Here is a 56410-nt window from a genome sequence, read left to right on the forward strand (position 1 = left end):
CGGCCGGCAGCTCTCCGAGCACGATCAGCCCCACGACCAGACCGGCCGCGTCGCTGGCCCACAGCGCGTCGGCGAAGCGCTCGCAGTCGGACGGCTCGGTGTACCAGACGCCGCTGGTGAGCACGAGATCGCCGGACTGCAGGTAGCGCTTGGGATCGGGCAGGTCCGTCGGGTACGCGCGGCGGATCTCGCGATCGAGCACCCCGTGACCCGTCACAAGCGTCAGGCGCAGGTCGTCGCGTGCGAGCAGATCCGCCAGCCTCATGAAATCTGATGTTATGCCAGGTCAAGGGGTGAGAGTTCAGAGGTTCGCACGATACCTCCGGCACTCTTGGTCGGGTTTACTCATTGCCATGCGCCCCAAAGCGGAACTCCACCTGCACATCGAAGGCACTCTTGAGCCGGAGCTCGTCGTCGAGCTGGCCAGGCGTAACCGGATCGATCTGCCGACGTACGACGTGGAGGCCATCCGCGCCCGCTACTCCTTCACGAACCTGCAGTCGTTCCTCGACGTCTACTACGAGAACATGGCGGTGCTGCGCACCGAGGAGGACTTCTACGACCTCGCCACCGCCTACCTGCGGCGGGCGGCCGCGCAGGGGGTGCGGCACGCGGAGATCTTCTTCGACCCGCAGGCCCATCTAAGCAGGGGCGTACCGCTGGACGCGGTGTTCGGCGGGCTGTCCGCGGCGCTGAAGGACGGCGGCGTGTCGGCCGCGCTCATCCTGTGCTTCCTTCGCGACCGGGGCCCGGAGGAGGCCGAGCAGGTGCTGCGGGCGGCGCTGCCGTACCGGGAGCGGTTCATCGGGGTGGGGCTCGACTCGGCGGAGGTCGGCTATCCGCCGTCGCTGTTCAGGCGGGTCTTCGACATCGCCGCCGCCGAAGGGCTGCGCAGGGTGGCGCACGCGGGCGAGGAGGGCGGCCCCGACTACGTGTGGGAGGCGCTGGACATCCTGCGGGTGGAGCGGGTGGACCACGGCATCAGGGCGATGGAGGATCCGCAGCTCGTGGCCCGGCTGCGCGCGGAGCGGATCCCGCTGACCGTGTGCCCGCTGTCGAACGTCCGGCTGCGCGCGGTGCCGTCCCTGCGGGACCACATCCTGCCCGCGATGCTGGACGAGGGCCTGGTCGTGACCGTGAACTCCGACGATCCCGCCTACTTCGGGGGCTATGTCGAGGACAACTACGTGGCCTTGCGGCGGGAGCTGGGGATGACGGACGAGCAGCTCGACCGGATCGCCCGCAACTCCTTCGACGCCTCGTTCGCCTATGAGGCCGCGTACGAGGGCTGACCGGCACACAGCTGATCGGCACACAGCTGAGCGTCATACACACAGCGAAGGGGCCCGCCGGGTCGGCGGGCCCCTTCGTAGGTTTGTGTCAGCCGCTCAGGACCGAGCTAAGGAGCTCGTTCAGGAGGTCGAGGTCGAGGATGTCGTTGTCCTCGCCGAAGTTGTTCCACTCGCCGAAGTCCCACTTCTCACCGTCGTCGTGACCGTGGTTGGGGCCGGGCAGGATGCCGGTGTAGGCCGGCGACGCAGCGAGCGCGGAACCACCGAACATGACCATCCCGCCGACGAGCCCCGCCAGGATGAGTCCCGATCTGTACATATCGTTTCTCCTCTGATACCTCTCGACTACTCTCCGTAGCTATCGGGAGAAGATCTGCCCGGCCCTCAAGTTCGACAAACTCCCACAATTTTGCTCTTGACCAGGCTAAACCCGGGGTCTTGACAAAGAGGTGCGGAAGATCGCCCTACTTGACGAATAGGTGTGCGCGGTTGATCGACGCTCTTGGCTTTCATTGCCTCCGCACAACCATGGCGCAAGCGCTTTCCTGGCCTCAGACTGGTGCCTGTCACGGAGGGGCTGATCATGACCACACATTCGGACCCCGTCGAGCGCACGGCCCAGGACCGCCGCCCGGAGCTCGACGCGATGCGCGCCCTCGTGGTGGTCGGGCTGGTGTTCTTCCATGCGTCGCTGGTGTTCGACTCGCGCGACGACTTCTACGTCAAGAACGCCGAGACCACCGACATCACGTTCATCATCGCGGCGCTCTGCGTGATCTGGGCGATGCCGCTGCTGTTCCTCATCGCCGGGCTGGGGTCGTGGCATTCGTTGCGCCGCCGGGGGCCCGGCGGGTTCAGCGTGGAGCGATTACTGCGGCTGGGCGTGCCTCTGGTGTTCGCCACCGCGACGATGATGCCGGTGCCTCAGTGGCTGCGGCTGCGCGCGGATCCGGCCTATCATGAGTCCTACCTGGAGTTCCTGCCGAAGTTCTACTCCGTGCGGCTGGACCTGAGCGACTTCCCGTTCATCCTGAGCGGCCGCTACTTCGAGACCGGCCACCTGTGGTTCGTGGTGCTGCTGCTGACGTTCTCGCTGGTGCTCGCGGCGCTGGCGCGCTGGCTCCCCCTCGACCGCGTCCGTGACCGGCTGGCGGGCATTTCACGGCCGCGCGGCGTCCTGCTGCTGCTCGGCCTGCCCATCGCGGTGATCTGCGCGCTGGTGGGGCTGGAGGAGGCGTTCGGCGGCTGGAGCCGCTGGGCGTACCTCGTGTTCTTCCTGTACGGGTTCGTGTTCGTCACCGACCGGGGGTTCCGCGCGGCGATGCGGCGTGACCGGGTGATCGCCGCCGTGGCGGGCGTCGTGCTGATGGGCGCAGGGGTGCCCGGATTCATCGTCGCCGGCGACATGCCGGACGCGAACGCCTTCACCGACCTGACCCCGCTCGCGGTCGGGGTCCGGACCCTGTACGGGCTGGCCGGATGGTGCTGGGTGGTCGCGATTCTCGGCTTCCTCGACCGCCCGCGCTCCCCGTCGGCCCAGGTCGAGGAGCGGCCGCCCCGGCGGGTGTACGCCTATCTCGCCCCCGCCGTGCTCCCGCTCTACATCCTGCACCAGCCGATCGTCGTGACCGTGGCCTACTTCGTGGTCGGCTGGCGGGCGCCGATCCTGGTCGAGTACCTGGTCATCGTGGCACTCTCGCTCGTGCTGACCGTGGCCGTCTACGACGTGCTGGTACGGCGGACCCGGATCACCAGGTTCCTGTTCGGGATGCGCCCGCCTACGGCAAGGTGAGGACGACCGGGCCGTCCGTCGTGATGGCGACGGTGTGCTCGACGTGCACGCTCCTGCTGCCGTCGCCCGAGCACACCGACCAGCCGTCGTCCGCCATGTAGTAACCGTCGCCGCCGCCGGCCATCAGGCTCGGCTCGATCGCGATCACGAGCCCCGGCCGCAGCCGCAGCCCGCGGCCCCTGGTGGCCTCGTTGGGCACGAACGGCGCCTCGTGCATCTCCCGGCCGATGCCGTGGCCGCCGAAGTCGTTCTGCATGCCGTAGCCCGCGCCGCGCCCGACCGTGGACATGGCGTGGCCGATGTCGCCCATCCTGCCGCCGGGCAGCGCCGCCTGGATGCCCGCGGCGAGCGTCTCCTCAGCGACCCTGATCAGCTTGAGGTCCTCCTCGCGGGCCTGCCCGACCGCGAAGCTGACCGTGCCGTCGGCGTGCCACCCGTCGATGATCGCGCCGCAGTCCACGCTGATCAGGTCGCCGTCCCGCAGCCGGTACGGGCTCGGCAGGCCGTGCAGCATGACCCCGTTCACGCTCGTGCAGATCACCCCCGGATACGGCGTCGCGCCGAACGACGGGTGGTAGCCGAGGAACGACGCCCCCGCGCCGGCCTCCTCGATGACCGTCCTGGCCACCTCGTCCAGCTGTTTCAGCGTCACCCCGGCCGCGGCCCGCTCCCGCACCGCCGCGTGCACCGCAGCCACGACCCTGCCCGCGGCCCGCATCGCGCCGATCTCACCGGCCGACTTGAGTTCGATCACAGCTCCTCCTAGGCGATAACTATACCGGTATTATTATCACGGATGGTGGCCGTGCCGACCGGCGGAGGAGCGCTCGGAGGTCAGTCCATCCCCTTCCTTCCCGGGGTCCAGAAGGGCTTCGTCCGCACGTCCTTGCGCGACCATCCGCGCTCGCCGACCAGGTGCGCGCGGACGGCCTGGATCGTGCGCGCCTCCCCCGCCAGGTAGGCCACCCCGGGCTCGGCTGGCAGGTCCAGCTCCCTGACCGCGTTCACCAGGACCTCGGACCTGGCCGCCGACGCGCCGTCCCGGCACACCCTGACCAGCTCCCTGGGCAGGTCCAGATGCCCGCCGGGCCCCTCGGCCTCCACCGCGCCGTACGCGACTCCGCCCGGCGGGAGCGCGCGCAGCATCGCCCCGAACGCCACCGAGGCCGTCTCCTCCCCCGCGAACAGGTGGTACGGCGCCTGCTCCCGCAGCACGAACCCGCCGTCCGGCCGGGTGAAGGCGACCTCCTGACCGGGCTCGGCGTTCCTGACCCAGGACGCGCCGGGCGAGTCGCCGCCGTGGTCGTAACCGATCAGGTCCATGGCCTCCCAGGACGGGTCGTACGCCCAGATCGAGTACGTGCGCAGCACCCCGCCCAGCAGCCCGCCACCCTCGATCAGCAGGCGCACGTGCTGGCCGGGCGTCCAGGCCAGCCCCGCGAGCGCCGGCCCGCCGATCCTGACCCGGCGCATGCGCTCGGTCAGCCGCTCCACTTCGAGCACCTCGCCGCCGACGAACATCCGGTCGAGCAGCCTGCGGGCCACACCCTTACGCACCTTGCCTCCTTGTGCGCCCATCCGCACCGTGCCTCCTTGTGCGCCCATCCGCACCGTGCCTCCTTGTGCGCCCATCCGCACGTTGCCTCCTTGCGCGCTCATCCCCGTCTCCGCGGATCGAGCTGCTCGATCCGGTGACGGGCGTCCACGAAGACCTCCTGGATCCGCTCGACCACCCTGGGGTCGCCGTGCGCGTGCGCGAGCGTCTTCACCGCGGCCTTGACCAGGCGCAGCGCCGGGCCGACGATCTCCGCCGCCTCGGGCTCGCGGAACATCCCCCACTCGCTCCTGCTGGCCGCCCGGCCCCACAGGCGCTCGATGTCGTCGGCCTGCTCCTCGACGGCCCGGCGGCCGTCCTCGGTCGCGTGGTAGACCTTGCGGCCGTCCGCGGGCTCGACGCGTACGAGACCTTCGTCTTCGAGCAGTTGCAGGGTCGGGTAGATGGAGCCGGCGCTCGGCTCGTAGGTGCCGTTGAAGCGGTCGGCGAGGCGGCTCATGACCTGGTAGCCATGGCCGGGCTGCTCGGCGATCAGGGCGAGGATGGCCAGGCGGAGCTCGCCCGGCCCGAAGAAGCGGCCCGTGGGGCCACGCCCGCCCGCGCCTGAAGAGCGACGCGCGTTCATCATGTGTCGGATGCTATATCGAACGATATAGCGAAGTAAACAAAAGCCCGTGGGCGGGCTGCTCAGTTACGGCGCCGCAGCGTGACCCCTGCGTCGATCAGCCGCTTGGCGTGCTTCTTGTGGACCGCCTGACGGGTGATCCCGAGCGCCTCGGCCACCTGCGGCCACGTCCAGCCGTCACGCATCGCCTGCTCGACGGCGGCGTCCTCCAGCTGATCGGCCAGGCGGCGCAACGCCACCACGGCCGCGAGCCGGTCTGCGGACTCAGGGATCTCTTCTGCGGCCATGCGGGCAATCTAGTTGACCCGCTCCGATTAGTCAACCAAGGTTGCTTATCCGGAGTGGCGGGCGAGTGACCGCCCGCCACCCCGGACTCGTGTTACGCCTTGAGCCAGCTCATCATCGGGCGGAGCTTGGCGCCGGTCTTCTCGATCGCGTCCTCGGCCAGCTCCTCGCGGTGCCGCGTGAACTCCTTCTGGCCGCCGTCGAACTCGTCGACGAGCTGGCGCGCGAAGGTGCCGTCCTGGATCTCGCCCAGGATGCGGCGCATCTCGGCGCGCGTCTCGTCGTTCACGACGCGCGGGCCGCGGGTGTAGCCGCCGTACTCGGCCGTGTCGGAGACCGACCAGTACATCTTCGAGATGCCGCCCTCGTACATCAGGTCGACGATCAGCTTCATCTCGTGCAGGCACTCGAAGTACGCGACCTCGGGCTGGTAACCGGCCTCGATGAGGGTGTCGAAGCCCGCCTTGATGAGCTCGGAGACGCCGCCGCACAGCACGGCCTGCTCGCCGAACAGGTCGGTCTCCGTCTCCTCCTTGAACGTCGTGCGCAGCGCGCCGGCGCGGGTGCCGCCGATGCCCTTCGCGTACGACAGCGCCAGGTCCAGCGCCTTGCCGGAGGCGTCCTTCTCCACCGCCACGAGGACCGGCACGCCGCGCCCGGCCTCGAACTGCCGGCGCACGAGGTGGCCGGGGCCCTTCGGGGCGACCATGCACACGTCGACGCCCTCGGGCGCCTCGATGAGGCCGTAGCGGATGTTCAGACCGTGACCGAAGAACAGCGCGTCGCCCTCGACCAGGTTGGGGGCGACGTGGTCGGCGTACAGGTGGCGCTGGATGTGGTCCGGCGCCAGGATCATCGTGAGGTTGGCCTCCTCGACCGCCTCCGATGGGGAGAGCACGCGCAGGCCGTCGTTCTCGGCCTTCTCGCGGCTCTTGGAGCCCTCGGGCAGGCCGACGCGCACGTCCACGCCGGAGTCACGCAGAGAGAGCGCGTGGGCGTGGCCCTGGCTGCCGTACCCCAGCACGGCCACGTGGCGTCCCTGGATGATCGACAGGTCGGCCTGGTCGTCGTAGTAAATCTCGGTCACTTGCTCAAAACCTTTCAGGCGGTACGGTCCAGTGCCCTGAGGGACCGGTCGGTGATGGAGCGGGCGCCGCGGCCGATGGCCACCATGCCCGATTGGACGAGTTCTTTGATCCCGAACGGCTCAAGGACCTTGACGAAGGCTTCGAGCTTGTCGGGAGTGCCGGTGACCTCGATGGTCACGGCGTCGGACGCCACGTCGACGCAGCGGGCCCGGAAGAGGTTGACCAGCTCCAGCACGTGGGAACGGCTGTCGGAGTCGGCCTTGACCTTGATCAGCATCAGCTCGCGCTGGACGGACTGCGTCGGGTCGAGCTCGACGATCTTGAGCACGTTCACCAGCTTGTTGAGCTGCTTCGTGACCTGCTCAAGAGGCAGCTCCTCGACGCTGACCACGATGGTCATCCGGGAGATGTCGTCGTGCTCGGTGGGCCCGACGGCCAGCGAGTCGATGTTGAAGCCCCGCCGGCTGAACAACGCGGAGACGCGCGCCAGCACGCCCGGCTTGTTCTCCACAAGCACGGAAAGAGTATGCCTACTCATCCTCGTTCTCCCACTTAGGCGCCATGTCTCGGGCGATCTTGATGTCGTCGTTGCTCGTGCCGGCCGCGACCATGGGCCAGACCATGGCGTCCTGGTGGACGACGAAGTCGACCACCACAGGCACGTCGTTGATCTCCATGGCCTTCTTGATCACGGCGTCCACGTCCTCCGGACGCTCGCACCGCAGACCCACGCAACCATAGGCCTCGGCCAGCTTGACGAAGTCCGGGATGCGGCGCGTCGTCTGCAGGTCGGTGTTGGAGTAGCGCTGGTCGTAGAAGAGCGTCTGCCACTGGCGGACCATGCCGAGATTACCGTTGTTGATGATGGCGATCTTGACCGGCACGCCTTCCAGCGCACAGGTGGCGAGCTCCTGGTTGGTCATCTGGAAGCAGCCGTCGCCGTCGATGGCCCACACGGTGGAGTCGGGCCGGCCCATCTTCGCGCCCATCGCGGCCGGGACGGCGAAGCCCATCGTGCCGAGGCCGCCGGAGTTGATGAACGTCCCGGGGTTCTCGTAGCCGATGAACTGCGAGGCCCACATCTGGTGCTGCCCGACCCCGGCCACGTAGTACGTGTCGGGCCCGGCGATCGCGCTCAGCCGCTCCATGACGTACTGGGGGGCCAGCGTGCCGTCCTCGAACGTCTCGTAACCCAGCGGGTACGTCTGCTTGTAACTGTTGAGGGCGGTCCACCAGTCGGCGTAGTCGCCCTGCTGCCCGGAGGTCTGGATCACGTTGAGGAGGTCGGTGATGACCTCCTTGCAGTCGCCGACGATCGGCACGTCGGCGTGCCGGTTCTTGGAGATCTCCGCCGGGTCGATGTCGGCGTGCACGATCTTCGCGTACGGCGCGAAGGACGACAGGTCGCCCGTGACGCGGTCGTCGAAGCGGACGCCGAGGCCGATGATCAGATCGGACTTCTGCAGCGCGCCCACGGCCGACACGCTGCCGTGCATTCCCGGCATGCCCATGTGCTGGGGGTGACTGTCGGGGAACGTGCCCCTGGCCATCAGGGTGGTGACGACCGGGATGTGGGTCAGCTCGGCGAGCTGCAGCAGCTCGGCCGACGCGCCCGCCTTGTGGACGCCGCCGCCGACGTACAGGATCGGGCGCCGGGCCTCGGCGATCAGCTTGGCGGCCTCACGGATCTGCTTGGAGTGCGGCCTGGTGACCGGGCGGTAGCCCGGGAGCTGCATGATCGGCGGCCAGCTGAACGTGGTGTCGGCCTGCAACGCGTCCTTGGAGATGTCCACGAGCACCGGGCCGGGCCGGCCCGTCGAGGCGATGTGGAACGCCTCCATGATCGTGCGCGGGATGTCCAGCGGATCGGTGATCAGGAAGTTGTGCTTCGTGATCGGCATGGTGATGCCGGAAATGTCAGCTTCCTGGAAGGCGTCGGTGCCGATCGCCTTGCTCGCCACCTGCCCCGTGATCGCCACGATCGGCACGGAGTCCATGTAAGCGTCCGCAATCGGCGTCACCAGGTTCGTGGCGCCGGGACCGCTGGTCGCCATGCACACCCCGACCCGGCCGGTCGCCTGCGCATAACCTTCGGCCGCGTGCCCCGCACCCTGCTCGTGACGTACGAGCACGTGCCGGACCTTGGTCGAATCGTAGAGAGGATCGTAGGCGGGCAGAATGGCACCGCCGGGGATCCCGAACACGGTGTCGACTCCCACGTGCTCCAGCGCCCTCACCAGGGCCTGTGCACCTGTCATCCGTTCGGTCATCGGCTCGTTCCTTGCGTGACTACTCGCTTAAGGACATAAAAAATGCCCCGTCCCACCAGGTGGCGGGGCTGGGGCGGCGCGCAGGTCGTCGTGCTTCGCTATCGGCCTGCGCGCCGGCGAAGTACTACGAGAATCTCACTGCGAAGCATGGCTTACACCATAGCCGCTCCGAACGCCCTAGTGTCAACTTGGTGGACACAAGTCTCAAACAGTGAGACTCGTCCGCATCAGGGAGTCCACGCCGCGCGCCGCCATCGGGCGTGCCACCAGGAAGCCCTGCCCCTTCGTGCACCCCATTTGCTTGAGCAGCTCCAGTTGCTCCGGCCGCTCGATCCCCTCGGCCACCACGATGAGCCCGAGGTCGTGGCCGAGCCGCACGATCGTCCGGGTGAGCAGCGTGAGCGTGTCGTCCTTGCCGAGCCCCGACACGAACGAGGGATCGATCTTGATCATGTCGACGGGGAGCTGCCTGAGGAACGCCAGCGACGCGTAGCCGGTGCCGAAGTCGTCGATCGCCAGGCGTACGCCGAGGGCCCGCAGCTCGGACAGCCGCTTGATCGTCTCCTCGGCGTCCTCGACCAGCATCTCCTCGATCACTTCGAGGGTGAGCGCGGAGGCGGGCAGCCCGCTCTCGGCCAGCGCCTCCTCCACGGTCTCGACGAACCTGGGCGCGGTGATCTGGCGCGCCGACAGGTTCAGTGACAGGCCGATGTCCCAGGACGAGGCCCGCCAGGCGGCCACCTCGCGGCACGACTCGCGCAAGATCCACTCGCTCAGCGGCACGATCAGCCCGGTGTCCTCGGCCGGGCCGAGGAACTGCTCCGGCGGCACGAAGACCGACCCGCGCCACCACCGCACCAGCGCCTCGACGGCCGTCACGCGGGACGTGGCGAGGTCGACGACCGGCTGGTATTCGATCGCGAACTGCTGCTCGATGAGCGCGCGCTGCAGGTCTGCGGCCAGCTCCAGCCTGCGTACGACGTCGGCGTGCATCTGCGCGGCGAACACCTCCACCCGCCGCCCGCCCAGCTCTTTGGAGCGCGCCATGGCGACATCCGCGTTGCGCATGAGGTCGCCGGCGGGCAGATCGTCCTCGGTGAAGGCCACGCCCACGCTCGCGGTCAGCGCCACGTCGCGGTCGGCGACGCGGAACGGCTCCTGCGAGACCGCGCGGACCAGGCGTTCGGCCAGATCCACCGCGACCTGAGCGTCACCGCCCGTCTCCACCAGGACCGCGAACTCGTCGCCGCCCCACCGGGCCAGCGTGTCGTCGGCGCGCACGGCGCTCCGCAGCCGCCTGGCCGCCTGGCCGAGGAGGTAGTCGCCGCTGGCGTGCCCGACAGAGTCGTTGACCGAGGTGAACCCGTCGAGGTCGAGGAAGATGGCCGCGACGTTGCCCGAGGTGCGGCCGGAGAGGACCTCGCGGGTGCGCTCCTCGAAGTAGGCGCGGTTGGGCAGGCCGGTGACGCCGTCGTGGAAGGTCAGGTGGGCCACCTGGTTGCGCAGCGCCTCTTCGTCGCTGATGTCTCTCGTCGTCACCAGCATCAGCTCGTCGCCGCCGACGTGGCGGGTCGCGACGGACTCGGTGGGCCGCCAGGTGCCGTCGGCCGCGCGCACCCGGCAGGCGATCAGGCAGGCGCCGGGCGAGGCGCTCTCCTCGTCCAGGCCCATGGCGCGCAGCGCGACCTGGATGCCGGGCACGTCCTCCGGGTGGATGTAGTCGAAGATCGACCCGCCGACCAGCTCGTCGGGACGGTAGCCGTAGGTGACCTCGACGCCGGGGCCGATCTCGCGTACGACGCCTTCGTAGTCGCACAGGAACACCACGTCGCCCGTGCTCTCGGCCAGCTCCCTGACCTGCCGCTCGCCCGACTTGACCAGGCCGCGCAGGCGCATGTTGGTCGCCGACACCACGAACAGGCGCACCAGCAGGAGCAGCACCACGGAGACCGCGACCACCACGACGCCGGTCACCGGCTGCTCGGGCCCCGCGCCCGCCAGGTGGGCGAGCAGCGTGCAGGCCGCCACGGCGACCAGCGCCATCGGCGCCAGGGCGACCACGTTGCCGAGGGCGGACCTGTCCGCCTCGGCTACGCGCGGGCCCCACGGGATGGCCGCGAGCACCAGGAACGCCACGGGCGCGAGCAGCACCGTCCAGAGGTGCGGGTCGCCGCCGCCGAGCCTGGCCACGCCGGCCGCCAGGCCCGCCACGGTCATGGTGACGAGCACGCCGAGACCGGCCAGCGCCAGCACCCGCGCGGACGACCGGCTGGCCAGCACGGACGGGATCACCGCGCAGGCCACCAGCAGCCCGATCATCGGCGGCAGCATGACGAGCGAGAACGCGGCGGGGTCGGTGTCGGCGTAGACGTCACGCAGCGCCACGACCCAGCCGATCAGGAAGAGCGAGGCGGCGCACAGGTAGGCGTCGGTGATGTGCCGTAACGTGACCCTGGCCGGGAACTTGCGGTCGGCGGCGATCAGCGCGCCGCCCGCCGTGACCACGGTGCCGAGCAGCACGAACAGGTCGGCGAAGCTGACCACGAAGCTCTCGGCGAACGGGTGCAGCGACACTCCCGCGGCCCAGATGACGGCTCCGCCGCCCATCCAGCGCGCGCCGAGCGCCATCGGCCGCTGCGCGGCCGGGCGTACAGAGGCGAACAGCAGTGAGGCGGCGGCGATCAGCGCCGCGAGCCCGCCGGCGATCGCACCGGTGAGCAAGGCGTCGCCGCCCACCAGGAGTGCGGCGGCGAACGCCACCACACCTGCCGCCGCGGCGGCGGTCAGCGGCACCCGTGGATCACCCCAGCGGATCACAGTCGTTGCCCATCCCGTCTCGAACTCTGCACCCATGACCGCCGAAGCCCAGCGGAGCACTTCGCCAGTGTGTGCGGTCGTGGGCGCGCGGGTGGTGACAACGCCGATGTCGTCACCGATCTGATAACCACACAGACCAATTGCCGCCAAGAGTTCCTTGACAGTGAGTCAGGAACTCCCTGCAAACGTAACCGTACGCACCGAAGGTCACGGACCAGCCACGCTTCGGGATCCTCTCAATATGACTCGGTTATGACGTTGATCAGGGGCTCGCCGGCGAGGTAACGCTCAAGCTGGGCGCGCAGCAGGCGCAGCATGCGCCGCCCTGAGGCGGGGGTGCTGCCCGCGACGTGCGGGGTGATCAGTACGCCCGGCGCGCTCCAGAGGGGGTGGCCCTCGGGCAGCGGCTCGGGCGCGGTCACATCCAGCGCGGCGCGTAGCCTACCGGTTTCCAGCTCCGCGAGCAGTGCGCCGGTGTCGACGACCCCGCCCCTGGCGGCGTTGACGAGCACGGCGCCGTCCTTCATCCGCGCCAGGAACTCCGCGTCGACCATCTCGGCGGTGTCGGGTGTCGAGGGCACGAGCAGCACCACGACGTCCGCCTCGGCCAGCAGCACGGGCAGCTCGTCCATGCCGTGCACGCCCTCACGGGCACTCCTGGCCACGCGGACGACCTCCACCTCGAAGCCGTCGAGCCGCCTTTCGAGCGCGGCCCCGATCGAGCCGTAGCCGACGATCAGCACGGTCGAGTCGGCCAGCACACCGGTGTGGTGGTAGGTCCACTCGCCCCTGCGCTGCGCGTCCACGAACCCGGGGAACTCCCTCAGCACCGCCACCATCGCGCCGACCGCCCACTCGGCGGTCCCCGCGTCGTGCACCCCGCGCGCGTTGCACAACAGGGCGCCCTCGGGCATGTGCGGCCGGTACGCCTCCACCCCGGCGGTGACCGTCTGCACCAGCCGCAACGAGCTCATCTTGGCCAGCGTCCCCGGCACGTCGGGCACGGTGACCAGCGGCGGCATCCACACCTCCACCTCACCCACGCCTTCCGGCATCGGGGACGTGCCGTCATAGACAGCGCATTCAACCCCAGGAAGGTCGGACAGAACATCAGCCACCGAATCGGACGGAACCCAGGTCTTCATGCCGAGAACCCTACGACTGCGGGGGAAGTATGGAACACATGAGGAAGCTTTGCACGATCATGCTGCTGGCCGCCGTCACCGCCTGCTCCAGCGCGGGACAGGTGCTGCCGTCGGCCGCCGTGACGGCCGGCGCGGCGCCGGGCGACCCGCGGGACGTGGCGACCGGACTGGCCGTGCCCTGGGCGATCGCCTTCCTGCCCGGCGGCACGGACTCCGACGCCCTCGTCACCGAGCGGGACTCGGCCAGGCTGCTGCGGGTGACCCGGGCGGGCAAGGTGACGGAGCTCAGCACGATCGACGGCGTACGCCCGGACGGGGAGGGCGGCCTGATGGGGGTGGCGGTCAAGGGCGAGCAAATATTCCTTTACTACACCGCGGAACAGGACAACCGGATCGTCCGCTATCGGCTCTCCGGCGACACCCTCTCCGACGAACGGCTGCTCGTCCAGGGCATCCCCAAGGGCGGCATCCACAACGGCGGCAGGCTCGCGTTCGGCCCCGACGGCTACCTGTACGCCTCCACCGGCGAGACCGGCGACCGCGAGCTCGCCCAGCAGCGCGACTCGCTCGGCGGCAAGATCCTGCGCATGACCGTGGACGGCGCGCCCGCACCCGGCAACCCGTTCGGCACGCTCGTCTACAGCTACGGCCATCGCAACGTCCAGGGCCTGGCCTGGGACGGCTCGGGCCGCCTGTACGCCTCCGAGTTCGGCGCGAACACCTACGACGAGCTCAACCTCGTCAAGGCGGGCGCCAACTACGGCTGGCCGGAGGTCGAGGGGCGGGGGGACGACTCGCGGTTCGTCAACCCGATCGCGACGTGGTCCACCGACGAGGCCTCGCCGTCCGGCCTGGCGTTCGCGAACGGCTCGCTGTGGATGGGCGCGCTGCGCGGGGCCCGGCTGTGGCAGATCCCGCTCGGCGCGGACGGCTCGGCGGGCAAGCCGGTCGCGCACTTCGCCGACCGGTACGGCCGCCTGCGGGCGGTCACCGCGACGCCTGACGGCGGGCTGTGGGTGGGCACCAGCAACAAGGACGGCAGGGGGTCGCCGCGCGACGGCGACGACCGCATCATGTCCGTGACCGCGAAGTGACGCTCAGCGCAGCCCCTCAGCCCGCGACCGGCGCGGCGCCCGCGTTCAGCGGGTCGCCGTGCAGGTCGTCTGGGTCTGCGGCCGGTACTTGGTGGTCAGCTTCTTGTCCTTCTTGACCACCTTGCCGCCCTGGTGGAACACCCGGGTGACGTCGATGGTGAAGCCCTGCTCGCCGGTCGTCGGCAGGCAGCCGGGCGCGGAGCTGGTCTCACGCCGGAACGGGGTGAAGCTGCGCCGCTCGGACTCGACCGCCTCGACCTTGTCGTACCGCTTGGTGCTCCACAGCGTCACCGTGACCGAGGTGTCGGTGAAGGCGGTCTTGATCAGCACGCCCTGCTCGGCGTCGTTGCGCCACTTCAGGTCCAGGTCCGGATAGAGCAGCGCGACGTCGCGCCCGGCCGGGTAGCGCGGGGCGTAGTAGTCCATCGGCTGGTGCTCCACGTCGTCGAACCCGCCGAAGAACGCCGCGTTGTACATGGTCGTGGCGAACTGGGAGGTGCCGCCGCCCACGATGTTCACCATCCGGCCGCCGACGATCTGCCCGGCCTCGACGTAGCCGTCCTCGATCGTGCGCTCGCCGACGATCTCGTTGAGCGAGAACGTCTGCCCCGGCTTGACCAGATGGCCGTCGAGCTCCTGGGCCATGCGCTGGATGTTCTTCACGCGCGGCTGGCAGCAGTCGTACGTCGTGGAGAACGTGGCCACGACCTCCTTGATGCCGAGCCCGCGGACCTCCGCGGTGGTGACGGTGGGAGCGACCGCGCCCAGCCGGACCGGGACCGTGCGGGCGCCGCCGTCGGCGAACACCTTCTCCGCGTCCCTGGCCAGCAGCTTGTCGTTCACGCCCCGGCCCGTGCGCGCGGGCACCAGCACCGGCTTGCCGTCCACGATCTCGTACGTGGCGTCGCGCGGCTGCTGTGCGGCGTCGACCAGGCTGCTCTCCACGACGGCGAGCACGGCCTTGGCGTTGAACTCGGGGGCCAGGGTGCCGTCGCCGTCGGAGTTGTAGGTCAGGTTCGCGGCGATGAGCGCCGGGGAGACCTGCGCCTGCTTGCCGCCGATGGTCAGGGTGATGGGCCCGGAGACGGCCTGCTTGGCCTTGGCCAGTGCCGTCTGCACGGTCTCGCTGGAGGTGACCGGCTTGGCCGGCCTGAGCGTGAGCACCACGTTGCCGCCGCCCTGGAGGAAGGCGTCGCTGATCCGCTGCACGGCGTCGTCCCGGTCGAGCAGCACGCCGTCCTGGGGCTCGCGGGGCTTCGGCACCAGCCCGGCGAAGGTCACCCGGCCCTCGTACGCCGGCTTGTCCGCGGCCTCGGCCAGGCCCTCGACGGTCCTGGTGAGCTGGGCGGAGTCGATGCTGACCTTGGGCTCCAGCTCGGTGGTGCCGGTCAGGCCTTGCCACACCTCCTGCGGGCTGGGGAACCCGCTCGGGGCCTGCCCGATCGTGCCGACCACGTCCAGCTCCAGCCCGGCCTCGTCGGGCTGGATGGTGTCCTTCTTGCCGCCGATGTCGGCCACGACCGGCTTGCTCAGCCGGGCGCCCAGGTCGTTGCGCAGCTTGTCGGCCGCCTGCGTCACGGTCAGTCCGCCGATGTCGACGCCGGCGACGTGCGTGCCGCGTAACACCGAGCCTGACATGAGCACGGCGGGGACGACGTACGCGAGGGCGGCCAGGATGATGACGAGCGCGATCAGGCCGGGCACGATGCGGCGGCGCCTGGGCGGGTCGGCATCGAAGGCGGGCGGGCGCTCCGCCCCTCCCGCTACGCCGAACACCGGCGCCGGCGGGGACGACGGCTCTTTCGCCGTCATCGGCCATGGTTGCGCCGGCGCGGCCGCGGGGGGCAGCGCGCCGCCCGGGGGACCGCCCGTGGCGCTCGGAGCCTGAGCCGGGCGGGAGTCCTGCCTGTCCGGCGGGCCGAAGATGTCCCGGGAGACACCCGGGGGGAGACCTTCGATCCGCGGCTTCCTGGAGACTCCCGACGTGGGCATCGGCACCGAAGCGAACGGGTCGGTCGGTGATTCGATCGGTCCGGCGTTACGCACGCCTCAATCTCCTCCCGGTCCGCAGCCAAGTCTCAGGCAACAGTAAGGCACGGGGATCCGCATATGTCACGGAAACTGACTACGGAAGTGTGTCAACCTAGCCACCGGTAGCGATGTTCCGGCCGGCCGGCCGTGCCGTAACGCGGCCGTAGTTCGGCCTGCCCCGCCGCGCACAGATGTTCGAGATAGCGGCGGGCGCTCACCCGCGACAGGCCGGTGAGCTCGGCCGCCTCGGTCGCCGACAGATCGCGGCCGGCCTCCCGCAGGGCGTCCGCCACCAGCGCGCCCGTGGCCGCCGACAGCCCCTTCGGCATGGGGGCCGCGCTCTTGGGGGTGCCGAAGAGCCGGTCCACGTCGTCCTGACGGGCCTCGGGGCCGATGGCGGTGAGCCGGCGGCGGGTGTCGGCGTACTGCCTGAGCCGTTCTTCGAGTGCGGCGGCGGTGAACGGCTTGATCAGGTAGTTGACCGCGCCGCCGCGCATCGCCTCCCTGACGGTGTGCACGTCGCGGGCGGCGCTGATCATGAGGACGTCCACGTCGCTGAGCGCCTTGAGCACCTCCAGTCCCGACATGTCGGGCAAGTAGATGTCGAGCAGCACGAGCTCGGGCCTCAGCTCGGCCACGGCGGCCAGCGCGTCGGCCCCGTTGTGCGCGACGGAGACCACCCGGAACCCGGGCACCCGCGCCACGTACCCGCTGTGGATCCGCGCCACCATGAAGTCGTCGTCCACGACCAGCACCCGGATCAAGGGAGGGCCTTCGACGGGAGGAGGGCGGTGAAGACGGCGCCGTCGGCGTTGCCGACGCGGACCCAGCCGCCGCGGCGCAGGCAGGCCTGGCGGGTGAGGGCGAGGCCGAGGCCGCGCGGCCCCGAGTGGGCGGCCTTGGTGGTGAAGCCCTCCCTGAAGACCTCCTCCACCAGGTCGGGCGCGATGCCGGGGCCCGAGTCGCCGACCCGGACCCGCAGCCCGCCCGCGTCGGCCTGGACCGACACCTCGATCGTGCCCTCGGCGCCGTCCAGCGCGTCGATGGCGTTCGCGACCAGGTTGCCGACCACCAGGACCGCGTCCTGCGGATCGCCGAGCAGGCCCTCGGGCACGGCGGAGTCCTCCGACAGCACCAGCTTGGCCCCGCGCTCCGCGGCCTCGGCGGACTTGGCGAGCAGGAGGGCGGCGAGGGTGGGGTCATGGACGCGTTCGCGCAGGCCGACCGCGTGGGCGGTACGCGTCGTCCGGGTGATGTAGCCGATCGCCGCGTCGTGCTCGCCGAGCTCCAGCAGCCCGACGACGGTGTGCATGCGGTTCGCGAACTCGTGCGCCTGCGCCCGCAGCGCCTCGGTCGCGCTGCTGGTGTCGTCGAGCTCGCGGGCCAGGCGTACCAGCTCGGTGCGGTCGCGCAGGGTGACCACCCAGCCGCGGTGCCGGCCGCGTACCCAGACGGGGGTGCGGTTGAGCACCAGCACCCGCTCGCCGTGCAGCACGATGCGGTCCTCGCCCGGGTCGGCGCCGCCGAGCACGTCGCGCATGCGGTCGGAGACCGGCATGCTGCCGAGGTCCTCCCCCACCTCGCCGAGCAGCTCGCGGGCGGCGTCGTTGACCAGGGTGACGCGCCCGGCCAGGTCGAGCGCGAGCACGCCTTCCTTGACGCCGTGCAGCACACCCTCGCGCTGCTCCAGCAGCCCCGCGATCTCGCGTGGCTCCAGGCCGAACGTCTGCCTGCGCACCCGCGCGGTGATCAGCGCGGCCAGCGCGAGCCCGGCCAGCAGCACCGCCAGCGCGGTCCAGATCAGCGGCGGAAGCGCCCCGGCGAGCTGGCCCGTGACCGTGGTCTCCAGCACGCCGACCGAGACCAGCCCGATCACGGTGCCGTATTCGTCGCGGATGGGCGTCTTGCCCCTGACCGTCGTGCCGATCGTGCCGGTCTCCGTGCCGACCCAGCTCCTGCCGGTACGCAGGACCGTGGTGCCGTCGGTGGAGAGCCGCTTGCCGATCAGCGAGGTGTTGGGATGGGCGTAGCGCACCTGGTCGGTGTTGGCGATCACGACGTAGTCGGCCCCGGTCTCGTGCTGGACGCTCATCGCCAGCGGCTGCAGCACGGTCTCCGGTCTCTCCAGCTTGAACGCCTCGCGCACCTGCGGCAGCCCGGCCACCGACTGCGCGATCGCCAGGGCCCGCTGCTGGTGCAGCGAGTCGAGCTGATCACGCGTGTGCTCGGCCCACACGCCGGCCGTGCCCCCGACGGCCAGCAGCACGATCACCATCTGGAGCACGAAGAGCTGCGTCCCGAGTGACGCGTCACGTACTCGTCTCACGGCTCACATGGAAACAAACCCAGGTCACGTCCTGGTCGCGACCAATACGACCACTATGACGGCAAGCGCGCAAAGACTCGACGTAAGCGGGCACGTACTTCACCATCGCAGTTTTATAACCGTGAAATCCCCCCTTGGAGTGATCATGCGCTTGCGCGTATTCGCCGCTCTCGCGGCACTCTCCCTCGGCGCGCTGGCCGGCTGCGGCGAGACCGGCGGCACCACCGCGTCCGGCTCGCTGCGGATCATGGCTCCGGCCGCCCCCGGCGGCGGCTGGGACCAGACCTCGCGTACGGCGGAGCAGGCGTTCAAGGCCGCCGACCCCAAGCGCAAGGTCGAGGTGTACAACGTGCCGGGCGCCGGCGGCACGATCGGCCTGGCGCAGCTCGCGGGCGAGAAGGGCAACGGCAACCTGCTGATGACCATGGGCCTGGTCATGGTGGGCGCCATCGAGCAGAACAAGTCGAAGGTCACGCTGTCCGAGACCACGCCCATCGCCAAGCTGACCGAGGAGTACGAGCTTCTCGTCGTCCCGGCCGCGTCCCCGTACAAGACGCTGGCCGACCTGGTGACGGCCTGGAAGGCCGACCCGAAGAAGATCTCCATCTCCGGCGGCTCCGCGGGCGGCACCGACCACATCGTGGCCGGGCTGATGGCCAAGGCCGCGGGCGTGGACCCCAAGCAGGTCAACTACATCGCCCACTCGGGCGGCGGCGAGGCACTGAACGAGCTGCTCGGCAACAAGGTCAGCGCGGGCATCTCGGGCGTGGCCGAGTTCGCCGAGCACGTGAAGTCGGGCAAGCTGCGCGCCCTGGGCGTCACGTCCGGCCAGCGGATCACCGGCCTGGACGCGCCCACCCTGAAGGAGGGCGGCCTGGACGTGGAGCTGGCCAACTGGCGCGGCTTCGTCGCCCCCGGCGGGCTGTCCGACGCCGACAAGAAGTCACTCACCGACCTGGTCACCAAGATGCACGACGCGCAGCCGTGGAAGGACGCGGTGGCCAAGAACGGCTGGATCGACTCGTTCCAGACCGGTCAGCAGTTCACCGACTTCCTGAGCGCCGAGCAGACGCGGGTCAAGGCCATCATCGCCGAGATGGGGCTCGTGTCCTGATGGCCCGCTGGTGGCGGCCCGAGCTCGGGCTGGCGGTCGTGGTGCTGGGGCTGGGCGTGTTCGTCGTGATCGGGACGCTGGACGTCTCCGCGGCGGGCTCCCAGCTCGGCATCGGGCCGCGCTTCTTCCCCATGCTGGTGGGCGGCGCCATGGTGCTCATCGGCCTGTTCTACGTGATCGACGTGCTGCGCGGCGGGCGCGGCGACCCGGAGGAGAGCGAGGACGTGGACGTGGACGCGCCCGCGGACTGGCGTAGCGTCGGGCTGGTCAGCGGGATCTTCCTGGCGTTCGCCACGCTCCTGAACGTGCTGGGCTGGATCATCGGCGCCAGCCTGCTGTTCTTCGGCCTGTCGGTGGTGCTCGGCGCCGAGCACAAGCTGCGCGCGGCCGGGATCTCGGTGGCCGTCGGGCTCGCCACGTACCTGCTGTTCGTCAAAGGGCTCGGCGTGGCGCTGCCCGGCGGGCCGCTGGCGGGAGTGATCTAGGTGGAGTCGTTCCAGCTCCTGCTCGACGGGTTCGCCGCCGCGCTCACCCCGGTCAACCTCCTGTACGCGCTCGTCGGCGTCACGCTCGGCACCCTCGTCGGCGTGCTGCCCGGCATCGGGCCCGCGATGACCGTGGCGCTGCTGCTGCCGATCACGTTCACGGTGCCGCCGGCCAGCGCGTTCATCATGTTCGCCGGCATCTATTACGGCGGCATGTACGGCGGCTCCACCACTTCCATCCTGCTCAACACGCCCGGCGAGTCGTCCTCGATGATCACCGCGCTGGAGGGCAACAAGATGGCCAGGCGCGGCCGGGCCGCCCAGGCGCTGGCCACGGCGGCCATCGGCTCCTTCGTGGCGGGCACCCTGGCCACCGCGCTGCTGGTCGTGGCCGCGCCGGCCGTCGTGAGCTTCGCGATCGCGTTCGGTCCCGAGGACTACTTCGCGCTGGCGATCCTGGCCTTCACGGCCGTGTCCTCGGTCATGTCCCGTTCGATCGTGCGCGGCCTGGCCTCCCTGGGGCTCGGCCTGGTGATCGGGCTCGTCGGCATCGACCAGCAGACCGGGCAGGCCCGGCTCACGCTGGGCATCCCGCAGTTGCTCGACGGCATCGACGTGGTGATCGTCGCGGTCGGCCTCTTCGCGCTCGGCGAGGCCCTGTACGTGGCCTCCCGGCTGCGTCACGTGCCGCCCGAGGTGGTGCCCGTCGGGCGGGCGTGGATGGGCCGCGCGGACTGGGGGCGCTCGTGGCGGCCCTGGCTGCGCGGCACCGCGCTCGGCTTCCCGTTCGGCGCGCTGCCCGGGGGCGGGGCGGAGATCCCCACCTTCCTGTCGTACGCGGCCGAGAAGCGGCTGGCCCGCGGCGTGGCCCGCGAGGAGTACGGCAAGGGCGCCATCGAGGGCGTCGCCGGTCCCGAGGCGGCCAACAACGCCTCCGCGGCCGGCACCCTGGTCCCGCTGCTCACGCTGGGCCTGCCCACGTCGGCGACGGCCGCGATCCTGCTGGCCGCCTTCCAGCAGTACGGCCTCCAGCCCGGCCCGCAGCTCTTCGACCACAACCCGGCGCTGGTGTGGGGCATGATCGCGTCCCTGTTCATCGGCAACACGATGCTGCTGGTCCTGAACCTGCCCCTGGCGCCCCTGTGGGCCCGCGTGCTGCGGATCCCGAGGCCGTACCTCTATGCCGGGATCGTGCTGTTCGCCGCCCTCGGCGTCTACGCGCTGAACGGCACCGTGGTGGACCTCTTCGTCCTGTACGTCCTCGGCCTGCTCGGCTACGCCATGCGCCGCTTCGGCCTGCCGGTCGCCCCTGCGGTGATCGGCATGATCCTGGGGCCGATGGCGGAGATCCAGCTCCGGCGGGCGCTGGCCATCGGGGCCGGCGACGTGACCGTGCTGGTGCGCAGCCCGATCGCGGCGGTGCTCCTCGGGCTGGCCTGCCTCGCCCTGCTCACGCCGGTGTTCAGGCGGCTCTCGGCACGGCGGAACGTCGATGGGGTCACGCCTTCGTCACGCACCGACTAGCCGGAGCCCTTGCGGGGAATCCCGTGGGGGTGGTTCTTGGGGGTGGCCCCGCCGATGTGTCCGGATCGGCGGGGCCACTCTGCTATTCGCTGACGCCCAGCTTCTCCAGGATGAGCTGACGGGCACGGCCCGCGTCGGCCTTGCCCTTGCTCGCCCGCATCACACCGCCCACCAGCGCGCCCGCCGCCGCGATCTTGCCGGAGCGCACCTTCTCGGCCGCGTCGGCGTTGTCGGCCAGCACCTGGTCGATGATCGCCGACAGCTCGCCCTCGTCGTTGACGATCTGCAGCCCGCGCCGCTCGACCACCTCGTCGGGCGTGCCCTCGCCGGCCAGGACGCCTTCGAGCACCTCACGAGCCAGCTTGTCGTTGAGCGCGCCGGAGGCCACCAGCTCGGTCACCCTGGCGATCTGCGCGGGCGTGATGGGCAGGTCGGCCAGCGGGGTGCCGGTCTCGTTGGAGCGCCGCGCCAGCTCGCCCATCCACCACTTGCGCGCGTCGGCCGCCGGGGCGCCCGCCGCGACCGTGGCCTCGACCAGGTCGAACGCGTCGGCGTTGTGCATGGCCTGCATGTCGAGGTCGGACACGCCCCACTCGGCCTGCAGCCGCTGGCGCTTGACCGACGGCAGCTCGGGCAGCCCGGCCTTCAGCTCGGCCACCCACGCCGTGTCGGGCGCGATCGGCACCAGGTCGGGCTCGGGGAAGTAGCGGTAGTCCTGCGCCTCTTCCTTGGACCTGCCGGACGTGGTGGTGCCGGTGTCCTCGTGGAAGTGCCTGGTCTCCTGGAAGATCTTCCCGCCGGCGGCCAGGATCGCCGCCTGCCGCTCGATCTCGCTCCGCACGGAGCGCTCGACGCTGCGCAGCGAGTTGACGTTCTTGGTCTCCGTACGGGTGCCCCACTCGGACGCACCGCGCGGCATGAGCGAGACGTTGACGTCGCAGCGCAGCGAGCCCTCCTCCATGCGCACGTCGGAGACGCCCAGCGAGCGCATGATCTCGCGCAGCTCCGTCACGTACGCCTTGGCCACCTCGGGCGCGAGCCGGTCGGTGCCCGGGATGGGCTTGGTGACGATCTCGACCAGGGGGATGCCGGCGCGGTTGTAGTCGACGATCGAGTAGTCGGCCCCCTGGATGCGCCCGGTCGCGCCGCCCACGTGGGTGGACTTGCCGGTGTCCTCCTCCAGGTGCACCCGCTCGATCTCGATCCGCACGGTCCGCCCGTCGATCTCCACGTCGAGGTAGCCGTCGAAGCAGAGCGGCTCGTCGTACTGGGAGATCTGGTAGTTCTTCGGCATGTCCGGATAGAAGTAGTTTTTCCGGGCCATGCGGCACCACTCGGCGATCGAGCAGTTGAGCGCCAGGCCGATGCGGATCGTCGACTCGATGGCCATCGCGTTGGCCACCGGCAGCGCCCCGGGGAACGCCAGGCAGGTCGGGCAGACCTGAGTGTTGGGCGGAGCGCCGAAGGTCGTCTTGCAGCCGCAGAACATCTTCGACTTGGTGCCCAGCTCGACATGCGTCTCTAGCCCGAGCACCGGCTCGAACCGGTCGAGCGCTTCGTCGTACGGCATGAGCGTACCGGCAGTCATGGTGAGGTCCTTTAGTTCAGATCGTTGCGTTTCAAGCTTTCACCGCGCGGACGAACGCCAGCACGTCGGGAAAGGCAGGCTTCCTGCTCGAACCTGGCCCGGCCAGGGCGAGGAACGGCGGCACGGCGATCCCGGCCGGGGTGCGCATACCGCCGTCCCCCTTCACTAGAGCGCCGGGGCCTTGGTCAGCAGGCCGCCGCCCCAGCGGCTCTCCAGAGCCTTCTCGACGGCGGCGCCGACGCGGTAGCAGCGGTCGTCGGCCAGGACCGGCGCCATGATCTGCAGCCCCACCGGCAGGTCGTCCTCGTCGGCGAGGCCGACGGGGACGGACATGGCCGCGTTGCCCGCCAGGTTGGACGGGATGGTGCACAGGTCCGCGAGGTACATCGCCATCGGGTCGTCGGTCCGCTCGCCGATCGCGAACGCCGTCGTGGGCGTCGTCGGCGACACCAGCACGTCGACCTGCTGGTAAGCGGCCTCGAACTCGCGGGAGATGACCGTGCGCACCTTTTGTGCCTGGCCGTAGTAGGCGTCGTAGTAGCCGCTCGACAGCGCGTACGTGCCGAGCATGATGCGCCGCTTGACCTCGGGACCGAACCCGGCCGCCCGGGTCAGCGCCATGACCTCCTCGGCGCTGTGGGTGCCGTCGTCGCCGACGCGCAGGCCGTAGCGCATGGCGTCGAAGCGGGCCAGGTTGGACGAGGCCTCCGACGGCGCGATCAGGTAGTAGGCGGGCAGCGCGGTCGTGAACGACGGGCAGGACACCTCGACGACCTTGGCCCCGAGCGACTCCAGGAGCTGGACGGCCTCGTGGTAGCGGGCCAGCACGCCCGGCTGGTAGCCGTCGCCGGCGAACTCCTTGACCACGCCGATCCGCAGCCCGGCCACGTCGGCGTTCTTCGCGGCCTCGACGACGGAGGGCACGGGCGCGTCGATCGACGTGGAGTCCATCGGGTCGTGCCCCGAGAACACCTCGTGCAGCAGCGCCGCGTCGAGCACGTTGCGCGCGAACGGCCCAGGCGTGTCGAGCGAGCTCGCGAACGCGATCAGCCCATAACGGGAGGAGCCACCGTAGGTCGGCTTCATCCCCACGATGCCGGTCACGGAGGCCGGCTGGCGGATCGAGCCGCCCGTGTCGGTGCCCGTGGACAGCGGCGCCTCGTACGCGGCCACCGCGGCACTCGAACCGCCCGAGGACCCGCCGGGCACCCGGGTCAGGTCCCACGGGTTGTGCGTCGGATGGAAGGCCGAGTTTTCCGTGGAGGAGCCCATGGCGAACTCGTCGAGGTTCGTCTTGCCGAGGATGACCAGCCCGGCGGCGCGCAGCCGCGCGGTGACGGTCGCGTCGTAGGGCGGCCGCCAGCCTTCGAGGATCTTGGACGCGGCGGTCGTCGGCATGTCGCGCGTGGCGAAGATGTCCTTGTGCGCGATCGGCACCCCGGCCAGCGGGCCGAGCTGCTCGCCCGCCTTGAGCCTGGCGTCGACGGCCCGCGCCTGCTCCAGCGTCGTCTCGCGATCGACGTGGAGGAACGCCTTGATCTTGGGCTCCACCTCCGCCATGCGGTCGAGATGCGCCTCGGCCACCTCGACGGCCGACACCTCGCCGCCGGCGATCATCGAGCCCAGCTCGGCAGCGGTCTTACGGATCAGACTCATGCCTCCTCCCCGAGGATGCGCGGCACCCGGAAGCGGTCGTCCTCGACGGCGGGAGCGCCGGAGAGTGCCTGCTCAGGGGTGAGGGACTGTCGCACCTCGTCGGCACGGAAGACATTGGTCAGCGGAAGCGCGTGCGACGAAGGCGGCACGTCCTCGGCGGCGACCTCGGAGACCTTCGCGACCGCTTCGATGATGGCATCGAGCTGGGTGGCGTAGTGGTCGAGCTCGTCGTCGGTGAGCGCCAGCCTGGACAATCGGGCCAGGTGTGCGACCTCGTCGCGGGTTATGGCGGACATGAGTCGTTGAACCCGTTTCGTGGATGGAGTCTTTGGACACTGCCATCCTAGGGGCCTTGACGTAGCACGCCCGAACGATTAACCAGCCCGCAACACGCGCACCACGACGTTCGAGCCATGTTCCGGCCGGGCGTCACCCGTAGAGCTCCTGCAGTCCCACTGTCCGCACGTCACGCTCCCCGGCCAGCGCGGCGTCGAACCCCACGCCGCTGTAACAGGCCAGCAGGGTGTCCCTGACGTCGTACCCCTTGGCGTCGAGCAGATCCCTGGCCCTTCTGAGCCGGGCCACGTGACCGGGGCCCATGGGCTTGCCCCACTTCACCTCACCCAGCGACAGGATGCGCCTGCGCTCGCCGGGCATGGCGGGTGCGAAGACCACGACAGGCTTCGCGATCACACTGGCTCCTTGAACACAGAGGTCAACTTCTAAGAAGTTAGTTCCTGTGCAGGATCACTTACTCAGTGTCAGGCGGTGCGGCTGACCTCGGGGCGGTAGCCGAACTCGACCTCGGGCGACGCCTCCGAGTGATCCTGGAGCCAGATCGTGGCCTCAGCCGCCGGCATGGGCTCGCCGAACAGCCAGCCCTGCCCCACGTCACAGCCCATCTCCGCCAGGCGCATCGCGACGTCGTCCGACTCGACGCCCTCCGCCACCGAGCGCAGGCCGAGCGAGCGCACCAGGTCCACGATCGAGCGCACGATCCTGGCGTCGTCCTCCGACTCCGCGATCCTGCGGACGAACGAGGCGTCGATCTTCACCTCGGACACCGCCAGCCGCTGGAGCCGGATCAGCGAGGAGTAGCCAGTGCCGAAGTCGTCGAGGGCCAGCGGCACGCCGAGCGTGGCCAGCGCCTTGATCGTCTCCTGGGTGTAGGCCTGGTCGCCGGTCAGGATGCGCTCGGTGACCTCCAGCTGGATGGCCGCCGGCGGCAGGCCGTACTGGGCCAGCCCTAGTTCGAGCTGCTCCGGCAGGGCGGAGTCGAGCAGGTCGCGGGCGGAGATGTTCACCGAGATCTGCACCCGCTGCCCCGTGTGCCACCAGCGGGCGACCTGCTCCAGCGCCGACTCGATCACGTATGCCGTGAGCTGCCGCATCAGGTAGGTCTGCTCGGCCAGCGGCACGAACTCCGACGGCGCGATCGGCCCGTGCACCGGGTGGCGCCAGCGCAGCAGGGCCTCGACCCCCTGCACGGCGCCGCTGCTGAGGCTGACCTTGGGCTGGTAGTGCAGCCGCAGCTCGCGGTTGTCGATGGCGCGGCGCAGGTCGCCGAGGAGGTTGAGGCGTTCGGGCGAGTTACGGTCTTTGTCCGGCTGGTAGAGCTCAACTCCGGTACGCCCCTCCTTGGCCAGGTACATGGCCACGTCGGCGCGCTGGAGCAGCAGCTCGAAGTCGGGGGCGTGGTCAGGGTAGAGCGCGATCCCGACGGAGCCGTCCACGTCGAAGGTCATGCCCTCCAGCCGCACCGGCTCGGTCAGCGCCGCCCGCAACCGGGCCGCGACCTCCCTGGCCGCGTGGGTGTCCCTGATCGAGGGCAGCAGCACGGCGAACTCGTCGCCGCCCAGCCGCGCCACGACGTCCCCCGGGCGTACGGAATGGGTGAGGCGGTGCGCGACCATCTGCAGCAGCCGGTCGCCGACCGGGTGCCCCATCGTGTCGTTGACCTCCTTGAACCGGTCGAGGTCGAGCAGGAACAGGCCGACCCGCTCGTCCTGGCGGGCCTCGGCGAGCGCTTCCTCGGTGCTGACGATGAGCATCTTGCGGTTGGGCAGGCCGGTCAGCTCGTCGTGCAGGGCCTGGTGGTCGCGGCGCATGGAGAGCGTGGCGGTGAAGTAGACGGCCGCCAGGGGAGCGACGAAGAGGGGGACGAGGCCCGGCGAGTGGTTCATGACGACGACGACCAGTGGCGCCAGGCCGAGCAGCCCCGCGTACACGAGGCTCTGGGGACCCGCCGTGACCTTCAGCACGCGCGTGATCGAGCGCCGCTCGTGCAGCGCGACCGCGCCGCTGACCAGGGTGGCCCTAGTGGCGAAGTACGCGACCCCGGCCAGCGTGATCGCCAGCAGGTCGCCGCCGCCCGGCACCCACGGCAGGGCGGGGCTCGGCACGATCCTGAACAACCCCAGCACGACGGCCGCCGCGGTGAGCGCGAGCGTCGACTGGGCGATGTTGAACATGACCCGATGCCACGACTTACGCGTGACCACGCCGTTCATGGCCACGGCGACGGCCTGCATCAGCACCGCCACGGGCAGCCCGAAGTGCAGCAACACGGCGAACGTGAACATGGTGGACGGATAGGTGCCGCCCACGGTGGTCGCGGAGGACACCATCACGGGCCTGAGCTCGCCCAGGATCACCAGCACCGCCAGCATCCAGAACAGCGGTGTGCGGGCGAGCCCCACGAGCCCGGCCGCGTCCAGCCTGAGCATGGCCACCACCAGAGCGGTGAAGCCGATCACGGTTATGCCCGCGAGGAATCCCCACAGCGGCGTGCCGACGCGTGGTCCGGTGTCGCGGGTGTCGGTTGGGTCAGTCATCGGTAACAGAACCCCCATTAGGTCACTATGGGAGGGTACGACCTTCACCCCACTTCGCGAAACCAAGCGCGTACGTTCCGTCACTTCTCCTTTCCGACATATACCCAAAAAACACCCTGGGTAGCAAACCGTTCACGCTGACAGACATACCCACCCCCGGCCCGCCGCTTCGCGGTTCGGCTGTGTCGGGAGTGCCACGTTCTCGGGGGGACCGTCCTCTCGGAGGCCGGCCGCCTCGGGAGTCCGCCCTGTGCTGGGCCCGGCTTCCCGCTCTCTTGGAGATACGCACGGCGCCAGCCCGGCGCTCGAAGGTCGTCGGCGCTCCCCGCGTCCGAAGGGCGGCGGCGAACCGCTGAGCCTCGGAAAGGCCGGCGGCGAAGCTTTAGGCCTCGGGAGCCTCGGGAGTCACCGCCACGTCCGCGGCCGCCTCGGGCCCGTCGTTCAGCAGCACCTCGAACCCGGCCCCATCCAGGATCGGCACCCCAAGGCCCACCGCCTTGTCGTACTTCGACCCCGCGTTCTCCCCCGCCACCAGGAACGACGTCTTCTTGGACACCGAGCCCGACACCTTCCCGCCCCTCGTGGTGAGCGCTTCGGCGGCCGAGTCGCGCGTGTAGCCCTCCAGCGTCCCCGTCACCACGAACGTCAGCCCTTCGAGGGTCTGCGGCCCCTTCTCGGGCGCGGGCTCGTCCTCCATCCGCACCCCGGCGGCCTTCCACCGCTCGATGATCTCCCGGTGCCAGTCGACCGCGAACCACTCCCGGATCGTGGCCGCCACCCGGGACCCGATGCCGGGGACCGCCGCCAGCTCCTCCTCCGAGGCGTTGATGATCGCGTCGATCGAGCGCATCGCGTCGGCCAGGTCGCGGGCGGTGGGCGGCCCGACGTGCCGGATCGACAGGGCGACGAGGATCTGGGCGAGCGGCACCTGCTTGGCGCGTTCGAGCTCCTCGATGAGCTTGAGCGCGTTTTGGCTGGGCTCGCCGTTGATGTTGGAGAAGAACGTGACGACCTTCTGCTCGCCGGTCTTCGGGTCGATCTTGGGCAGGCCGGTGTCCTGGTCGCGGACCACCGACTTGATCGGGACGAGCTGCTCCAGCGTCAGGTCGAACAGGTCGGCCTCCGTGCGCACCACCGGCTGCTGGGGCGGGAGCGGCTGGGTGAGCGCGGTGGCCGCGACGTAGCCGAGGCCGTCGATGTCGAGCGCGCGCCGCCCGGCGGCGAAGTAGATCCGCTCGCGGATCTGGGCCGGGCAGCCCCGCGTGTTGGGGCAGCGCAGGTCGGCGTCGCCCTCCTTCTCGTAGGCCAGTCCGGTGCCGCACTCGGGGCAGTGGGTCGGCATCACGAACTCCCGCTCCGACCCGTCGCGCAACGCCGTCACCGGCCCGACGATCTCGGGGATGACGTCGCCCGCCTTGCGCAGCACCACGGTGTCGCCGATGAGCACGCCCTTCTTCACCACGATGGCGGCGTTGTGCAGCGTGGCCCGCTCGACGGTCGAGCCCGACACCACGACGGGCTCCATCACCGCGTACGGCGTGACGCGCCCGGTGCGGCCGACGCCCACCTCGATGTCGAGCAGCTTGGTGTTGACCTCTTCCGGCGGGTATTTGAACGCCATCGCCCACCGCGGCGCCCGCGACGTGGAGCCCAGCTCGCGCTGCGTGCGGAAGTCGTCGACCTTCACCACGACCCCGTCGATCTCGTACGCGGGATCGTGGCGGTGCACGCGGTAGTGCTCGATGAACTCGTTGATCTCGGTCAGCCCCGGCAGCACCTTGTAGAGGTCGCTGACCGGCAGCCCGAACTCGCGCAGCCGGTCGTAGACCTCGGACTGCGCCCGCGGCTCGGCCGCGCCCTCCCAGATGCCGATGCCGTGCACCAGCATCCGCAGCGGCCGCTGGGCCGTGATCCGGGGATCCTTCTGGCGCAGCGTGCCCGCCGCCGAGTTGCGCGGGTTGGCGAACGGCGGCTTGCCCTGCTCAATCAGCTGCTCGTTGAGCTGTTTGAAGCCCTCGACCGGGATGTAGACCTCGCCGCGCACCTCGACCAGGCTCGGGACGTCGTCGCCCGCGAGCCGGTGGGGGATGCCCTTGATCGTGCGGACGTTGGCCGTCACGTCGTCGCCCGTGCGCCCGTCGCCCCTGGTCGCGCCGCGCTCCAGCTTGCCGTCGCGGTAGACCAGCGCGATCGCCAGCCCGTCGATCTTCAGCTCGCACAGGTAGGGCCCCGGGTCGCCCTCGGCCAGCCGCTCGGCCCGCGCCTGCCAGGCGGCCATGTCGGCGTCACTGAAGGCGTTGTCGAGGCTCTCCATCCTGTTGAGGTGCTGAACCTTGGCGAAGTCCCCGGAAACCGGCGCGCCCACCTTTTGCGTGGGCGAATCGGGCGTCTGGAGCGTCGGATGGGCCTCCTCCAGCGCGAGCAGCTCCTTGAACCACTCGTCGAACTGGGCGTCGCTCACCGTCGGCTGGTCGAGCACGTAATAGCGCCAGCGGGCGTCCTCGACCAGCTCGCTGACCTCGGCGTGCCGCTTCAGCGCCGACACGGGCACGCCACCGACCTCAGTGCTCGGCTCGCTCACGACCAGGTCTCCTTCCGTCCGGCACCCTGAGCAAACGCTACCGCCGAGCGCCGACAGGAGCACGCCGCGACGTACGGCCCGCCGCCCCCTCAGCTCTGGGCGTACGCCCGCCGCCCCCCAGCTCCGGGCGTATCGGGCTCAGCCGCCCTGGCTCCAGACGCCTTCCCACCCCGAGCACTTGCCGGTGACCTTCCCGGCCGTGCCACGGCACACCTTGCCCTCGATCGAGAGCATGTAGCCCGTCTTGAGCGCGAACGACAGCGGCTTCGTCCCCGAACACGAGTGGTACGTCTTGTACCCCTTGCCCCCGCTCGCCTTGACCCAGCGGAACGCCAGCCACGAGCACCCCTTACGCCCCGGGAAGTCGTACAGCTTCCCGCTCACGACGAACCCCGGCCGGTCGAGCACCACCCTGCCCTTGGCCTTGCCCGCCCGGTCGGCGGAGTAGATCGAGCCCCAGCTCCAGATCTCCGGGTTCGCGGCCGCACCCGTAGAGGCTGCGGCGGGGACGGCGAACGAGGCGGAGGCGATCACGAGGACGGCACCGGCGGCCAGCGTACGAAGGATCATGCCGGCAGGCTACTCACTGACCTTGCATCCCGCTTGCCGGATCGTCCTTCAGCACCTGCGCCGCGTTCCTGCAGGCCGCGAGGGCCGCACGCGCGTACTGGGGCGAAGCGCCCGCCAGCCCGCACGCCGGGGTCAGCACCACCTGCCCGGCCAGCCGATCGGGCTCGAACCCCAGCCGCCGCCACAGCTCCACCGCCGGCCTGGCGACCGCCTTCACGTCGGCCAGCCGCGCGTCCCTGCCCGGCACGACGCCCATGAACAACGCCATCCCGGCCTCGAACACCTCCCCCAGCGCGTCATCGTTCCTGCGCCGCAGCAGGGCGGCGTCCACCGAGACGCCCTTGGCCCCGCCCCTGCGGAGCACGTCGAACGGCACGCCGGGCGCGCAGCAGTGCACCACCGGAGCGTCGAACAGCCGCAGCGACTCCTCCACCCGCCACTCCTCCACGGCGGCCAGCCGCCCGAACCCGGAAGCGGTCGGCACGGTCCCGGCCAGCACCCCGGGCAGCCCGGGCTCGTCGAGCTGCACCACGATCTCGCTCACCCCGGGCACCCGCCGCCGCACCTCGGCGCAGTGGTCGGCAAGACCCTGGGCCAGCGAAGCGGTCAGATCGCGGACCGCTCCCGCGTCGGCCAGCATCTTGTCGCCGTATTTGAGCTCGATCGAGCTCGCCAGCGTCCACGGCCCGCACACCTGCAGCTTCAGCGGGCCCGCATAGTCGTGGCCGATCTCCTCCAGACCGTCGATGTCCCTGCGCAGGTGATCGACGGCCCGCCGGTGGTCGCGCCCCGGACGGCCGCTGAGCCGCCAGCCGGAGGGCTGGACCTCGACGGACAGATCGACGAGCAGCGCCGCCGTCCTGCCGATCATGTCGGCTCCGACGCCCCTGGCCGGCAGCTCGGGCAGGTACGGCAGGCGGGGCACCTCGCCGAGTACGACCTTGATGGCCTCGATATGATCCTCGCCCGGATGCGAGCCGACTCCGGTGGCTTCCCACGTTGACATGGGGCCAAGCGTAAGCTCTGCCGAATGGAGCTCACGAAGTACGGCCACGCGTGCGTGCGCGTGGAGAAGAACGGCAAGACCCTCGTCATCGACCCCGGGATGTTCACCCAGGACCCGGTGCTCGACGGCGCCGACGTCGTCCTGATCACCCACCAGCACGGTGACCACGTGGACGTCGACCGGCTGAAGGCCGCCTCGCCCGACCTGGAGATCTGGACCTGCGAGGGCGTCGCCGCCGAGCTGACCGAGGTGCCGGGCAAGGTCCAGGTGGTACGGCACGGCGACGACTTCGAGACGGCCGGGTTCCGGGTGAAGGTGTTCGGGGAGTGGCACGCCAAGAACCACCCCGACGTGCCCATCGTCCAGAACGTCGGGTTCCTGCTCGACGACGAGGTCTTCTACCCGGGCGACGCCCTGACCGTGCCCGACGTCGAGGTGCCGACCCTGCTCGTCCCGACCAACGCCCCGTGGATGAAGCTCCTGGAGATGGTCGACTATCTGCGCACCGTACGCCCGGCCAGGGCCTTCTCCACGCACGACGGCCTGCTCAACGACATCGGCCTGTCGCTGGTGGACAACTACCTGAAGCTGGAGTCCGACAAGCAGGGCGCCGACATGCGCCGCCTGCGGATCGGCGAATCGATCACCCTGAGCTAGTCGGGGGGACGAAGGTCGCCCAGACCTGGAGCCCCAGGCGGCGGAGACGAAGGCCGCCCCGAGCTGGGGCCTCAGGCGGCGGAGACGATGGTGGCCGAGCCGATCACGGTGGAGCCCGCGTAGAGGACCGCCGCCTGGCCCGCCGCCACCCCGGTGGCCGGGCGGTCGAGCTCGACCCGCAGCCCGCCGCCGGCCTCCTCGTACCGGCACCCGAAGACCTCTCCGTGCGCCCTGAGCTGCACGGTCAGGTCGCTCGCGACCTGGGGGCCGTTCCAGACCGGGGTGCCGCAGGTGATCGAGGTGACCTCCAGCGCCGCACGCGGCCCGACGGTGACCGTGTTGGACACCGGCTCGATCGACAGCACGTAGCGCGGCCTGCCGTCGGCGGCCGGCCGGTCCATGTGCAGGCCCTTGCGCTGGCCCACCGTGAACCCGTGCGCGCCCTGGTGGCTGCCGACGACCGCGCCGCTCTGGTCGACGATCGGCCCCTCGGCCGCGCCGAGCCGCCCGGCCAGGAAGCCGCGCGTGTCACCGTCGGCGATGAAGCAGATGTCGTGGCTGTCGGGCTTGTCGGCCACGGTCAGGCCGCGCCTGGCGGCCTCCTCGCGCACCTCCGCCTTGGTCGAGTCGCCCAGCGGGAAGATCGCGTGGCTGAGCTGCTCGCGAGTGAGCACACCCAGCACGTACGACTGATCCTTGCCCTGGTCGACGCTCCTGGACAGCACCCCGTCGGCCAGCTTGGCGTGGTGGCCGGTGGCGACCGCGTCGAAGCCCAGGGCCAGCGCCCGGTCGAGGACCGCCGAGAACTTGATCTTCTCGTTGCAGCGCAGGCACGGGTTGGGGGTGCGGCCGGCGGCGTATTCGGCGACGAAGTCCTCGACCACGTCGCGTTGGAAGCGCTCGGCCATGTCCCAGATGTAGAAGGGGATCCCGATGACGTCGGCGGCGCGCCGCGCGTCACGCGAGTCCTCGATCGTGCAGCAGCCCCTGGCACCTGTGCGGTGGGATTGGGGGTTGGCCGACAAGGCCAAGTGCACACCAGTGACGTCGTGACCGGCCTCGGCGATCCGAGCGGCGGCCACGGCGGAATCGACGCCGCCCGACATGGCGGCAAGCACACGCAGTCCCATGACCTTTCCAGCCTACTGTCCGGCCAGGAGTGCGCGACCATGGGCCGGGTCTGGAAGGATTCAGTCATGCGACTGTTCGGGCGCAAGGACGAAGAGCAAGAGGCCGGCGAGACAGGCGACGGCATCGCCGGGTTCTGGACGTGGTGGCAGGAGGCCAGGCCGGGCCTCGACTCCATGGTGGCGTCGGGCGCGGCGGAAGGGCTGGAAGAGCTGCTGGCCCCGGCCGTGGAGGCCGTCCATCCGGGCCTGGTCTGGGAGGTGGCTCCCGGCAAGAACGCCGCGCACGCCCTCGTGGTGACCGCGGCGGGCGACGCCGAGCTGCGCTCTCTCGCGCACCGCTGGGCCAAGGCGGCGCCGCCGGCCGACCTGCTGTGGGAGTTCCATCCGTCGCGGCAGGCGAACGCGCAGGCACTGGAGCTCACTCTCGACGTGGGCGGCTACGAGTTCGCCCTCGACAAGCTGATGCTGGGGCTGCGGGTCCCGAGGGACCAGCCGCGCGTGGACGTGTCCGCGTACCATCCGATCTTCGGCGAGCTCGACGAGGAGACCAGGATGGAGGCCGCGTTGCTGGCCCTCGACTGGCTGCTCGGCGAGGACGACGTGGCCAGATGGGTCGGGGAGATCACGCCCGCCACGTTCCAGCCGATCGACTCGGTGGCCGCCGTGCACCTGGCCGCCGTGGTCGCCGACCTGGCCTCCGGCTACACCGAGGAGGAGTGGTTGCTGCTGGAGGGCCAGACCGGCAGCGGCGCGCCGCTCGTCGCCACGGCTCGCCATCCGCTGCGGCCGGTCGACTATCCGCTGTTCGACCAGCACATCGCGATCACCCTCCCCTACGCGCACCGCGACGAGAACGGCCTGCCGATCGGCGACTCCCTGGCCGCGTTGCGCGACTTCGAGGAGCGCCTGGCCGCCCGCCTGCTCAAGCTGCGCGACGACGCGGTGCTCGCGGCGCATCTGAGCGCGGAAGGGCACCGGATCATCCACGTGTACGCCGATCCGACCGGCGACGCCGCGATCCACGCCAAGGAGCTGATCGTGAGCTGGGAGGAGGGCGAGCCCAGGGTGGACGTGGCCGCCGACCCCGCGTGGACCGCCGTGGTCCCCTTCCTCACCTGAGCGCGGCGGGCGGTCTTAACAAGGACGGTCAGCTCAGGCCGGCGCGGCGGGCGCGTTCGACGGCGGTGGGGAGCACCTCGATCAGGCGGTCGACGTCGTCCCTGGTCGAGGTGTGGCCCAAGGTGAACCTGAGCGAGCCGCGGGCCGCCGCCCCCTCGGCCCCCATGGCGAGCAGCACGTGGGACGGCTGCGCCACGCCCGCCGAGCAGGCCGAGCCCGTCGAGCACTCCACGCCCTTGGCGTCGAGCAGCATGAGCAGCGCGTCGCCCTCGCAGCCGGGGAAGGAGAAGTGGGCGTTGCCGGGCAGCCGGCCCACCGGGTCGCCGTTGAGCACCACGTCGGGCACGGCCGCGCGGACGCGTTCGATGAGCTCGTCGCGCAGCGACGTCAGGCGGCGGCCGAGGGCTTCCTGCTCCGCGACGGCGGTGCCGACGGCGGCGGCGAGCCCGGCGATGGCGGGCGCGTCGAGCGTGCCGGAGCGCACGTCGCGCTCCTGACCGCCGCCGTGCTGCACGGAGACCGGCGTCAGGCCCCTGGTCAGCAGCAGCGCGCCGACCCCCATGGGGCCGCCGATCTTGTGGCCGGTCAGCGTGAGCGCGTCGGCCCCGGACTCGGCGAACGACACCGGCAACTGCCCGAGCGCCTGCACCGCGTCGGTGTGGAACGGGATGCCGTGGTCGTGGGCGACGGCCGCCAGCACGTGGACGGGCTGGACCGTGCCGACCTCGTTGTTGGCCCACATGACGCTGATCATCGCCACGTTCTCGGGGTCGCGGTCGATGGCGGCGCGCAGCGTGTCGGGGTGGACCCGGCCGAGCTCATCGACCGCCAGCAGCTCGACCTCGGCGTCCTGGCTGTCGGCCAGCCAATGGGCGGGATCGAGGGCGGCGTGGTGCTCCACGGAGCTGAGCAGGACGCGCCGCCTGGGCCTGCGCGCCCAGTAGAGGCCCTTGATGGCGAGGTTGTCGGCCTCGGTGCCGCCCGAGGTGAACACGACCTCGCTGGGCCGGGCGCCGAGCGCGTCGGCTATCGTCTCGCGTGACTCCTCCACCACCCTGCGCACCTGACGGCCCGCCGCGTGCAGCGAGGAAGCGTTTCCGACCCGTTTGAGTTGCTCCGTCATGGCCTCGATCGCCTCGGGCAGCATGGGGGTGGTCGCCGCATGATCAAGATAGGCCGACGGTCTGGTCACGTGCTCAGGGTATCTCGTTTGCGACTGTACCGTCCGGACGGTACAGTTGAGGCATGCGAAGGGACGAGCTTTTGGACGCGGCGGAGGAGCTTCTCTGCGACCAGGGTTCGACCGCGCTCACCCTGGCCGCCGTGGCGGACCGGGCCGGTGTCAGCAAGGGCGGCCTGCTCTATCACTACGGCTCCAAAGAGGCCCTCATCAAGGGCATGATCGAGCGGCTGATCGAGGATTTCGACGAGCTGCTGGCCGCCCAGCCGGGTGAGACCTACACCGAGCGCTACCTCGGCGCGACCCTCGCCGCCGTCCGTTCCGGCCGGCTGCGACGATGGGCGGTCGTCACGGGAGCGTCGGGCAACCTCTTCCTGCTCGCGCCGCTGCGCGAGGCGATGACCCGCTGGCATCGCGATGAGCTCAGCGAGGAGCCCGACCCACGGGCCTCGCAGATCGTCCGGCTCGCGTGTGAAGGGCTCTGGGACGTGGCCAGCCACGACCCGGAGCTGAACACCGAGGACGATCTTCAGGGGCTGGAGAGCCGCCTCAGGGCGCTGCTCAAACCCCCGCCCAGCTGAGCCCGCACCCTTCTCCGCCTGAAGGCGACCCACCGCCTCGCGGCTTCCCGCGCCTCCGCGCCCCCTGATCTGACAGGCCGCCCTGTCACGCCCTCCTCCGGCCATCGGAAACCGATGGCGGACGAGTGCGCCCTGGCGAGCCCGATATGTACCCAAAAAATACGAACTTGTGAAAGGTGTGGCCTTATGACCCGCGAGCTGAGGAGTGCCCGTTACGGGGCGGTCCTCACCTTTGTCCTTTCCGGCCTGATGGTGGGCACGATGACCGTGCGTATCCCCGCCCTGACCGACAAACTGGGCCTGTCCGAGGCCACGGTCGGCGCGATTCTGCTGGTGTGGGGCCTGGGAGCTCTGGTGACCATGCAGTCCATGCGGCGCGTGATGGCCCGCGTGGGCAGCAGGACGGTCCTGCGGGCAGGCGGCCCTCTCACGGCGGCCGGCCTCGTGGCCGTGGCCTTCGCACCTGACCTGCCGCTGCTGATGGTGGCGGTGGCGTTCTTCGGCATGGCCTTCGGCATGGTGGACGTCGCCATGAACGCCCAGGGCTCCACGGTCGAGCAGGCGTACGGCCGCCCGCTGATGAACGGCATGCACGCCGGCTGGTGCGTCGGCGCCATCGCCGCGGGCGGGCTGGGCAGCCTGGCGATCGCGCTCGGCCTGCCGTTCACCGCCAACGTGGCGCTGGTCGGCCTGGTCTCGCTGCCGGTCATGGTGCTGCTCGGCCGGACGTACCTGCCCGAGCCCCCGGTGGCGGCGGGCACGACGGCGGCCCGCAGGCGCATGCCGCCGATCGTCTACCTGCTCGGCGCGATCATGTTCTTCGCCTTCATGGTCGAGGGCACGGTCGCCGACTGGAACGGCCTCTACCTGCGTGACGAGCTCGGCGCCCCCGAGGCCCTGGCGGCGCTGGGCTACCCGGTCTTCGAGGTCGGCATGCTGGTCGCCAGGCTCACGGGCGACCGGCTGCGGACGAGGTTCGGGGTGCGGGGCATGCTGACCGTCTCCGGGGTGGCCACGGCCGGGTTCTTCGCGGTCGTGCTGGGCGCTTCAGGGGCGCTGGTGGCGGTGTTCGCGATGTTCTTCGTCGGGCTCGGCGTGGCGACGATCTCGCCGCTGACGCTGTCGCTGGCGGGCACCGCGACCGACGCCCCCGGCCCGGCGATCGCCCAGGCGGGCGCCATGGGGTACGCGGGCCTGCTGCTCGGCCCCGTGGTGATCGGCTTCCTGTCGGACGCCACCTCCCTGCGTACGGCGCTCGGCATCGGCGTGGTCCTGGGCGTGCTCATCGCCCTCGCCGCCCGCCTGCTCCCGCGCAGGGAGCCGGTCGCGATCACTCCCCTTCCGGTCAGGGAGCCCGCCGAGGTCGCGGCCTGACATCATCGTGGGATGGATCTTGAAAGGAACGTGCGCTTCGACATCGAGGCGTACGAGGCCCGGGTGCGGTCGATCCCCTGCTTCATCTGCGCCATCGTCGCCGGGGACCCCGCGTACGATCTTGAGCAGATCGTCTACGAGGACGACCGCCACCTGGCCTTTCTCTCCCGCTATCCCACCTTGCCGGGCTACGTCCTGGTGAGCCCGAAGCGGCACGTCGAGCACGCCGTACGCGACCTGGACGAGGACGACTACCTCGCTCTCATGCGCGTGGTCAGGGAGGTCGCCCTGGCCGTGGAGGCCGTCGTGCCGTCGGAGCGGACGTACCTGCTCTCGCTCGGCAGCCAGCAGGGCAACTCCCATCTGCACTGGCACGTCGCCCCGCTGCCGCCGGGCACCCCGTACAAGAAGCAGCAGTTTCACGCGCTCATGTCCGAGCACGGCCTGCTCTCCTGGAGCCAGGCCCAGGCCGAGGACCTGGCCGCCCGCCTCAGGGCGGCGCTGGGCTGAGAGTTCCCTGTCAATGCGGGCGCGCGGCGCCGCACGCCCCCACGTCGCGGCGCCTGCGCTCACAGAGAACTCACAGATCCGCTCAGAACATCTCCAACCAGCCGCCCCACGCTGGACGGCATGATCCAGCTCAACGGACTGACCAAACGCTACGGCGCGACACTCGCCGTGGACGATCTCTCCTTCACCGTGCGGCCGGGCCTCGTCACCGGCTTCCTGGGCCCGAACGGGGCCGGCAAGAGCACCACCATGCGCATGATCCTCGGCCTCGACCTGCCCACGTCGGGCACGGCCACCGTCCTCGGCCGCGCCCACCACGAGCTGCCGCACCCCCTGCGCGCGGTCGGCTCGCTGCTGGAGGCCGGGGCCGCGCATCCGCGGCGCACCGCGTACAAGCACCTGCTCTACCTGGCCCAGACGAACCGCCTGCCCGCCTCCCGCGTCGACGAGGTGCTCGGCCTGGTCGGGCTGGCCGACGCGGCCGGCAGGAGGGCGGGTGAGTTCTCGCTGGGGATGGGCCAGCGGCTGGGGATCGCCGCCGCCCTGCTCGGGGACCCGCCGGTGCTGCTGCTCGACGAGCCGGTCAACGGGCTCGACCCGGAGGGCGTGCTGTGGATCAGGACGCTCATCCGGGGGTGGGCCGCCGAGGGACGCACGGTGCTGCTGTCCAGCCACCTGATGAGCGAGATGGCGCTGACCGCGGACCGGCTGGTGGTCATCGGCAAGGGGCGGCTCATCGCCGAGGCGGAGATCGGCGAGTTCACCAAGGAGTTCGCCGGGGCCGGGGACACCGTGCTCGTCCGCACGCCTGAGGCCGCCTCGTTCGCCCGGCGGCTGGAGCTGTCCGGTGCTCACGTACAGGTGGGGCCGGACGAGCTGCTGGTCACCGGCATGAGTGCGCCTGACGTGGGGCGGCTGGCGGCGGCCGAGGGCGTGCCGTTATTCGAGCTGACCCCGCGGCGCGCGTCCCTGGAGGAGGCGTTCATGGAGCTCACCCGTGACGCCGTCGAGTACGGAGCGGCCCGATGATCGACGCGGGCGTCCTCAGGGCGGAGTGGACGAAGTTCAGCAGCATCAGGGTCACCATGGTGCTGTCGCTGGCCATCTTCGGGGTCTCCGGACTGTTCGGGTGGCTGTTCGGCAACGCCTCGGCGGGCGAGTACGCGACGGCCACGCCCCAGGAGCGGCTGGACTTCCAGCCGCTGGACATGGGTATGCGCGGGCTGTTCATCGCCCAGCTGCTGATCTCGGCGCTGGGCGTGCTGGTGGCCTCCTCCGAGTACGGCTCCGGCACGATGCGGCCGAGCCTGGCCGCCGTGGGCCGGCGCGGCCGGCTGATGGCCGCCAAGGCGACGATGACCGCGCTGGTCGCCCTGCCGGTGAGCGTGGCCGGAGTGTGGCTGATGTTCACGGCCAGTCAGGCCGCGCTCGCCGCGAACGGGGCGCCGTACCTCATGCCCGGCGATCCGGGCGTCCTGCGGCTGCTGCTGCTCGGACCGGTCGTCTTCACGCTGCTGGCGCTGTTCGGGCTGGCGCTGGGGCTCCTGCTCCGCGGTACGGCCTCCGCCGTGAACGTCAGCACCGCCTTCCTCCTGCTCCCCGTCCTGTCCTCGTCCACCCCCGCCTTCCTGCGTGACCTCATCCACACGTACTGGCCGAACATGGCCGCCTTCCAGGCCGTCTCCGGGACGTCCGAGCTGCCGCCCGTGGTGGCGTTCGGGGTGCTTGTCGGGTTCGTCGCGGTCATGCTGGTCGCGGCTTTCGTCCAGGTAAAGAACCGCGACGCCTGACTACGCTGGACCCGGGAGGTGCCTGACTTGGGCGAACGGCTGCTGGTGGTCGACGACGAGCCCACCGTCAAGGAGCTGCTGTCCGCGACGCTGCGGTTCGCGGGCTTCACGGTGAGCTCGGCCGACAACGGCGCGCAGGCGCTGGCGGAGGCCCTGCGGGAGCCGCCTGACCTGGTGCTGCTCGACGTCATGCTGCCCGACCTGGACGGCTTCGAGGTCCTGCGCCGCCTGCGCGGCCTGCCCAGGACCGGCGGGCGGCCCGGCCCGGTGCCGGTCCTCTTCCTGACCGCCCGCGACACCAGGGCCGACAAGATCAACGGGCTCAGGCTCGGCGGCGACGACTACGTGACCAAGCCGTTCGACCTGGAGGAGCTGCTGGCCCGCATCAGGGCCATCCTGCGGCGCACGGGCGCGATCCCCGACGACCACACGCTGGTGGTCGGCGATCTCGTGGTCGATCCCGACGGCCACCAGGTGACCAGGGCGGGCCGTCCCGTGCGGCTGTCCCCCACGGAGTTCCGGCTCCTGCACCACCTGGTGCTCAACGCCGGGCGCGTGCTGCCCAAGTCGCACATCCTGGACCAGGTGTGGCGCTACGACTTCGCGGGGGACACGAGCATCGTGGACACGTACGTGAGCTATCTGCGGCGCAAGCTGGACGACGGCGCGGAGCCCCGGCTGATCCACACCGTGCACGGGGTCGGCTACGTCCTGCGCAAGCCGAAGCCATGACCGGCGGGCGGCTGTCGTTGCGCGCCCGGCTGCTGGCGATCACGGTCGGGCTGCTGGTGGTCGGCCTGGTGGTGATCAGCTCGGTCGTCGTCCGTCAGCTGGAGACCCAGCTCCTGGCCCGCCTGGACGCGCAGCTCGCCCCGATGGGCACGGCGCTGTCCGCCGTCCCGCCCGACCTCGTGACCAGGCTGCAGGCCAGGACCGACCGGGCCCCGCTGGGAGCAGGGCAGCTCGACCTGGTCACGAAGGGGTACGCGGCCTATCTGGCGGCCGACGGGACGGTGCTGCGCGCGTTCGGGGACCCGGGGGGACCCGGTCTGCCCCGCTTCGACCCCGCCGCATCCGGAAAGCCGTTCACCGTGGAGGGGGCGGACGGCACGGAGTGGCGGGCGGTGGTGCTGCCCGCGAAGGCCACCAGCCGGGCGATCGGGCACTCCCGGGTGGTCGCCGCGGTGTCGCTGGAGGGCCTGCACTCGACGGTCAACCGGCTGGGGCTGGCCTGCCTCGTCGCCGGGTCGGTGCTGCTGGCCGTGCTCGCGCTGGCGGGCGGCGTCGCGATCAGAGCCGGCCTCGCCCCGCTGCGCCGCGTGGAGGAGACCGCCGCCGCCATCGCGGACGGCGACCTCACCAGGCGCGTCCCCCAACCGGCCCCGCCCGGCACGGAGGTCGGCCGCCTGGCGCTGTCGCTCAACAAGATGCTCGCCCAGATCGAGCAGGGGGTGGCGGCGAAGGTGGAGTCGGAGGCCCGCATGCGCACGTTCGTCGCCGACGTCAGCCACGAGCTGCGTACGCCGCTGTTCGGCATCAAGGGCTTCTCCGAGCTGTACCGCATGGGCGGCACGGACGCCGCCTCGGCGCTGGCCCGCATCGAGAGCGAGTCGGGCCGGCTGGCCAAGCTGGTGGACGACCTGCTCCTGATGACCGGCCTGGACGAGGCGGACGGGCCCGGACTGGAGCTGACGCCGATGGACCTCCGTACGCTCGCCGCCGACGCCCGCCACGACGTCACCGCTCTCGACCCGTCCAGGCCGATCGCCCTCACCGGCCCCTCCGGCGGACCGGCGGCCACCGCCCCGGTCCTGGGCGACGAGGCCCGGCTGCGTCAGGTGGTCAGCAACCTGGTCGGGAACGCGATCACGCACACGCCGCCCGGCACGCCGGTCAGGATCGGCGTGGGGACGGACGGGACGGACGCGGTGCTGGTCATCGAGGACGAGGGGCCCGGGCTGGGGGCGGAGGAGACGGAGCGCGTCTTCGACCGCTTCTACCGCGCCGACGCCTCCAGGGCCCGGGCCACGGGAGGGGCGGGACTGGGGCTGGCGATCGTACGGTCGATCGTGGCCGCGCATGGGGGGCGGGTGGAGCTGCGATCTTCGCCGGGCGAAGGAGCGGCCTTCCAGATCCGCCTGCCCGCCATCGCACCGGATCGTCCCGCGTGAGCCCGCACGGCGCGGACCGTGGCTCTCCGACCTCGGAGCCCGGCCCCCGCCGTGCGGGACGCGCCTACTTGCGCTTCGCGACCTCGTCGGTGAGCTGCGGCACGACCTGGTGCAGGTCGCCCACCACGCCGTAGTCGGCCAGCTCGAAGATCGGGGCCTCCGGGTCCTTGTTGATCGCGACGATCGTCTTCGCGGTCTGCATGCCCGCCCGGTGCTGGATGGCTCCCGAGATGCCGGCCGCGATGTAGAGCTGCGGCGACACGGTCTTGCCCGTCTGGCCTACCTGGAACTGGTGCGGGTACCAGCCCGCGTCCGTGGCGGCGCGCGAGGCGCCCACGGCCGCGCCCAGCGCGTCGGCCAGGCCCTCGATGACCGAGAAGTTCTCGGCGGAACCGACGCCACGGCCGCCGGAGACCACGATCGCGGCCTCGGTCAGCTCGGGGCGGGCGCCCTTCTCCTGCTTGACCCGCTCGACCACGCGGGCGGCCTTGGCGGCGTCGGACAGCGTGACCGGCACCTCCTCCTCTGTCCCGGCCCCGGCCGAGGTCACAGGGGCGGTCGAGTTGGGGCGTACGGCCACGATCGGCGTGCCCTTGCGCACCTTGGCGTGCACGTTGACGCCGCCACCGAAGATGGACTGGTCGGCCACGAAGCCCTCGCCGAGACCCACGGCGTCGGTGATGACGCCGGAGTCCGTCTTGATGGCGAGACGCCCGGCGATCTCCTTGCCCTCGGCCGTGGCGGCCACGAGCACGGCGGCGGGCGACTGGGCGGACACGAGCTGGGCCAGCAGCTCGGCCTTGGGCGCGACCACGTAGTCCGCGAGATCGGCTGAGCCGGCCACGTAGATCTTGTCAGCGCCGTATTCGGCCAGCCTGGCCTTGGCCTCGGCGGTGATGCCGGGGCCGGCCCAGACGGCGGCGGGCGTGCCGAGCGAGCGGGCCAGGGTCAGGAGCTCCAGTGTGACCTTCTTGACCTCGCCTTCGACCTGCTCGACGAGAACGAGAATCTCCGACATATCAGTAAAACCCCCGTTCTCAGATGAACTTCTTCGACGCGAGGAAGTCGGCGGCCTTCGCGCCGCCGTCGCCCTCGTCCTTGACGATCGTGCCGGCCGCGCGCGGCGGGGCCGCGGCGAAGTCGACGACCTCGGACCAGGCGGCGGCCAGGCCGACCTGGGCGGCGTCGATGGACGCGTCGCCGATGGCCAGCGTCTCGACCGGCTTCTTCTTCGCCGCCATGATGCCCTTGAAGGACGGGTAGCGCGGGTCGTTGATCTTCTCGACCACCGACACGACGGCCGGCAGCGTGGCCTCGACCTTGTCGAAGCCGTAGTCGGTGATCCGCTGGATCGAGATCGAGGAGCCCTCGACATCGACCTTGTTGGCCAGCGTGAGCTGGGCAGTGCCGAGGCGCTCGGCCAGCATCGCGGCCAGCACGCCGGTGCGCGCGTCGGTGGACTCCGAGCCCAGGATGACCAGGTCGAAGCCGATCTTCTTGAGCACCTGCGCCATCGCGTACGACGTCGAGAGCGCGTCGGAGCCGTGCAGCGCGTCGTCGCTCAGGTGGACGGCCTTGTCGGCGCCCATGGCCAGTGCCTTGCGGATGGTCTCGGTGGCCCTGCCAGGACCCATGGTGAGGACGGTCACCTCGCCACCATGGGCTTCCTTGAGCTTCAGCGCCTCCTCGACGGCGTACTCATCGAGCTCGTTCACCACGCCGTCGGCGGCGTCGCGGTCGAGCGTGTTGTCATCGGACCGCAGCTTGCGCTCGGTCGCCGTGTCGGGGACCTGCTTCACGCAGACGACGATGTTCATGGCCGGTGGCCGACCTCCCATGTTCGCGTGCGCCACCGCGTCGTTGCGGTGGGCGCCGAATGCAATGCTGTCCAGACTGTCAGGTGCCGTCCGGGCCCCCGACAGAGGGTGTGCCGTGGTTCCGCGGTTATGTTACCCATCGGTAGCTTAAGTGCAAACCCCCAGCTTGTACGGCCTGCGCGGCAAACTACCGTTCCCACCATACCGAACTTCATTCTGTTGGGGGCGCCCGCCCCACCGCTCAGGCCGACAGCAGGAACACGATCCCCACGACCAGGGCCGTACCCGCGAACAACGCCAGCGTGAACGTGCTGAACAGGGCCGCCAGCCCGAAGCAGAGCCCGACCGCCCCCACCACGCCGACCATATCGATGATCATGCGGCTGCGCCGGTAGGGACTGTGCGAGAACAGCGCCACGCCCGCGTCGGCCACCACGCCCAGCGCGTAAGCGGCCAGGAGGAAGAGGGCGACCTCGGGCAGCGGCTGGCGGGCGGCGGCGGCCAGCAACGACACGAACAGCCCCGAGCCGATCAGCCAGCGCCTGCGCACCTTCTCCCGGTGCCTGGCCCTGGACTCCTCCACCGACCTGCGGTGCCGCTCCTTGCCCGGCCGCCACTCCCTGGTGGTCAGGTCGTCCCCGGCGGGCGATCGGGGCGCGGGGCGCGGGCGGAGCGCCGTACCGGCCGGGCTGCGGTAGGCCTGGCGCGCGTGGGAGACCGGCGCCACGCCGAGCCTGGCGCAGATCTGCGCCGCCGTCGGCCGCACGGCCGGATCGGCGGACAGGCACTCGCGTAACAACGGCTCCAGCCACTCGGGCACGCCCTCCAGGTCGGGCGGGTGGTGCACGACCCGGTAGGCGACCGCGGAGGCCGGCCCCTGCCCGTACGGCTGCCGCCCCGTCGCCGCGAAGGCCAGCGTCGCGCCGAAGGAGAACACGTCGGCCGCCACGCCCGCGGCCCGCCCTTCGAGGATCTCAGGGGCGAGATAGCCCGGCGTGCCCACCACCGCGCCCGACGCGGTGACGGACAGCGTGTCGAGCGCGCTCGCGATGCCGAAGTCGATGACCACGGGCTCGCCCTCGGTCATCATCACGTTGGCCGGCTTCAGGTCGCGGTGCACCACGCCCGACTCGTGCATGGCCAGCAGCGCGTCGGCCAGGCCGACGGCCAGCAGGCGCAGATCCGCGATCGGCAAGGGCACGGCGCTCAGCGGACGGCCCTGGACGTAGCGGGTCACGAGGTAGGGCCTGGCGCCCTCCAGCGAAGCGTCCAGCACCTCCGCCACGTGCGGCCCGCCGACCATGCGCATGGTCTCCACCTCGCGCGCCAGCCTGGCCAGCGCGCCCGAGTCGGCCGCGACGTGCGGGTGCAGCACCTTGACGGCGACCGTGCGCCCTTCGGCGTCGAGCGCCAGGTGCACCTCGCCGAACCCGCCGGCCCCGAGCCGGGAGAGTAGCTCATATGGGCCGAGGTGCTCGCTCATACCTGTTCTCTCCCCCCGAGAGCCCATGCGGACACTCAGGACCAGTTGGTCAGGAACCCCAGACCGAGCCCGTCCAGCAAGCTCCCGATCAATCCCGTGATCAGCCCGATCGTGCTCTGCCTGGCGTCACCGGCCAGCTCGTCGATCACCGCCTTCGGCGCCCGCCACGGGTACCAGGAGGGATCCTGGCCCAGCGCGAACATCACCGCGAACAGCGCCGCCGTGCCCACCAGCACGACCGCGACCAGCGCCGCGCCGGGGCTGCGCAGGACGCTCGTGAGCGAGCGCGTGACGGCCTTGCGCGGCGTGCCGCCGCCCGGCAGCACGAACAGGCCCGCCGCGAACGCGCCTGCCCCGAAGGAGGCGGCCTCGTTGACGTTCATCTGGCCGGCGAAGTGCAGCAGGCCCCAGACGCACACGCCGAACAGCAGCGCCAGCGGCACGTGCACCGCGGTCACGAGGGCGGACTTGACCAGCGCCCATGGGGTGCCGACGACGGCGAGCCACGGGTCGGCCGCGCTGTTGCCGCGCACCTGACGCCGTTTGACCAGGTCGTCGAACAGGTAGCCGCCGATGCGCAGCACCAGCGCGAACGCCACGGCCACCGCGCCTGCGATGACCGGCATCATCACCGTCAGCGCCACCAGCGTGACCAGCAGGAGCAGGCCGACGAACTGGCTGCCGAACAGATATTTCTTGCGCTCGCCCGGCGGGGTGTACTGGCGCGGCGCGGGCGGCGGAACGTACGGCCGGACCTGCGCCCCCTGCGCCGTCGGCGGAACGTACGGTCTGACCTGCGACTGCGCGGTGTGCGGCGGCTCGGGATAGCCCGCCACCCGCTGGTCGGCGCGCGGCATCGGCGCCCTGTCGTTGACCGGGGCGGGCACGTAGGGCGGCGGCCGTTCGTCGCGGCGTGGCCGCTCCTCCCGCCGCTGCGGCGGCGCGGGCTTGCCGTACTCGACCGGCGGCAGCAGGTCGGAGAAGTTGTCCATGGTCCGCGTACGGTTGCCCAGCCGCTTGGTGCCCGTGGGCCCCTCGAACGCCGTCTCGTTGAACGTCGTCACCGACGGGTCGAGCGCCCTGGCCATCCGCAGCAGCTCGTGGGCGCTGGGCCGGGTCGCGGGATCGACCTGGAGCGCCCGTGTGAGCCATCCGCGCAGCCACACGGGCGCCTTGTCGATCTGGGCGCGCCCCTCCATGATGTTGAAGCAGACCGCCTCGAACGTTCCCGTGCCGAACGGCGGCGCGCCGGTCGCGGCGAAGAACACCGTCGAGGCCAGCGCGTGCACGTCGGCCGCCTGGGTGATCTCCGAGTCACGGATGATCTCGGGCGCCAGATAGCCCGGCGTGCCGACGAACATGCCCGTCTGCGTCAGCCGGGTCGCGTTCACCAGGTGGGCGATGCCGAAGTCGATGACCAGCGGCTCGCCGTCGACCAGCATGACGTTGGACGGCTTGAAGTCGCGGTGGATCACGTCGGCCGTGTGGATGGCCACCAGGGCCTGGCAGAGCCCCTGGGTGAGCCTGATGATCTGGCGGGCTTCGAGCGCCCCCTCGCTCAGGACCGTGTCCTCCAGGGTCCTGCCGGGGGCGAAGCGGGTTACGACGTAGGGCTGGCCGCCGACGAGCTCGGCGTCGATGACCTCGGCCACGTGCGGGCTGCGTACCCGGCGCATGGTCTCGACCTCACGGGTCAGCCGGTCACGCGCCTTGAGGTCGGCGGCCACGTGCGGATGGAGCACCTTGATCGCGACCTTGCGGCCCTCGTCGTCGAGGCCCAGGTGGACGACCCCCATGCCACCTTCACCGATCTTCCTCACCAGCCGGTAAGGGCCGAGGCGCTCTGGTGCTTGTGTGCTCATCGCCACCTTCCCCGCGTCATCCCCCGGAATTCCCCCTCAATCCGTTGAGCTGTTTGACCACTGGATCGACGTTCAGCGGAGTCCATACGGCCCCCCTTGGCTCGGCCCCGAACGTGTTGTAGGCGAGGATCAGCGAGAGCGCGGCGCCAACCGCGAGGACTCCTGCCATCACCATCGCCGTTGTTCTCGAGGGTACGAGCGATGAGAGAGTTCTGCGCATCTGTTTGCCAGGGCCCTCCACACCGGGACCTGCGCAGACGGTCCACAGTGCGATGGCGGCACCCCAGGCCAGGGCGTTGGAGGAGTCCATTCTGGCCACCACCGTGAGCAACAGCGTCACCGGCAGGCCGAGGATGAGAGCGTAGAGGACGAGGGCGAGCGTGATGCCCGCCGACTTGGCCAGTGCCTTCGGGAAGGCGAACACCCTGACGACGTCGAGCGCCGCCGCGCCGGCCGGCCTGCGGGCCGTCAGCTCGGGCTGGGCCATGTCGGCCGCGCGCAGCAGCACCGCGAGCGGGACCGCCAGCACGGCCACGATCACGGGCATGACCACGGCCGCCACGACCAGGAGGATGAGCAGCATCGCGCTCGCCACGCCGTAGGCCCTGGAACGCTGCAGCATGTTGCCCGGCGGCACCGCCGGGATGTACGGCTCCCGCTTGGTCCGCAGCTCGGGGTGGTAGTGCGGCTGCGCCGGGATGTAGGGCGGCGGCGGGGACGGGCTCGGGCTGGGCCTGCCGTAGTCGGGCTGGTCGGGGCCCGTGCCGAGCCACCCGGCGTCGGGACCGGTGCCCTGCCTGCCGGAGTCGCGCCGCCCGGCGTCGGCTCCCGCGCCGTACCTGTTGGCGTCGGGTCCCGCGCCCTGCCGATTGGCGTCGGATCCTGCGCCCTGCCGATTGGCGTCGGATCCTGCGCCCTGCCGATTGGCGTCGGATCCTGCGCCCTGCCGATTGGCGTCGGGTCCAGCGCCGTACCGACCGGCCTCAGGACCCGCGCCGTACCGATTGGCGTCGGGAGCGTTCCGGCCCTGGTCGTGGCCGGAGCCGGGCTGTGGGCTGGGCCGTCCGTAGTCAGGGGATTCGGGGCGCACCCGCCGGGTGGGCACGTCGGCCTCGCCGGGCGGCGCCTGGAGCCCGTGGTTGTTGACCGGCTGCTGCCACGGCGGAGCCGCCGCCGCTGCCTCGCGCTGGATCTGCCGCAGCTCCTCAGGCGACACCCTGCGGGTCGGCCACGGGTCGGCCTGGTTGGGCAGCAGCGAGACGTAGGGCTGCTGGTCCTGCGGCGTCGCGGGCGGCTGGTCCTGCCCTTCGAGCAGCCGCTTCGGCGTCACCGGCGGCGTGGAGACGTCATAGGACGGCTTGTCCGCCACGACCGGTGGCGGCGGAGCCGAGAAGTCGGCCGGCTGATGCTGGTCGGGCCGCGGCACCGTCGAGATCTCGTCGGCCGAGCCGCTCTTCGACGGCTTGGGCAGCATCCTGGCGGTCTGCTCGGCCAGGTCCGCGGCCTTGGGCCGCTTGCTGGGATTGCGCTGGAACGCCGCCTTCAGCAGCGGCTGCAGCTCGGCGGGGACGGCGCTGATGTCGGCCTTGCCCGCGGTGATGTTGTAGAAGATCATCTCCAGCGTGCCCTTGCCGAAGGGCGGCAGGCCGGTGCCCGCGTAGAGCAGGGTGCCCGCCCACGCGTGGATGTCGACCTCGGGCCCGGCCTCCTGGCCTTCGATGATCTCGGGCGCGAGATAGCCCGGCGTGCCGATGAACATGCCGGTCTGCGTCAGCCTGGTCGCGTCCACCGCCTGCGCGATGCCGAAGTCGATCAGGACGGGCTCGCCGTCGAGGATGAGGACGTTGCCCGGCTTGAGGTCGCGATGGATCACGCCGACCGAGTGGACGACGGACAGCGCCGCCGCCACTCCGTGCGCGACCCTGACCAGCGCGGGCAGATCGAGTGGGCCGTCGTCCTTGACGATCTCGTCGAGCGGACGGCCTGGCACGTAACGAGTGACGATGTAGGGACGATGACCTGTCACATCGGCGTCGAGCACCTCGGCGATGAACTTGCTCCGCACCCGGCGCATCGTCTCGACTTCACGCGAAAGCCGTCGCCTGGCGACCTCGTCACCGGCGACTTCTCCGCGCAGGACCTTGACCGCCACCTGCCGCCCCTGGGGGTCGACAGCGAGGTGGACAACGCCCATCCCGCCCTCTCCGAGCCGCCTGAGCAGCCGGTAAGGGCCTAGTCGGTCATCGTTCATGGCATGAAGCACCATACCGGCTTAATCCCCGCCCACGAGATGAACCATGAGGCCACATTCCCACTCGTACAACGTCCAGAAAGGCCTCATCGGTTTCCCATCCAACGGTCTCGAATCGGCTTCAGTTTTGCTCAGCCTGCGAGGGAGAGCACCTCTGCCCTCTTCAGAGCGGCCAAGGCGGCTCCGGATACGGCGAGTTTCGATCTGCGTACGCCGCTTCCGATCACCACGCGCGCGTGCTCCGCGACATGCGTGTCCACCAGGATCGGCCAATCCCCCGGCAGGCCCAGCGGCGTGATGCCGCCGTATTCCATACCGCTCAGCTCGACGGCCTCGGCCATCGGCGCGAAACTCGCCTTACGGGCGTCGAGATGCTTGCGCACGACGCCGTTCACGTCCACTCGCATCGTCGCGAGCACCATGCAGGCGGCGTATCGGGTCTCGCCGCCCCTCTTGGCCGCCACGACCACGCAGTTGGCCGACTCGTCGAGCCGGACACCGTACCGCTCGCAGAACTCCGCCGTGTCGGCCAGATCGGGATCGATCTCGGCCACCTCGGCGCCCTCCACGTCGGGCACGGCCAGCGCCACCGGATCAGCCAGCAGGTCGATCCGCTCGGTCGCGGGCATCCAGTGCAACGTCATCCCATCTCCTCGATCGCTCTCCCAGGAGCCTATGCCGGTCCAGGAAGTAGCGGGGCGACGTCACGGGGACTGCAGCACTCGCTGATGCAGCAGGGTGACGGCACCGCGGGCCGACTCCATCGCCCCCGCCTGCCAGGCGATCAGGTGGGTGAGCCAGTCGCCCGCGAAGTAGACCCTTCCTGCCGGGCGTTGCAGAAAAGTGAAGGACGAATCAAAGGAGGGCCAGCGCACCCAGCCGCCCTGGATGTGCTCCTGGCGGTCCCAGGCGACGGAGACGCTGGAGAGGAGGTTCTGGCGGTATTTGTCGCCGTGGATCTTCTTGCCCTGGGTGAGCGCGCGCCGCCTTCTGTCCTCCGGGGTGAGGGCCCCGTAGAGCTCGGCGTTCCGCTCGGTGTTGTAGTAGCCGACCAGGACGCCGCGCTCGGCGTGGTAGCCGTGCGAGGGGTACCAGATGTGGGTGATGTCGAGGTCGGTCTCCGTCACCCCGCCGTAGATGCGGTCTTCCAGCTCCCACCAGCGCCTGCCGTACTCCAGGCCGATCTTGCCCGCGGCGACGGGGACGGGGGTCTTCAGTACGGTCGTGACCTGGGCGCCCAGGTTGTGCGGGATCTTGGCCAGCAGGTGGGGCGGGAGGGTGGCGACGCAGTAGTCGGCCTTGATGCTGCCGCCGTCCCAGACGACCTCCACGCCGTCGGCGAGGTTGGTGATCTTGGTGACCTTGGCGCCCGTCTTGATGCGGTCCTGGCCCACCGCCTCCGTGAGCTTGGCGACGATCGCGTCCATGCCGCCGACGGGCTGGAACATGGGGGTGGCCTGCTCGTAGCCGAAGTCGTTGGTGATGGCGCGGCCGGTGCCGGCGGCGAGGATGCGGTGGAGGGTGCCGGGGTCGTCGATGGGGGTGCCGGTGTCGAGCGCCGGAAATTTCGTGAAACCGCGGCGTTCGGAGCCTTCGTACTCCAGCTTGGGGCCGAGGTCGCCGAACCTTCTGAGGAAGTCGAGCAGCCGTTCCTGATCGTCCTTGGTGATGGTCCGGTCCAGGGCGCCGGCGTGGGTGGCCTTGGCGAGCAGCTCTGCGACATAGCCGTACATGTCGGCGCGGGCGGTCCTGGCCCTGGTCGTCTGGCCGTTGGTGTGGACGTAGGCGGCGGCGTTGTTGTTCACGAACGTCTCGATGGGGACGCCCAGCTCACGGCAGTAGTCGAGGGTGACCATCCAGGGGGCGATGCGGCCGGGGCCCGCGTTGAAGTAGACGCCCGCGCCGAACGTCACCTCCTGCGACGGGCCGTTCAGCTCGGCCAACCGGTCGCCGCCGCGCAGCGTCAGGCTCCGGCCGCCGGTCTTCTGCCGGGCTTCGAGCAGCGTGCAGTCGTATCCGGCCTTGCCCAGCTCGTACGCGGCCGTCAGCCCGGCGACCCCCGCGCCCAGGATCACGACCTTGGCCGCGCCCTTGCCGCGCAGGGAGAAGTCGCCCGCCCTGGGAGCGGTGAACTCCTTGTCCTGCTCCGAGGGGGCCAGGCCGAGGGCGCCCATGGCGGCGTACATGGCGCCCGCGCCGCCCGCCGCCCCGATCCCGACGAGTAACCCCCGCCGGGTCAGCGCCGCCCTCTCCACCTCAGCCTCTCCTCATGTCCGTACGAGCAGCTCAGCCGTACGGCCCGCTGCCACAGGCGATCTGACCGCCGATCGAGGCGAAGATCCCGAACAGCGCCATGATCTGCGTGAAGTCGTCGGTGGTGAACTCGGTGTGCCGCGACCCCACGGACTTCACCCCGGGCACCAGCGACACGGCCGCGGCGATGGCCGTCGAGTTCCACTCCACCCCCAGCGTGTACGGCGCCGCCACCTGATAAGGCGTGAAGTCGCTCAACCGGCGAAGCCCCCGGACCGTCGCCTCACGGATCCGCGCCTGGGCCACGCTGGGCGGCAGCAGCTCGGCCGAGAACTTGTCGATCCCCTTCTTCACCGCGACCGTCTCGACGTCGCCGAGCAGCTCGCGCGCCTCCTCGCCGACGGCCTCGTCCCCGGTCACCAGCACGACCGGCACCCCGTGAAACCCGGCGCACGCGGCGACCAGCCGGGTCTCGCCGCACAGGTCGCCGTTCAGATAGACGTTCTGGATCTCCTTGCCCATCCAGGTGTGGTTCAGCACGCCGTGCTGGACACCGGCGCGGGCGTGGTAGCCGACGAAGCACGCGGCCTGGAACGAGCCGTCCAGCCCCTGCGCCATCCGCTGCGCCTTGCCCGGCCCTCTGATCAGGGTCGCCCGGGGATCGAGGAGATCGATCCGGAGGTTCTTGGTGGACCCGTGGGCGTCGTTGACCAGCACGCTCGCCGCCCCGCCGTCGAACGCCCCCTCGACGGCGGCGTTGGCGTCGGCGGTCATCAGCTCGCAGCCGCGCTCGTAACCACGCTTGCCGGCGTGCATCTCCTCGGGGTCGGTCAGCCCCGTCACGCCCTCCATGTCCACCGACAGATAAACCTTCACGCGCCTGCTCCTCGCCTAAACCGGGCCGGGGTCAGGAACCCCATGTCTCGACCCGCCGTACCTCGTCCTCGGTCATCATCCCGGCCTGCGCCGACATGAACGCGGCCGCCTGGTCGCGCCACTGCGCGGGGATCTCGCCGATCGCCCTCGGGTAGCAGTGGTCGAGCCAGCTCGTGGACTCCTCGGTGGCCTCGAAGTAGTCGAGTGCGTCGGCGAACAGCGTGTTCTCGATGCCGGGGACGCGCGCCAGGCCGTACTCGATCATCTCCTGGCCGCCGTAGGGCGGCTTCCGCAGGTACTTGCGGGCGATCGGCCGGTCGGCGGTGACGGGGGTGTCGAGCGGCCGGCGCTCGACGGCGGCCTGGATGAGCTCCTTGTACAGGCACTTCCCGCAATTGCGGCACGGCCCGTCGGTGCCCCGCAGGCACCAGCGCACCTGGTCCTTGAGGTCGGAGTTCAGGGCCAGGCGCATCGTGGTCGCCTCGCTCACGCCGCCCACGGGCAGCACGATGTGCACGCCCGCCGCGGCGAACAACCGCCCCCACACGCCGTGCGGCGACCACATCGGGTTGTCGGGCGTGTAGCGCCACAAGTAGCGCCCCCCGCCCAGCCACCGTGAACCGATTTCATAGCCGAATCCGAGGCCGCCGAGGTTCAGCCGGTCGGCGAGGAGCAACGCCCCCGCCGCCACCGCGTGGTGCTCCGGGTAGCCGGGCCGCGGCTCCGCCAGCGTGAACTCCAGGTCGGACGTGACGGTGGACAGCTCGCGCCCGGTTTCCGCGGCCAGCTTGGCCAGCACGTCGGAGCGGTAGTGCGGCCAGCGGTTGGGCACGCGCGTGTGCGGCACCCGCCGGAAGTGCACGAACGGCGCCTCCGGATAGACCGTCGCCGCCGCCACCGAGTCCGCGCCGCCGCTGTAGGAGATGGCGAGCGTCTTCCCGGCCTGACGGGCCTGCGCCCCGATCGGTCCCGCCTCGATCCCCCACCCGCTGTGCAGGGCCTCGGCGACCTCGGGCGAGATCGCGCGGTCGAAGGTGACGCGTTTCCTGGTCCACGGCGCGACGACCGTCCAGGCCGCCACGGCGAAGAGGTCGGGGTGGGCGTCGCCGGGGACGCCGCCGATGGAGCAGGAGTTGATGGCCAGCTTGACGGGGTGCTCGTCGGTGGCCTTCCCGGTGATCTCGTCCTCGGGGTCCAGCCGGAACGTCAGGCCGGCGCCGGTCGCCTGGGCCGCCCACGTCACGCGCACGGCTGCTGCTCCCCTGCGGGCCCGGGGCCGTGCTCCTGCTTCCGTACGTCCGCGCGCAGGTCGTCGATGGCCTGCCAGACGAGGACCTCGTTCTGCAGCACGCCGTCCAGCGCCTTCGCCGTCTCCTGGGCCAGCCTGTGGGTGTCGTCGAGCCTGGCCTTTTCCGCCGCCCTGTCAGCAGGCTTGTCAGGGGCGGCCGGGCGGCCCTTTCTGAGCCGTTCCACCTCGCCCTGCAGCGTCGCCATCTCGCGGCGCAGAGTCTGGACTTCCCAGAGCGCGTCCCTGATGTCCTGGCGATGATCGGCGATCGAGATGTAGCGGGAATCGAACCACGTACGCACGGTCTTCCGGAGCCGGGCGGGGACGGGGACGCGCATCATGGAACGCCACCATACTGGCAAACCCATATCTCTATGGACGTGCTTCCCGAATGGGTCTCCTTTGCCCGCCGCCCCGGTGGATCAGCGGCCGGTGAACTTGGCTTTGGCCTTCTCCGTGAACGCCCGCATGCCGATCTTCGCGTCGTCCGTGGCGAAGAGAGCGGAGAACTGCAGCCGCTCGATCTCCAGGCCCGTGTCGAGGTCGGCCTCCAGGCCCCGGTCCACGGCCTGCTTGGCGGCGCGCAACGCGACGGAGGGACCGCCGACGAAGGTGGCGGCCCATTCGAGGGCGGCGGTGTAAACCTGTTCGTCAGGGACCACCCGGTCCACCAGGCCGATCGAGAGGGCCTCGGCGGCGCCGACGTGGCGGCCGGTGAAGATCAGGTCTTTCGCCCTGGCCGGGCCGATCAGGCGGGGCAGGCGCTGGGTGCCGCCCGCGCCCGGGATGATGCCGAGCAGGATCTCCGGCTGGCCCAGTTTGGCCGACTCCCCCGCGACCCGGAAGTCGGCGCAGAGCGCCAGCTCGCAGCCGCCGCCGAGGGCGTAGCCGGTGACGGCGGCGATGACCGGCTTCCCGATCTGGGCGACCGCGGTGAAGCAGGCCTGGAGCGTACGGGAGTGGGTGGACATGTCGGCATAGGACATGTCGGCGAGCTCTTTGATGTCGACGCCGGCGGCGAAGACCCGCTCGCCGCCGTAGACGATCACGGCCTGAACCTGCGGGTCGGCGTCCACCTCGCGGGTCGCCTCGGCGAGCTCCCGCTGGACCTGCCCGTTGAGGGCGTTCATCTTCGGACGGTCAAGACGGATCGTGGCGATCTGGTCGGCCACCTCGACGCTTACGAACTCACCCATGGCTCGAACCTAACAGAGCGATCTCGTCCCGCTCCGGGGGCTCAGCCGGCGGCGGCCTTGATCCCGCTCAGCCGGTGGCGGCGGCCTTGATCTCCTTCGCCGTCTTCTCGCTGCGCGACACCCGTACGAGTGCCGCGGACAGGCGGGCCAGCTCGTCGTCCGAGTGCGCCAGCCGGGCCAGCGAGCGTTCCTGGCGCGGCAGCCCGAGCTTGGCCGCGCCCGCCAGCACCCGCTCGTCCAGGTGCGGCGCGACCTGGGACCACACGCCCTGGACCTCGCGCAGGAAGATGTCCGCGCCCGTCGGCCCGATGCCGGGGAACTCCGTCAGCAGGTCGTGGATCCGGCCCGCGTCGCCGTCCGCCTCGTCGCGAAGACGGCGCAGATCGCCCTTCCACCGATCGATCAGCAGGTCTGCGCCGTCGCCGAGCATCGTGGCCGTGCGCTCGTCGTAGCGGCGGTAGTGGCCGCGGCCCAGGGCGTCCACGCGGTCCTGCCAGCTCGCCTCCCGCATGCCCTTGGGCGTGGCGTACCCCGCGGCGAACAACTCTTTGGCCGCCGCGACGGCGACCTCCGCCGAGATGCGCGCGCTGAGCAGGGTGGCCAGGACCAGGAGCTGGTACAGCGGTTTCGGCTGGTCGGAAAGCTTGATTCCGGCCTCGTCCGCGAACGTGCGGCCGTAACGGTCGAGCAGCGCGTCCAGGACGGCTTTGTCGCTCTTTCCCATGGGGCTCCGCTACCCGGGGCGGGCGCCCGCATTCCGGGCGTCCGCGTTTGGGGCGGGGGTGGGTGGTTAGGCGGAGGGTTGTTCTCGATGACGAAGGAGCAAGCTGTGCTGACACTGACTGACAACGCCGTGGTGGCGATCCGCGACCTCATGGTGGACGAGGAGATTCCCACCCAGGCGGGCCTGCGGATCGCCCCGAAGGCCGATGAGGCAGGAACGCTCGAGCTCTCCCTGGCCAGCACGCCCGAAGCGGGCGACCAGGTCGTACAGAAGGAGGATGTGCGGGTCTTCGTCGCCGAGGAGGCCGTGCCGATCCTCGACGACAAGTCCCTGGACGCGCAGCCGGGCAACCCTGGGCAGCCCTCGTTCCGCCTGGACCGGCGGCCCAGCAGCAACGGCGCCGTCAGCTGACCCGCCTGCTGACCCTGGTCCCCCGCAGGAGCCGGCTCGGGCTCCGGCTTCTGCGGGGC

Annotated in this window: 52 protein-coding genes (1 of these 52 only partly in view); 16 read left to right on the plus strand and 36 right to left on the minus strand. The window is 70.7% G+C overall.

What is annotated here, in order from left to right:
- A protein-coding gene (locus ABEA43_RS25620) for a PucR family transcriptional regulator (protein ID WP_345565556.1) crosses the window boundary here: on the minus strand, positions 1-265 show its 5' end (the start). 881 nt of this gene lie to the left of the window's left edge; only the first 265 of its 1146 coding nucleotides appear in the window; the start codon lies at positions 263-265; its stop codon lies beyond the left edge, outside the window.
- Between the two features lie 88 nt (positions 266-353).
- Here ABEA43_RS25620 and ABEA43_RS25625 point away from each other — a divergent pair, with 88 nt between their 5' ends.
- Complete coding sequence (locus ABEA43_RS25625; RefSeq protein WP_345565558.1) at positions 354-1292, plus strand: adenosine deaminase; 939 nt, start codon at positions 354-356, stop codon at positions 1290-1292.
- Between the two features lie 88 nt (positions 1293-1380).
- Here ABEA43_RS25625 and ABEA43_RS25630 read toward each other — a convergent pair whose 3' ends face one another.
- On the minus strand, positions 1381-1611 hold the full coding sequence (locus ABEA43_RS25630; RefSeq protein WP_345565560.1) for a hypothetical protein: 231 nt from the start codon (positions 1609-1611) through the stop codon (positions 1381-1383).
- A 264-nt stretch (positions 1612-1875) separates the two neighbouring features.
- Here ABEA43_RS25630 and ABEA43_RS25635 point away from each other — a divergent pair, with 264 nt between their 5' ends.
- Positions 1876-3084 (plus strand): acyltransferase family protein, encoded by a 1209-nt coding sequence (locus ABEA43_RS25635; protein WP_345565562.1) that lies wholly within the window; start codon positions 1876-1878, stop codon positions 3082-3084.
- Here the strand turns inward: ABEA43_RS25635 and map are convergent.
- From map to ABEA43_RS25680, 9 genes are all read right to left on the minus strand, one after another.
- Positions 3071-3838, minus strand: coding sequence for a type I methionyl aminopeptidase (gene map, locus ABEA43_RS25640; RefSeq protein WP_345565564.1), 768 nt, complete (start codon positions 3836-3838; stop codon positions 3071-3073). The genes ABEA43_RS25635 and map overlap by 14 nt on opposite strands.
- An 80-nt stretch (positions 3839-3918) precedes the next feature.
- Positions 3919-4743 carry a siderophore-interacting protein gene (locus tag ABEA43_RS25645; RefSeq protein ID WP_345565566.1) on the minus strand — a complete coding sequence of 275 codons (825 nt, stop codon included), beginning with the start codon at positions 4741-4743 and terminating at the stop codon, positions 3919-3921.
- Entirely contained in the window at positions 4740-5267 is a 528-nt protein-coding gene (locus tag ABEA43_RS25650; RefSeq protein ID WP_345565568.1) for a PadR family transcriptional regulator, read from the minus strand. The genes ABEA43_RS25645 and ABEA43_RS25650 overlap by 4 nt, the downstream gene beginning before the upstream one ends.
- Before the next feature lie 59 nt (positions 5268-5326).
- A complete protein-coding gene (locus ABEA43_RS25655; RefSeq protein WP_345565569.1) occupies positions 5327-5551 on the minus strand; it encodes a hypothetical protein in 225 nt (74 codons plus the stop codon).
- Positions 5552-5643: 92 nt separating this feature from the next.
- On the minus strand, positions 5644-6627 hold the full coding sequence (gene ilvC / locus ABEA43_RS25660; protein WP_345565910.1) for a ketol-acid reductoisomerase: 984 nt from the start codon (positions 6625-6627) through the stop codon (positions 5644-5646).
- A gap of 23 nt (positions 6628-6650) precedes the next feature.
- On the minus strand, positions 6651-7175 hold the full coding sequence (gene ilvN / locus ABEA43_RS25665) for an acetolactate synthase small subunit (RefSeq protein ID WP_345565571.1): 525 nt from the start codon (positions 7173-7175) through the stop codon (positions 6651-6653).
- Positions 7168-8907 carry an acetolactate synthase large subunit gene (locus tag ABEA43_RS25670; RefSeq protein ID WP_345565573.1) on the minus strand — a complete coding sequence of 580 codons (1740 nt, stop codon included), beginning with the start codon at positions 8905-8907 and terminating at the stop codon, positions 7168-7170. The genes ilvN and ABEA43_RS25670 overlap by 8 nt, the downstream gene beginning before the upstream one ends.
- A 204-nt stretch (positions 8908-9111) precedes the next feature.
- Positions 9112-11700 (minus strand): putative bifunctional diguanylate cyclase/phosphodiesterase, encoded by a 2589-nt coding sequence (locus tag ABEA43_RS25675; protein WP_345565575.1) that lies wholly within the window; start codon positions 11698-11700, stop codon positions 9112-9114.
- A 260-nt stretch (positions 11701-11960) separates the two neighbouring features.
- Positions 11961-12869, minus strand: coding sequence for a 2-hydroxyacid dehydrogenase (locus ABEA43_RS25680; protein ID WP_345565577.1), 909 nt, complete (start codon positions 12867-12869; stop codon positions 11961-11963).
- Between the two features lie 38 nt (positions 12870-12907).
- On the opposite strand from ABEA43_RS25680, the gene ABEA43_RS25685 reads away from it, so the two are divergent.
- Positions 12908-13963 (plus strand): PQQ-dependent sugar dehydrogenase, encoded by a 1056-nt coding sequence (locus ABEA43_RS25685; RefSeq protein WP_345565578.1) that lies wholly within the window; start codon positions 12908-12910, stop codon positions 13961-13963.
- 45 nt (positions 13964-14008) lie between these two features.
- Here ABEA43_RS25685 and ABEA43_RS25690 read toward each other — a convergent pair whose 3' ends face one another.
- The 3 genes from ABEA43_RS25690 to ABEA43_RS25700 all read right to left on the minus strand — a co-directional run bounded on the left by ABEA43_RS25690 (position 14009) and on the right by ABEA43_RS25700 (position 18320).
- A complete protein-coding gene (locus ABEA43_RS25690) occupies positions 14009-15775 on the minus strand; it encodes a VanW family protein (RefSeq protein WP_345565579.1) in 1767 nt (588 codons plus the stop codon).
- Positions 15776-16101: 326 nt separating this feature from the next.
- On the minus strand, positions 16102-16758 hold the full coding sequence (locus ABEA43_RS25695) for a response regulator (RefSeq protein WP_345565581.1): 657 nt from the start codon (positions 16756-16758) through the stop codon (positions 16102-16104).
- Positions 16755-18320: an ATP-binding protein gene (locus ABEA43_RS25700; protein ID WP_345565583.1), complete on the minus strand. Its 1566-nt coding sequence runs from the start codon at positions 18318-18320 to the stop codon at positions 16755-16757. The genes ABEA43_RS25695 and ABEA43_RS25700 overlap by 4 nt, the downstream gene beginning before the upstream one ends.
- Before the next feature lie 145 nt (positions 18321-18465).
- Here ABEA43_RS25700 and ABEA43_RS25705 point away from each other — a divergent pair, with 145 nt between their 5' ends.
- The 3 genes from ABEA43_RS25705 to ABEA43_RS25715 are packed head-to-tail and all read left to right on the plus strand — an operon-like array spanning position 18466 to position 21443.
- On the plus strand, positions 18466-19434 hold the full coding sequence (locus tag ABEA43_RS25705) for a tripartite tricarboxylate transporter substrate binding protein (protein WP_345565585.1): 969 nt from the start codon (positions 18466-18468) through the stop codon (positions 19432-19434).
- Positions 19434-19919 carry a tripartite tricarboxylate transporter TctB family protein gene (locus tag ABEA43_RS25710; RefSeq protein ID WP_345565587.1) on the plus strand — a complete coding sequence of 162 codons (486 nt, stop codon included), beginning with the start codon at positions 19434-19436 and terminating at the stop codon, positions 19917-19919. Before ABEA43_RS25705 ends, ABEA43_RS25710 begins: the two co-directional genes overlap by 1 nt.
- Positions 19920-21443 carry a tripartite tricarboxylate transporter permease gene (locus ABEA43_RS25715; protein WP_345565589.1) on the plus strand — a complete coding sequence of 508 codons (1524 nt, stop codon included), beginning with the start codon at positions 19920-19922 and terminating at the stop codon, positions 21441-21443. It abuts the gene before it with no gap.
- Between the two features lie 82 nt (positions 21444-21525).
- On the opposite strand, the gene gatB is transcribed toward ABEA43_RS25715, so the two are convergent.
- The 8 genes from gatB to ABEA43_RS25755 all read right to left on the minus strand — a co-directional run bounded on the left by gatB (position 21526) and on the right by ABEA43_RS25755 (position 31678).
- Positions 21526-23031, minus strand: coding sequence for an Asp-tRNA(Asn)/Glu-tRNA(Gln) amidotransferase subunit GatB (gatB, locus tag ABEA43_RS25720; RefSeq protein ID WP_345565591.1), 1506 nt, complete (start codon positions 23029-23031; stop codon positions 21526-21528).
- Between the two features lie 165 nt (positions 23032-23196).
- Entirely contained in the window at positions 23197-24687 is a 1491-nt protein-coding gene (gene gatA / locus ABEA43_RS25725; RefSeq protein WP_345565593.1) for an Asp-tRNA(Asn)/Glu-tRNA(Gln) amidotransferase subunit GatA, read from the minus strand.
- Positions 24684-24983 (minus strand): Asp-tRNA(Asn)/Glu-tRNA(Gln) amidotransferase subunit GatC, encoded by a 300-nt coding sequence (gene gatC / locus ABEA43_RS25730; RefSeq protein WP_138691634.1) that lies wholly within the window; start codon positions 24981-24983, stop codon positions 24684-24686. The genes gatA and gatC overlap by 4 nt, the downstream gene beginning before the upstream one ends.
- A 133-nt stretch (positions 24984-25116) precedes the next feature.
- The gene (locus ABEA43_RS25735) at positions 25117-25380 is read right to left on the minus strand and encodes a hypothetical protein (RefSeq protein WP_345565595.1); all 264 of its coding nucleotides are present in this window, start codon (positions 25378-25380) and stop codon (positions 25117-25119) included.
- 68 nt (positions 25381-25448) lie between these two features.
- Complete coding sequence (locus ABEA43_RS25740) at positions 25449-27521, minus strand: putative bifunctional diguanylate cyclase/phosphodiesterase (protein WP_345565597.1); 2073 nt, start codon at positions 27519-27521, stop codon at positions 25449-25451.
- A gap of 382 nt (positions 27522-27903) precedes the next feature.
- Entirely contained in the window at positions 27904-30102 is a 2199-nt protein-coding gene (gene ligA, locus ABEA43_RS25745; RefSeq protein ID WP_345565598.1) for an NAD-dependent DNA ligase LigA, read from the minus strand.
- 138 nt (positions 30103-30240) lie between these two features.
- Positions 30241-30672: a hypothetical protein gene (locus ABEA43_RS25750; protein ID WP_345565600.1), complete on the minus strand. Its 432-nt coding sequence runs from the start codon at positions 30670-30672 to the stop codon at positions 30241-30243.
- 13 nt (positions 30673-30685) lie between these two features.
- Positions 30686-31678: a methionine synthase gene (locus ABEA43_RS25755; RefSeq protein ID WP_345565602.1), complete on the minus strand. Its 993-nt coding sequence runs from the start codon at positions 31676-31678 to the stop codon at positions 30686-30688.
- A gap of 24 nt (positions 31679-31702) precedes the next feature.
- Between ABEA43_RS25755 and ABEA43_RS25760 the strand changes: the two genes are divergently transcribed.
- Positions 31703-32335 (plus strand): MBL fold metallo-hydrolase, encoded by a 633-nt coding sequence (locus tag ABEA43_RS25760; RefSeq protein WP_345565603.1) that lies wholly within the window; start codon positions 31703-31705, stop codon positions 32333-32335.
- A gap of 71 nt (positions 32336-32406) precedes the next feature.
- On the opposite strand, the gene mnmA is transcribed toward ABEA43_RS25760, so the two are convergent.
- Positions 32407-33465, minus strand: coding sequence for a tRNA 2-thiouridine(34) synthase MnmA (mnmA, locus tag ABEA43_RS25765; RefSeq protein WP_345565605.1), 1059 nt, complete (start codon positions 33463-33465; stop codon positions 32407-32409).
- 66 nt (positions 33466-33531) lie between these two features.
- Here mnmA and ABEA43_RS25770 point away from each other — a divergent pair, with 66 nt between their 5' ends.
- Positions 33532-34584, plus strand: coding sequence for a DUF695 domain-containing protein (locus ABEA43_RS25770; RefSeq protein ID WP_345565607.1), 1053 nt, complete (start codon positions 33532-33534; stop codon positions 34582-34584).
- A gap of 28 nt (positions 34585-34612) precedes the next feature.
- Here the strand turns inward: ABEA43_RS25770 and ABEA43_RS25775 are convergent, their stop codons facing one another.
- Positions 34613-35776, minus strand: coding sequence for a cysteine desulfurase family protein (locus tag ABEA43_RS25775; RefSeq protein ID WP_345565609.1), 1164 nt, complete (start codon positions 35774-35776; stop codon positions 34613-34615).
- Between the two features lie 53 nt (positions 35777-35829).
- Here ABEA43_RS25775 and ABEA43_RS25780 point away from each other — a divergent pair, with 53 nt between their 5' ends.
- The 7 genes from ABEA43_RS25780 to ABEA43_RS25810 all read left to right on the plus strand — a co-directional run bounded on the left by ABEA43_RS25780 (position 35830) and on the right by ABEA43_RS25810 (position 42190).
- A complete protein-coding gene (locus ABEA43_RS25780) occupies positions 35830-36345 on the plus strand; it encodes a TetR/AcrR family transcriptional regulator (protein WP_345565610.1) in 516 nt (171 codons plus the stop codon).
- A 186-nt stretch (positions 36346-36531) separates the two neighbouring features.
- Positions 36532-37719: an MFS transporter gene (locus ABEA43_RS25785; protein WP_345565612.1), complete on the plus strand. Its 1188-nt coding sequence runs from the start codon at positions 36532-36534 to the stop codon at positions 37717-37719.
- Between the two features lie 12 nt (positions 37720-37731).
- Complete coding sequence (locus tag ABEA43_RS25790) at positions 37732-38229, plus strand: HIT family protein (protein WP_345565614.1); 498 nt, start codon at positions 37732-37734, stop codon at positions 38227-38229.
- Between the two features lie 120 nt (positions 38230-38349).
- Complete coding sequence (locus ABEA43_RS25795; protein WP_345565615.1) at positions 38350-39258, plus strand: ABC transporter ATP-binding protein; 909 nt, start codon at positions 38350-38352, stop codon at positions 39256-39258.
- On the plus strand, positions 39255-40019 hold the full coding sequence (locus ABEA43_RS25800; protein ID WP_345565616.1) for a hypothetical protein: 765 nt from the start codon (positions 39255-39257) through the stop codon (positions 40017-40019). Before ABEA43_RS25795 ends, ABEA43_RS25800 begins: the two co-directional genes overlap by 4 nt.
- A 27-nt stretch (positions 40020-40046) precedes the next feature.
- Positions 40047-40751 (plus strand): response regulator transcription factor, encoded by a 705-nt coding sequence (locus tag ABEA43_RS25805; protein WP_425570364.1) that lies wholly within the window; start codon positions 40047-40049, stop codon positions 40749-40751.
- Positions 40748-42190 (plus strand): sensor histidine kinase, encoded by a 1443-nt coding sequence (locus tag ABEA43_RS25810; RefSeq protein ID WP_345565619.1) that lies wholly within the window; start codon positions 40748-40750, stop codon positions 42188-42190. Before ABEA43_RS25805 ends, ABEA43_RS25810 begins: the two co-directional genes overlap by 4 nt.
- Positions 42191-42254: 64 nt before the next feature.
- Here the strand turns inward: ABEA43_RS25810 and ABEA43_RS25815 are convergent, their stop codons facing one another.
- From ABEA43_RS25815 to ABEA43_RS25870, 12 genes are all read right to left on the minus strand, one after another.
- Positions 42255-43208 (minus strand): electron transfer flavoprotein subunit alpha/FixB family protein, encoded by a 954-nt coding sequence (locus ABEA43_RS25815; RefSeq protein ID WP_345565621.1) that lies wholly within the window; start codon positions 43206-43208, stop codon positions 42255-42257.
- Positions 43209-43227: 19 nt separating this feature from the next.
- Positions 43228-44007 carry an electron transfer flavoprotein subunit beta/FixA family protein gene (locus ABEA43_RS25820; protein WP_345565623.1) on the minus strand — a complete coding sequence of 260 codons (780 nt, stop codon included), beginning with the start codon at positions 44005-44007 and terminating at the stop codon, positions 43228-43230.
- 241 nt (positions 44008-44248) lie between these two features.
- Positions 44249-45490: a serine/threonine-protein kinase gene (locus tag ABEA43_RS25825; RefSeq protein WP_345565625.1), complete on the minus strand. Its 1242-nt coding sequence runs from the start codon at positions 45488-45490 to the stop codon at positions 44249-44251.
- 35 nt (positions 45491-45525) lie between these two features.
- Entirely contained in the window at positions 45526-47352 is a 1827-nt protein-coding gene (locus tag ABEA43_RS25830) for a serine/threonine-protein kinase (RefSeq protein ID WP_345565627.1), read from the minus strand.
- 16 nt (positions 47353-47368) lie between these two features.
- Positions 47369-49603, minus strand: coding sequence for a serine/threonine protein kinase (locus ABEA43_RS25835; protein ID WP_345565628.1), 2235 nt, complete (start codon positions 49601-49603; stop codon positions 47369-47371).
- 131 nt (positions 49604-49734) lie between these two features.
- Positions 49735-50247, minus strand: coding sequence for a YbaK/EbsC family protein (locus tag ABEA43_RS25840; protein ID WP_345565630.1), 513 nt, complete (start codon positions 50245-50247; stop codon positions 49735-49737).
- A 60-nt stretch (positions 50248-50307) separates the two neighbouring features.
- Entirely contained in the window at positions 50308-51858 is a 1551-nt protein-coding gene (locus ABEA43_RS25845) for a flavin monoamine oxidase family protein (RefSeq protein WP_345565632.1), read from the minus strand.
- 31 nt (positions 51859-51889) lie between these two features.
- Complete coding sequence (locus ABEA43_RS25850; protein ID WP_345565634.1) at positions 51890-52732, minus strand: M55 family metallopeptidase; 843 nt, start codon at positions 52730-52732, stop codon at positions 51890-51892.
- Positions 52733-52763: 31 nt separating this feature from the next.
- Complete coding sequence (locus tag ABEA43_RS25855; protein ID WP_345565636.1) at positions 52764-53981, minus strand: DUF6395 domain-containing protein; 1218 nt, start codon at positions 53979-53981, stop codon at positions 52764-52766.
- Complete coding sequence (locus ABEA43_RS25860) at positions 53972-54361, minus strand: hypothetical protein (protein ID WP_345565638.1); 390 nt, start codon at positions 54359-54361, stop codon at positions 53972-53974. The genes ABEA43_RS25855 and ABEA43_RS25860 overlap by 10 nt, the downstream gene beginning before the upstream one ends.
- A gap of 81 nt (positions 54362-54442) precedes the next feature.
- Entirely contained in the window at positions 54443-55216 is a 774-nt protein-coding gene (locus tag ABEA43_RS25865; protein WP_345565640.1) for an enoyl-CoA hydratase/isomerase family protein, read from the minus strand.
- Positions 55217-55283: 67 nt separating this feature from the next.
- Positions 55284-55940, minus strand: coding sequence for an HhH-GDP family DNA glycosylase (locus tag ABEA43_RS25870; protein WP_345565641.1), 657 nt, complete (start codon positions 55938-55940; stop codon positions 55284-55286).
- Positions 55941-56045: 105 nt separating this feature from the next.
- On the opposite strand from ABEA43_RS25870, the gene ABEA43_RS25875 reads away from it, so the two are divergent.
- Positions 56046-56351: a Fe-S cluster assembly protein HesB gene (locus ABEA43_RS25875; protein ID WP_345565643.1), complete on the plus strand. Its 306-nt coding sequence runs from the start codon at positions 56046-56048 to the stop codon at positions 56349-56351.
- Positions 56352-56410: the final 59 nt, after the last annotated feature.

Source organism: Nonomuraea rosea (assembly GCF_039539705.1).
Taxonomy (GTDB): domain Bacteria; phylum Actinomycetota; class Actinomycetes; order Streptosporangiales; family Streptosporangiaceae; genus Nonomuraea; species Nonomuraea rosea.

Bases quoted from the DNA above. Each gene is read 5' to 3' on its own strand.
- mnmA (WP_345565605.1), bottom strand. From the start codon at position 33,465: ATGGGACTGCGTGTGCTTGCCGCCATGTCGGGCGGCGTCGATTCCGCC.
- ABEA43_RS25690 (WP_345565579.1), bottom strand. From the start codon at position 15,775: ATGACGGCGAAAGAGCCGTCGTCCCCGCCGGCGCCGGTGTTCGGCGTA.
- ABEA43_RS25800 (WP_345565616.1), top strand. From the start codon at position 39,255: ATGATCGACGCGGGCGTCCTCAGGGCGGAGTGGACGAAGTTCAGCAGC.
- ABEA43_RS25825 (WP_345565625.1), bottom strand. From the start codon at position 45,490: ATGAGCGAGCACCTCGGCCCATATGAGCTACTCTCCCGGCTCGGGGCC.
- ABEA43_RS25865 (WP_345565640.1), bottom strand. From the start codon at position 55,216: ATGGGTGAGTTCGTAAGCGTCGAGGTGGCCGACCAGATCGCCACGATC.
- ABEA43_RS25785 (WP_345565612.1), top strand. From the start codon at position 36,532: ATGACCCGCGAGCTGAGGAGTGCCCGTTACGGGGCGGTCCTCACCTTT.
- ilvN (WP_345565571.1), bottom strand. From the start codon at position 7,175: ATGAGTAGGCATACTCTTTCCGTGCTTGTGGAGAACAAGCCGGGCGTG.
- ABEA43_RS25820 (WP_345565623.1), bottom strand. From the start codon at position 44,007: ATGAACATCGTCGTCTGCGTGAAGCAGGTCCCCGACACGGCGACCGAG.
- gatA (WP_345565593.1), bottom strand. From the start codon at position 24,687: ATGAGTCTGATCCGTAAGACCGCTGCCGAGCTGGGCTCGATGATCGCC.
- ABEA43_RS25780 (WP_345565610.1), top strand. From the start codon at position 35,830: ATGCGAAGGGACGAGCTTTTGGACGCGGCGGAGGAGCTTCTCTGCGAC.
- ABEA43_RS25670 (WP_345565573.1), bottom strand. From the start codon at position 8,907: ATGACCGAACGGATGACAGGTGCACAGGCCCTGGTGAGGGCGCTGGAG.
- ABEA43_RS25770 (WP_345565607.1), top strand. From the start codon at position 33,532: ATGCGACTGTTCGGGCGCAAGGACGAAGAGCAAGAGGCCGGCGAGACA.
- gatC (WP_138691634.1), bottom strand. From the start codon at position 24,983: ATGTCCGCCATAACCCGCGACGAGGTCGCACACCTGGCCCGATTGTCC.
- ABEA43_RS25830 (WP_345565627.1), bottom strand. From the start codon at position 47,352: ATGAGCACACAAGCACCAGAGCGCCTCGGCCCTTACCGGCTGGTGAGG.
- ABEA43_RS25835 (WP_345565628.1), bottom strand. From the start codon at position 49,603: ATGAACGATGACCGACTAGGCCCTTACCGGCTGCTCAGGCGGCTCGGA.
- ABEA43_RS25750 (WP_345565600.1), bottom strand. From the start codon at position 30,672: ATGATCCTTCGTACGCTGGCCGCCGGTGCCGTCCTCGTGATCGCCTCC.
- ABEA43_RS25755 (WP_345565602.1), bottom strand. From the start codon at position 31,678: ATGTCAACGTGGGAAGCCACCGGAGTCGGCTCGCATCCGGGCGAGGAT.
- ABEA43_RS25760 (WP_345565603.1), top strand. From the start codon at position 31,703: ATGGAGCTCACGAAGTACGGCCACGCGTGCGTGCGCGTGGAGAAGAAC.
- ABEA43_RS25655 (WP_345565569.1), bottom strand. From the start codon at position 5,551: ATGGCCGCAGAAGAGATCCCTGAGTCCGCAGACCGGCTCGCGGCCGTG.
- ABEA43_RS25870 (WP_345565641.1), bottom strand. From the start codon at position 55,940: ATGGGAAAGAGCGACAAAGCCGTCCTGGACGCGCTGCTCGACCGTTAC.
- ABEA43_RS25635 (WP_345565562.1), top strand. From the start codon at position 1,876: ATGACCACACATTCGGACCCCGTCGAGCGCACGGCCCAGGACCGCCGC.
- ABEA43_RS25840 (WP_345565630.1), bottom strand. From the start codon at position 50,247: ATGACGTTGCACTGGATGCCCGCGACCGAGCGGATCGACCTGCTGGCT.
- ABEA43_RS25630 (WP_345565560.1), bottom strand. From the start codon at position 1,611: ATGTACAGATCGGGACTCATCCTGGCGGGGCTCGTCGGCGGGATGGTC.
- ABEA43_RS25705 (WP_345565585.1), top strand. From the start codon at position 18,466: ATGCGCTTGCGCGTATTCGCCGCTCTCGCGGCACTCTCCCTCGGCGCG.
- ABEA43_RS25685 (WP_345565578.1), top strand. From the start codon at position 12,908: ATGAGGAAGCTTTGCACGATCATGCTGCTGGCCGCCGTCACCGCCTGC.
- ABEA43_RS25680 (WP_345565577.1), bottom strand. From the start codon at position 12,869: ATGAAGACCTGGGTTCCGTCCGATTCGGTGGCTGATGTTCTGTCCGAC.
- ABEA43_RS25815 (WP_345565621.1), bottom strand. From the start codon at position 43,208: ATGTCGGAGATTCTCGTTCTCGTCGAGCAGGTCGAAGGCGAGGTCAAG.
- ABEA43_RS25740 (WP_345565597.1), bottom strand. From the start codon at position 27,521: ATGACTGACCCAACCGACACCCGCGACACCGGACCACGCGTCGGCACG.
- ABEA43_RS25860 (WP_345565638.1), bottom strand. From the start codon at position 54,361: ATGATGCGCGTCCCCGTCCCCGCCCGGCTCCGGAAGACCGTGCGTACG.
- ABEA43_RS25625 (WP_345565558.1), top strand. From the start codon at position 354: ATGCGCCCCAAAGCGGAACTCCACCTGCACATCGAAGGCACTCTTGAG.
- ABEA43_RS25810 (WP_345565619.1), top strand. From the start codon at position 40,748: ATGACCGGCGGGCGGCTGTCGTTGCGCGCCCGGCTGCTGGCGATCACG.
- ABEA43_RS25650 (WP_345565568.1), bottom strand. From the start codon at position 5,267: ATGATGAACGCGCGTCGCTCTTCAGGCGCGGGCGGGCGTGGCCCCACG.
- ABEA43_RS25790 (WP_345565614.1), top strand. From the start codon at position 37,732: ATGGATCTTGAAAGGAACGTGCGCTTCGACATCGAGGCGTACGAGGCC.
- ABEA43_RS25645 (WP_345565566.1), bottom strand. From the start codon at position 4,743: ATGAGCGCGCAAGGAGGCAACGTGCGGATGGGCGCACAAGGAGGCACG.
- ABEA43_RS25795 (WP_345565615.1), top strand. From the start codon at position 38,350: ATGATCCAGCTCAACGGACTGACCAAACGCTACGGCGCGACACTCGCC.
- ABEA43_RS25710 (WP_345565587.1), top strand. From the start codon at position 19,434: ATGGCCCGCTGGTGGCGGCCCGAGCTCGGGCTGGCGGTCGTGGTGCTG.
- gatB (WP_345565591.1), bottom strand. From the start codon at position 23,031: ATGACTGCCGGTACGCTCATGCCGTACGACGAAGCGCTCGACCGGTTC.